Origin of the sequence: Algoriphagus sp. (assembly GCF_024305035.1) — a bacterium.
In the GTDB taxonomy this organism is placed as follows: domain Bacteria; phylum Bacteroidota; class Bacteroidia; order Cytophagales; family Cyclobacteriaceae; genus Algoriphagus.
Map to the genome: position 1 here is coordinate 1 of NZ_JAMWZB010000003.1, position 57,671 is coordinate 57,671.

Annotated in this window: 44 protein-coding genes (1 of these 44 running past the window's edge); 19 read left to right on the forward strand and 25 right to left on the reverse strand. The window is 42.2% G+C overall.

Annotated elements, in window-relative coordinates; all coding sequences use genetic code 11:
* Positions 1-149: 149 nt before the first annotated feature.
* Positions 150-1,226 carry a cytochrome d ubiquinol oxidase subunit II gene (cydB, locus tag Q0L00_RS01925; protein ID WP_297335174.1) on the reverse strand — a complete coding sequence of 359 codons (1,077 nt, stop codon included), beginning with the start codon at positions 1,224-1,226 and terminating at the stop codon, positions 150-152.
* Positions 1,227-1,228: 2 nt separating this feature from the next.
* On the reverse strand, positions 1,229-2,623 hold the full coding sequence (locus Q0L00_RS01930) for a cytochrome ubiquinol oxidase subunit I (RefSeq protein WP_297335175.1): 1,395 nt from the start codon (positions 2,621-2,623) through the stop codon (positions 1,229-1,231).
* 289 nt (positions 2,624-2,912) lie between these two features.
* On the opposite strand from Q0L00_RS01930, the gene Q0L00_RS01935 reads away from it, so the two are divergent.
* Positions 2,913-3,560, forward strand: coding sequence for a Crp/Fnr family transcriptional regulator (locus Q0L00_RS01935; protein WP_297335176.1), 648 nt, complete (start codon positions 2,913-2,915; stop codon positions 3,558-3,560).
* Here the strand turns inward: Q0L00_RS01935 and Q0L00_RS01940 are convergent.
* The 3 genes from Q0L00_RS01940 to leuS form a co-directional block, all read right to left on the reverse strand.
* Positions 3,553-4,596 carry a glycosyltransferase family 4 protein gene (locus tag Q0L00_RS01940; RefSeq protein ID WP_297335177.1) on the reverse strand — a complete coding sequence of 348 codons (1,044 nt, stop codon included), beginning with the start codon at positions 4,594-4,596 and terminating at the stop codon, positions 3,553-3,555. The two genes, Q0L00_RS01935 and Q0L00_RS01940, sit on opposite strands and share 8 nt — an antisense overlap.
* Positions 4,593-4,904 carry a hypothetical protein gene (locus Q0L00_RS01945; RefSeq protein ID WP_297335178.1) on the reverse strand — a complete coding sequence of 104 codons (312 nt, stop codon included), beginning with the start codon at positions 4,902-4,904 and terminating at the stop codon, positions 4,593-4,595. The genes Q0L00_RS01940 and Q0L00_RS01945 overlap by 4 nt, the downstream gene beginning before the upstream one ends.
* 84 nt (positions 4,905-4,988) lie before the next feature.
* On the reverse strand, positions 4,989-7,763 hold the full coding sequence (gene leuS, locus Q0L00_RS01950; RefSeq protein WP_297335179.1) for a leucine--tRNA ligase: 2,775 nt from the start codon (positions 7,761-7,763) through the stop codon (positions 4,989-4,991).
* Between the two features lie 172 nt (positions 7,764-7,935).
* On the opposite strand from leuS, the gene Q0L00_RS01955 reads away from it, so the two are divergent.
* The 12 genes from Q0L00_RS01955 (at position 7,936) to Q0L00_RS02010 (ending at position 26,657) form a co-directional block, all read left to right on the forward strand.
* Complete coding sequence (locus Q0L00_RS01955; RefSeq protein WP_297335180.1) at positions 7,936-9,525, forward strand: peptidase dimerization domain-containing protein; 1,590 nt, start codon at positions 7,936-7,938, stop codon at positions 9,523-9,525.
* Between the two features lie 158 nt (positions 9,526-9,683).
* Entirely contained in the window at positions 9,684-10,139 is a 456-nt protein-coding gene (locus Q0L00_RS01960; protein ID WP_297335181.1) for a GNAT family N-acetyltransferase, read from the forward strand.
* Positions 10,140-10,302: 163 nt separating this feature from the next.
* Entirely contained in the window at positions 10,303-10,929 is a 627-nt protein-coding gene (locus Q0L00_RS01965) for a 7-carboxy-7-deazaguanine synthase QueE (protein ID WP_297335182.1), read from the forward strand.
* A 4-nt stretch (positions 10,930-10,933) separates the two neighbouring features.
* On the forward strand, positions 10,934-12,853 hold the full coding sequence (locus Q0L00_RS01970; protein ID WP_297335183.1) for an OmpA family protein: 1,920 nt from the start codon (positions 10,934-10,936) through the stop codon (positions 12,851-12,853).
* Positions 12,854-13,291: 438 nt separating this feature from the next.
* Complete coding sequence (locus tag Q0L00_RS01975) at positions 13,292-16,264, forward strand: TonB-dependent receptor (protein ID WP_297335184.1); 2,973 nt, start codon at positions 13,292-13,294, stop codon at positions 16,262-16,264.
* 13 nt (positions 16,265-16,277) lie between these two features.
* The gene (locus Q0L00_RS01980; protein WP_297335185.1) at positions 16,278-17,735 is read left to right on the forward strand and encodes a RagB/SusD family nutrient uptake outer membrane protein; all 1,458 of its coding nucleotides are present in this window, start codon (positions 16,278-16,280) and stop codon (positions 17,733-17,735) included.
* Between the two features lie 14 nt (positions 17,736-17,749).
* Positions 17,750-18,604, forward strand: coding sequence for a hypothetical protein (locus Q0L00_RS01985; protein ID WP_297335186.1), 855 nt, complete (start codon positions 17,750-17,752; stop codon positions 18,602-18,604).
* A gap of 124 nt (positions 18,605-18,728) precedes the next feature.
* Positions 18,729-22,163 carry a S8 family serine peptidase gene (locus Q0L00_RS01990; RefSeq protein WP_297335187.1) on the forward strand — a complete coding sequence of 1,145 codons (3,435 nt, stop codon included), beginning with the start codon at positions 18,729-18,731 and terminating at the stop codon, positions 22,161-22,163.
* Entirely contained in the window at positions 22,160-22,861 is a 702-nt protein-coding gene (locus tag Q0L00_RS01995; protein ID WP_297335188.1) for a hypothetical protein, read from the forward strand. The genes Q0L00_RS01990 and Q0L00_RS01995 overlap by 4 nt, the downstream gene beginning before the upstream one ends.
* Before the next feature lie 127 nt (positions 22,862-22,988).
* Positions 22,989-23,408 (forward strand): 6-carboxytetrahydropterin synthase, encoded by a 420-nt coding sequence (locus Q0L00_RS02000; RefSeq protein ID WP_297335189.1) that lies wholly within the window; start codon positions 22,989-22,991, stop codon positions 23,406-23,408.
* A 778-nt stretch (positions 23,409-24,186) separates the two neighbouring features.
* Positions 24,187-25,308: a lipid-A-disaccharide synthase gene (gene lpxB, locus Q0L00_RS02005; protein WP_297335190.1), complete on the forward strand. Its 1,122-nt coding sequence runs from the start codon at positions 24,187-24,189 to the stop codon at positions 25,306-25,308.
* A gap of 71 nt (positions 25,309-25,379) precedes the next feature.
* Positions 25,380-26,657: a serine hydrolase domain-containing protein gene (locus Q0L00_RS02010; RefSeq protein ID WP_297335191.1), complete on the forward strand. Its 1,278-nt coding sequence runs from the start codon at positions 25,380-25,382 to the stop codon at positions 26,655-26,657.
* Positions 26,658-26,732: 75 nt separating this feature from the next.
* On the opposite strand, the gene Q0L00_RS02015 is transcribed toward Q0L00_RS02010, so the two are convergent.
* The 19 genes from Q0L00_RS02015 to Q0L00_RS02105 all read right to left on the reverse strand — a co-directional run bounded on the left by Q0L00_RS02015 (position 26,733) and on the right by Q0L00_RS02105 (position 49,808).
* Positions 26,733-28,508, reverse strand: coding sequence for a glycoside hydrolase family 9 protein (locus Q0L00_RS02015; RefSeq protein WP_297335192.1), 1,776 nt, complete (start codon positions 28,506-28,508; stop codon positions 26,733-26,735).
* 81 nt (positions 28,509-28,589) lie between these two features.
* Positions 28,590-29,993, reverse strand: coding sequence for an MFS transporter (locus Q0L00_RS02020; RefSeq protein ID WP_297335193.1), 1,404 nt, complete (start codon positions 29,991-29,993; stop codon positions 28,590-28,592).
* Positions 29,994-30,078: 85 nt separating this feature from the next.
* On the reverse strand, positions 30,079-30,438 hold the full coding sequence (locus Q0L00_RS02025; RefSeq protein ID WP_297335194.1) for a DUF2200 domain-containing protein: 360 nt from the start codon (positions 30,436-30,438) through the stop codon (positions 30,079-30,081).
* Between the two features lie 23 nt (positions 30,439-30,461).
* Positions 30,462-31,409, reverse strand: a complete 948-nt coding sequence (locus Q0L00_RS02030; RefSeq protein ID WP_297335195.1) for a tetratricopeptide repeat protein — start codon at positions 31,407-31,409, stop codon at positions 30,462-30,464.
* Positions 31,410-31,450: 41 nt separating this feature from the next.
* A complete protein-coding gene (locus tag Q0L00_RS02035; RefSeq protein WP_297335196.1) occupies positions 31,451-32,413 on the reverse strand; it encodes a hydroxyacid dehydrogenase in 963 nt (320 codons plus the stop codon).
* Positions 32,410-32,901, reverse strand: a complete 492-nt coding sequence (locus Q0L00_RS02040; protein WP_297335197.1) for a VOC family protein — start codon at positions 32,899-32,901, stop codon at positions 32,410-32,412. Before Q0L00_RS02040 ends, Q0L00_RS02035 begins: the two co-directional genes overlap by 4 nt.
* 5 nt (positions 32,902-32,906) lie before the next feature.
* A complete protein-coding gene (locus Q0L00_RS02045) occupies positions 32,907-34,070 on the reverse strand; it encodes a mandelate racemase/muconate lactonizing enzyme family protein (protein WP_297335198.1) in 1,164 nt (387 codons plus the stop codon).
* Positions 34,067-34,954 carry a sugar phosphate isomerase/epimerase gene (locus Q0L00_RS02050; RefSeq protein ID WP_297335199.1) on the reverse strand — a complete coding sequence of 296 codons (888 nt, stop codon included), beginning with the start codon at positions 34,952-34,954 and terminating at the stop codon, positions 34,067-34,069. Before Q0L00_RS02050 ends, Q0L00_RS02045 begins: the two co-directional genes overlap by 4 nt.
* 596 nt (positions 34,955-35,550) lie before the next feature.
* Positions 35,551-36,462, reverse strand: coding sequence for an NAD(P)-dependent oxidoreductase (locus Q0L00_RS02055; protein ID WP_297335200.1), 912 nt, complete (start codon positions 36,460-36,462; stop codon positions 35,551-35,553).
* A 79-nt stretch (positions 36,463-36,541) separates the two neighbouring features.
* A complete protein-coding gene (locus Q0L00_RS02060; RefSeq protein WP_297335201.1) occupies positions 36,542-36,988 on the reverse strand; it encodes a nucleoside deaminase in 447 nt (148 codons plus the stop codon).
* Positions 36,989-37,057: 69 nt separating this feature from the next.
* Positions 37,058-38,197: a DUF4221 family protein gene (locus Q0L00_RS02065; RefSeq protein ID WP_297335202.1), complete on the reverse strand. Its 1,140-nt coding sequence runs from the start codon at positions 38,195-38,197 to the stop codon at positions 37,058-37,060.
* Between the two features lie 278 nt (positions 38,198-38,475).
* The gene (locus Q0L00_RS02070) at positions 38,476-39,558 is read right to left on the reverse strand and encodes a hypothetical protein (RefSeq protein ID WP_297335203.1); all 1,083 of its coding nucleotides are present in this window, start codon (positions 39,556-39,558) and stop codon (positions 38,476-38,478) included.
* Positions 39,559-39,981: 423 nt separating this feature from the next.
* Positions 39,982-40,254, reverse strand: a complete 273-nt coding sequence (locus Q0L00_RS02075) for a hypothetical protein (RefSeq protein WP_297335204.1) — start codon at positions 40,252-40,254, stop codon at positions 39,982-39,984.
* A 226-nt stretch (positions 40,255-40,480) separates the two neighbouring features.
* Positions 40,481-43,648, reverse strand: coding sequence for a glycosyl hydrolase (locus tag Q0L00_RS02080; protein ID WP_297335205.1), 3,168 nt, complete (start codon positions 43,646-43,648; stop codon positions 40,481-40,483).
* Positions 43,649-43,773: 125 nt separating this feature from the next.
* Entirely contained in the window at positions 43,774-45,171 is a 1,398-nt protein-coding gene (locus Q0L00_RS02085; RefSeq protein ID WP_297335206.1) for a DUF6600 domain-containing protein, read from the reverse strand.
* Between the two features lie 365 nt (positions 45,172-45,536).
* Positions 45,537-46,541: a Gfo/Idh/MocA family oxidoreductase gene (locus Q0L00_RS02090; RefSeq protein WP_297335207.1), complete on the reverse strand. Its 1,005-nt coding sequence runs from the start codon at positions 46,539-46,541 to the stop codon at positions 45,537-45,539.
* Positions 46,538-46,738, reverse strand: a complete 201-nt coding sequence (locus tag Q0L00_RS02095) for a hypothetical protein (RefSeq protein WP_297335208.1) — start codon at positions 46,736-46,738, stop codon at positions 46,538-46,540. The genes Q0L00_RS02090 and Q0L00_RS02095 overlap by 4 nt, the downstream gene beginning before the upstream one ends.
* 68 nt (positions 46,739-46,806) lie before the next feature.
* Positions 46,807-48,273, reverse strand: a complete 1,467-nt coding sequence (locus Q0L00_RS02100) for a Gfo/Idh/MocA family oxidoreductase (protein ID WP_297335209.1) — start codon at positions 48,271-48,273, stop codon at positions 46,807-46,809.
* A 77-nt stretch (positions 48,274-48,350) separates the two neighbouring features.
* Positions 48,351-49,808: a PhoPQ-activated protein PqaA family protein gene (locus Q0L00_RS02105; protein ID WP_297335210.1), complete on the reverse strand. Its 1,458-nt coding sequence runs from the start codon at positions 49,806-49,808 to the stop codon at positions 48,351-48,353.
* A 98-nt stretch (positions 49,809-49,906) separates the two neighbouring features.
* On the opposite strand from Q0L00_RS02105, the gene Q0L00_RS19645 reads away from it, so the two are divergent.
* From Q0L00_RS19645 to Q0L00_RS02115, 3 genes are all read left to right on the forward strand, one after another.
* A complete protein-coding gene (locus Q0L00_RS19645; protein ID WP_363318492.1) occupies positions 49,907-50,875 on the forward strand; it encodes a glycoside hydrolase family 97 N-terminal domain-containing protein in 969 nt (322 codons plus the stop codon).
* On the forward strand, positions 50,820-52,040 hold the full coding sequence (locus tag Q0L00_RS19650; protein WP_363318493.1) for a glycoside hydrolase family 97 catalytic domain-containing protein: 1,221 nt from the start codon (positions 50,820-50,822) through the stop codon (positions 52,038-52,040). Before Q0L00_RS19645 ends, Q0L00_RS19650 begins: the two co-directional genes overlap by 56 nt.
* Before the next feature lie 182 nt (positions 52,041-52,222).
* Entirely contained in the window at positions 52,223-52,810 is a 588-nt protein-coding gene (locus tag Q0L00_RS02115; RefSeq protein WP_297335211.1) for a hypothetical protein, read from the forward strand.
* On the opposite strand, the gene Q0L00_RS02120 is transcribed toward Q0L00_RS02115, so the two are convergent.
* On the reverse strand, positions 52,807-53,379 hold the full coding sequence (locus tag Q0L00_RS02120) for a hypothetical protein (protein ID WP_297335212.1): 573 nt from the start codon (positions 53,377-53,379) through the stop codon (positions 52,807-52,809). The genes Q0L00_RS02115 and Q0L00_RS02120 overlap by 4 nt on opposite strands.
* Before the next feature lie 232 nt (positions 53,380-53,611).
* On the opposite strand from Q0L00_RS02120, the gene Q0L00_RS02125 reads away from it, so the two are divergent.
* The 3 genes in view from Q0L00_RS02125 to Q0L00_RS02135 are tightly spaced (at most 55 nt apart) and all read left to right on the forward strand, a layout consistent with a single transcriptional unit that may run on beyond the window.
* Positions 53,612-55,675 (forward strand): histidine kinase, encoded by a 2,064-nt coding sequence (locus Q0L00_RS02125; protein WP_297335213.1) that lies wholly within the window; start codon positions 53,612-53,614, stop codon positions 55,673-55,675.
* Positions 55,672-56,421 carry a LytTR family DNA-binding domain-containing protein gene (locus Q0L00_RS02130; protein ID WP_297335214.1) on the forward strand — a complete coding sequence of 250 codons (750 nt, stop codon included), beginning with the start codon at positions 55,672-55,674 and terminating at the stop codon, positions 56,419-56,421. Before Q0L00_RS02125 ends, Q0L00_RS02130 begins: the two co-directional genes overlap by 4 nt.
* 55 nt (positions 56,422-56,476) lie before the next feature.
* Positions 56,477-57,671: the 5' portion of a sulfatase gene (locus Q0L00_RS02135; protein ID WP_297335215.1), read on the forward strand. Its footprint extends 494 nt past the window's final position; the window shows 1,195 of its 1,689 coding nt (coding positions 1-1,195); its start codon is at positions 56,477-56,479; the stop codon falls past the right edge of the window.

Consider the following 57,671-nt stretch of genomic DNA (forward strand, 5'->3'; position numbering starts at 1 on the left):
CCCAAATTCAAAATCTCAGTCCTCCTTTCAATTATTCTAATGCATAATTCGGGTTTATAGCTATTTTCTATGTTCCATAAAAAAAAATCAGACATTCGAAGATGACTGATTTTTAATTAGTTAATCGTGATTTTTATTCCCGGTTTTATTTAATAACTACTTTCATCCAGTTTCACTTTTCCCCGATATGTCCAATAAATGATGATGGTGTAGGAGGCGACAAAAGGAAGACCAAACGCAGCCAAAATAGCCATAGTTTTCAGAGTATAAGAAGAAGAGGCAGCATTATAAATATCCAGATTGTAGGTAGGATCAAGGTTGGAAATCATCATATTGGGAAAGATACCCAGAGCAAACAGTAAGACAACGGCGGCAATCATGCTCGAAGAGGAAATGAAGGCCCAGCCTTCCCGGCCTTTGGCCATCATTCTCGGAATATTGGCTATCGCTAAAATATTAAGCAAAACCATAGTCCAAGCAACTACCGAAATCAAGGTTTGATGACTTTCTATTAACTCGTGCTTGCTGCCTGGAAGATCAATTTTGCCAAATGAAAAATTAGCAATCATCTCAGGCTTTAAATAAATCGTCAAACCTGAAAACAGTAGGTAAAAAACCACAAATATCCAGTAGTTCACTTTGATCCAGCCTTGTACTTGTTTTTGAAGATCTCCTTCAGTTTTCATATTGAGGTAGATCCCTCCATGTAAGGCAAACATAATCAACGCGAAAAATCCGGCAGTCAGGGAATAGGGATTGAGTAAATCAAAGAAGGTGCCTTGGTACTCCATGTCGCTCCCGATGGGGAAACCCATTACCACATTACCGATAGCTATTCCGAAAAGTATCGTGGCCACGATCGATCCGATAGAAAAACCTCCGTCCCAAAAACTCCTCCATCGAGGATTGGCTTCTTTACTTCGAAATTCGATAGAAACCGCCCGAAAAATTAAGGCGATCAATAAGAGCATAAATGGCAAATAGAAACTGGAAAATGCGGTAGCATAGACATTTGGAAATGCAGCAAACAAAGCTCCTCCAGCAGTAATCAACCAAACTTCATTACCATCCCAAACAGGCCCAATTGCATTCATCAAAACACGACGGTTGTGATCACCTTTACTGCGCAAATGGAGTATACCTACTCCTAAATCAAACCCATCCAAGATCGCATAGCCGATCAAAAGAATTCCTACCAAAATATACCAAACAACGTTGTAATCCATAATTAATTCGGTTTTATGACGTCCATGCGTTCAGACTTTTTATGGTATCCAGCTTCCACCCCGCTGGAAAGATGATCGGGCCCATGTTTAATTTCCCGGTCCAACACATAGAGCCAAACGAAAAACAAAAGGATATACACCAGCACAAATAGTACAAGTGAGATCATTACTTCAGGAGCTGAGATGGATTTTGAAACTCCTTCGCTCGTCCTTAGCAATCCTTGTACAATCCAAGGCTGCCGACCTCGCTCTGCGGAAACCCAGCCCAGTTGATTGGCCATGACCGGAAGTGCCACAGCTGGAATGTAGAGTTTGATTAGCCAGGACCATTTAGGCGTAAAGAGCTTTTTTTTCCAAAGTAAAAATAGGCTTAATAAAGTGGCCCCGATAAAAAGCATTCCTAAGGCTACCATCAGGTGATAGCTTTGGAAAACCCCATTGACTGCAGGCCAATCTTCTTTTGGAAATTCCTCCAAGCCTTTTACCTCTCCACCAAAATCTCCATGAACCAAGAAGCTGAGCATTCCCGGAATAGCAATCCCTGAAGTTTCTTGTGTCTCAGGGTTCGTCCAACCAAACAGGTAAAGTGGTGCGTTGGTTTGAGTTTTATATAATCCTTCGAAAGCGGCAAGTTTTGCAGGCTGCCATTCATTGACAATTTTAGCATGCTTGTGACCGATAAAAGGCTGTGCCAAGGACGCCACGGCAGCAAGCCCCAAGGCAATAGCAAAGGATTTTTTAGCAAATTCCACATGCTTGTTTTTGATCAGATAATAAGCCGAGACACTCAAGACCAAAAAGGCGCCCTGTATCCAAGCCCCGAAAATCACATGGGTAAAACGGACCATTGCAGAAGGGTTGAAGACCATTTCCCAAAAATCCGTGATCACTGCACGCCGAATCCCATAATCGACCACGATCTCATAAGCAACGGGGGTTTGCTGCCAGCTATTAGCCACAACGATCCAAAAACCCGATAGCATACTTCCTAGGGCGACCATGATGGTGGAAAAAAGATGCATTCCCGGCTTGACGCGATTCCAACCAAAAAGCAAAATAGCCAAAAAACCAGATTCCAAAAAGAAGGCAAAAATCCCTTCCGCAGCTAAAGGGGAACCGAAAATATCGCCCACAAACCGGGAATAGGTGGACCAGTTGGTGCCAAATTCAAATTCCATTACGATGCCAGAGGCCACACCGACCGAGAAGTTTGCTGCAAATATTTTGATCCAAAACCGCGTAATTTTTTCATAAATCTTCTTTTTGGTGATCAAAAAGAGGGATTCATAAATTACTAGCAATAATCCCAATCCGATACTAAAGGGTGGGAAAATGTAGTGGAACATGATGGTAAAGGCGAATTGAATCCGCGAGAGCGTTTCGACATCCCAGTTCATTGCGTTGTTTTTTTAGATTTTTTATAAGTCCAAAAAGCTATTCCAATAAAGATGAGTCCAAAAATTATTTTTAGAATTTTGCTTGTATCAAACCTACCAATGGAGTCTACCAAGAAAGGAAGCCGGTCAAAAACTCGAAAAAGGAGCATTAATCCCAGTCCAGTCAAAAAAAGAATTTTTACCTTTCCATTCATTGTTTTTGTCTTCTAGTTGGAACAAACTGACACAAAATTAGCTTAGAAAAAAAAGTCGGTGGTGACCCATGTCACCTTCTTGAAATTTACTCAGCATGATGGAAAAAATGAAATCAATTCCCAGTTTTATTCAGGATCATTTTTTTAGTTTTCAGCCCGAATTGGTCTCTGAAATAAAGGCTTGTGGAAAGTTGATTACATTTCAAGCCGACGAATTGATGATGGATATTGGGCAAAAGGTGGAGATTATTCCCTTAATCGTTTCCGGATCGGTGAAGGTTTTTCGAGAAGATGCGGATGATCACGAGCTTTTTATGTACTACCTGCGTGCTGGTGAAGCTTGTGCGATCACGATGATATGTTCGGCACGCGAAGGCTATTCAAAAATAAAGGCGATTCCGGAAGAGGAAACAACCGTTATTGCTGTTCCTATTTCCAAGCTTGACGAGTGGATGATCCAATACAAAACATGGTATTATTTCGTGATGGATACATATCAGGATCGATTTGAGGAATTGCTGAAAGTCGTCGATGGGATTGCCTTTCACCAAATGGATGAGCGCTTGATCGAATACTTGGAAAAGAATGCCGAAGCCAGTCAGCGTAGGGTGGTAAATAAAACCCATCAGCAGATGGCTCAGGAACTAAATTCGAGTAGGGAAGTGATCACTCGATTACTGAAAAAACTTGAGCAGAGAGGTAGGGTAAAAGTCAGTCGAAATCAAATCGAATTACTTAGCTAATCAAATTCAAGGCCTTTAAAAGGGCATTTTTTCTCAGTTCAAAAGAAAACAAGCGGACAATTCGGTCAGTGGCTTTTTTTGAAAGTGAGGGAATTCCCTTGTTCAAAAGTTCAAGGATTTTAGATTCCAAAAGGATAAGGTCTTTTTGAGTAAGAATCGCCCCCGTATCGCCAATAATTTCAGGAATTGCCCCAACGGCCGAACCGATGGGTACACACCCGCAAGCCATGGCTTCTCCCAAGGCATTGGGAAAACCTTCCGAGGTGGAGAGCTGAAGATAGAATTGATGGGAATTATACAATTCCAAGAGTTCGGAAGGATCCATTTTATCTAAAATAGTCACATTCTTATTTGGTGATAAATAGGTCGAGTCACCCACCAAAGTAAAGCCCCAATCCCCATGTTGTTTTGCCAAGTTCTCAATCAAATCATAGCCTTTTACCTTGGCACGGGCAAGATTAGAAGTGCCTGTAGCCACAGAGAGGAAACTTAGTGGCTTTCGTTCTTTTCCTAAATCCCTCCAAAAACCGGTATCAAATCCGTTTGGAATAACTTGAATAGGAGTACGCAAGTCAGGAATCAAATGGAGTAGCCCTTGTTTGGGGTTGATCTGTGGGTCGTAGGCATAATTCTGCTTGAGCAAAGCCTCGGCTACAGGCAAAATCAAAGAGCAATTTTTAAAGGAATAAACCGTGGCAATTCGAAGCCATTTTTTCCGGAAATTCCCATAGCCAATCTCCGGCATGTTCATGCAGTCTGTGCCACCGGCCTGAATCGTACACTTTTTTCTAAACACCTTCCCAAACCAAACTGGCAAGACACTGTGATAGCCTCCAAAAAAACAGAGATATTGACTCGTCCGTGGCAAAAACCAGAGCAATTGAAAAAACTGCAAAATGAAATATACCGGTAGCTTGATGGGGCTTTGCGTAAATTCCAAAGGCTTGATTCCAGAAGCCGGCCTGATCATTTCTAAATCACGGTCGATGAATGACGTGTGGACAGGGAAGGTGTACAGGATCATTTTCCCTTTCATGGAAAAGGTTTTTCTAGGAAATCATAAATCAATTCTTTGGTTTCACCTCCTTCATTTTTGAAGTATGAATTTTGAATCGCTGAATGTTCTAATAAGTTAACTTTCCTTCCAATAAAGTCTTCTAATGTAAATAGTACTTCGAAGAACTTACTGGAAAAACCTAAACTATAGTTTCGATCAAATTCAACCGGATAAACCATATCGAGTTCATTATTAATGGTCGAACAAAGTACCGAATCGCCCTTTTCCACTTTAAATTTCTTACAAAGGGAATTGAGTCGATCATTATTTTTTTCGAATAAGTTCATTAATCAAATATAGGTTGATTCCCATAAAACTAAAAAAGGCCCAATTTTATGAAATTGAGCCTTTTGATACGCTTACATAAGGTTTTATACTACTAAATTCACAATCTTACCGGGAACAACAATCACCTTTTTGGGAGCTTTGCCCTCCAGCCATTTTTGTACGTTGGCATCGCTTAGTGCAGTTTTTTCAATTTCTTCTTTGCTAAGCTCAAGACTCAAGTTGAGTTTTGCACGCATTTTTCCATTGATCATAACTGGATATTCGAAATTGCTCTCGACTAAATACTCTTCTTTGAATTCAGGGAATCGAGCAGTCGTGATTGAACTTGAATGACCCAATAATGACCAAAGTTCTTCAGCGATATGCGGGGCATAGGGAGAGATCAAAATCGCCAGAGGCTCCAATACTTCTCGCTTGTTGCATTTGAGTGCTGTCAGCTCATTGACACAAATCATAAAGCTGGATACCGAAGTGTTGAAGGAATAATTGGCCATGTCTTCTTCCAGCTTCTTGATGGCTTTGTGCAGAGCTTTGAGTTCTTCTTTGCTTGCTTTTTCATCGGAAACGGCAAAGTTTCCTTTTCCGTCATGATATAGGTTCCAAAGCTTTCGTAAGAACTTAAATACCCCATCGATCCCGTTTGTGTTCCAAGGTTTAAATTGCTCCAAAGGTCCCAAGAACATTTCGTATAATCTTAACGTATCTGCTCCATATCGCTCAATAATATCGTCTGGATTGACCACATTGTATTTGGACTTGGACATTTTCTCCACTTCCGCTCCACAAAAATATTTTCCGTCCTCCAGGATAAATTCGGCATCTGCTAAATCTGGTCTCCAAGCTTTAAACTTATCTAGATTCAATTGATCGTTATGAACAATATTCACATCCACATGCATAGCGGAAGTGTCGTATTGATCTTTAAGTCCGAGACTTACGAATTGGTTGGACCCTTTTATTCGATACACAAAATTCGATCTTCCTTGAATCATCCCTTGGTTGATCATCTTTTGGAAGGGCTCATCAATACTTATTACGCCTAAATCAAATAAGAACTTGGTCCAGAAGCGGGAATAGAGCAAGTGACCTGTTGCATGTTCGGATCCTCCGATGTACAAGTCCACCGCTCCCCAATAATCGGTTTTGGTTTTGTCCGCGAAAACTGCCTCATTCCTGGGATCCATGTAGCGGAAGAAGTACCAACTCGATCCTGCCCAACCCGGCATAGTTGAGAGTTCCAATGGATACGCACCATCAGCGGTTTTATAGGTCCAATTTTTTGCTCGGCCTAGAGGAGGCTCTCCATCCTCTGTAGGCAAGTATTTATCTACTTCAGGTAACACTAAAGGCAGGTCTTTTTCCTCAATTAAATAAGGCAAACCATCCTTAAAATAAACAGGAAGAGGTTCGCCCCAATAGCGTTGACGGGTGAAAATTGCATCCCGCATTCGGAATTGAATTTTGCCTTTTCCAATTTCTTTTTCTTCCAAAAATTCGATGGCCTTTCCCATGGCTTCTTTCATGTACAATCCGGATAAAAATCCAGAATTGATAATCAAACCGCCTTTTCCCGGGAAGGAACCATTTTCCATCGAGCCTTCGATGACTTGTCGGATTTCCAGGCCGAAGTGTTTTGCAAAGTTATAATCGCGCTCGTCATGGGCTGGCACGGCCATCACGGCGCCAGTGCCGTATCCAGCCAAAACGTAATCGGCAACCCAAATCTGAATTTCTTCTCCATTAAATGGATTGATGGCGTAGGATCCGGTAAAGGCGCCGGAGATGGTTTTGACATCACTCATTCGCTCTCGCTCTGAGCGGTTTTTGGCAACTTGAATATAAGCTTCGGCGGTGTCCCGCTGATCGTCTGTGATAAGTTCTGTCGCTAAATCCGACTCAGGAGCCAATGCCAAATAAGTCACGCCATAAATCGTGTCGATTCGAGTGGTGAAGACTTTAATTTTTTTATCAGAATCTTTGACTTGGAATACCATTTCAGCGCCGATGGATTTTCCGATCCAGTTTCGCTGCATTTCCTTAATGGGTTCGGACCAGTCCACTTTTTCAAGTCCCTGTAAGAGTCTTTCTGCATAAGCAGTAATACGCATAGACCACTGCATCATCTTTTTTCGCTCTACTGGATGGCCTCCTCTTTCAGAGAATCCGTCTTTAACTTCGTCGTTGGAAAGTACTGTACCCAAAGCAGGACACCAGTTGACCGTAGTCTCAGCTAAGAACGTCAATCGGTATTTAAGTAGCATTTCCTGCTTTTCCTTTTCAGAAGAAGCATTCCAGTCCAAATCGCTAAAAGACGGGGTATCCTCATCGCATACTGCTTTAACTTTGCTATTTCCTTCCTTTTCAAATCGGGAAATAAGGGAGTCTATAGCCAAAGCTTTGTCTTCATCAAGATCATAGTAGCTGTTGAATAGCTGCATAAAAATCCACTGCGTCCACTTGTAGTAAGCAGGGTCGGAGGTGCGGATTTCCCGATCCCAATCGAAAGCGAAGCCGATGTTTTTCAGCTGCTCAGTATATCGGGCAATGTTTTTCGCTGTGGTGATCGCAGGGTGCTGTCCGGTCTGAATGGCATATTGCTCAGCGGGTAAACCAAAGGAATCATACCCCATGGGATGGAGGACATTAAAGCCTTTGAGTAGCTTAAATCGACTGACAATATCCGAGGCGATATACCCCAGCGGATGTCCGACATGGAGGCCAGCACCTGAGGGGTAGGGAAACATGTCAAGGGAGTAAAATTTGGGACGATTAGGGTCCACTTCAGCTTTAAATGTGCCTTTTTCCTTCCAATAGCCCTGCCATTTTTTTTCGGTTTCCCTGAAATTATACTCCGCCATAATTGTGATTTTCTTTATTTTTAAGCTAAACGCCTGCAAAAATAGAAAAATCAAGTGGCTTTGGTAGTCAAATTTTCAATTCCTGTCGTGTTCTTATTTTTCCGCTGGTCAATTTTGTGAGGAGATTCGGGAGCTTTTTGGTAATTTCCACTGGATCAATTAAGCAAATCAAATGACAAAAAAGGTACTAATTAGCCTGAGCTTACTTTTTGGAGTAAGCTTGGTGTCTATTGGGCAAAAGAAATTTTCTCCCAAACAAATCGAGGCCCTAAAAATCGAAGCGGCTCAAATCGTTCAAGACAATCACAAACAAAGTCAAGTGATGGTAGATAAGATTTTCAGTTTTGCTGAATTGGGTTTCCAAGAAATCGAATCTTCCAACTACCTGAGTGGAATCCTAGAGGAAGAAGGGTTTACCATTGAGCATGGTATTTCTGGAATTCCCACAGCTTGGTGGGCCACTTGGTCCAATGGAGAAGGTCCTGTAATCGCACTGGGCTCAGATGTGGACAACATCCCTAAAGCTTCACAATATCCCGGTGTGGCTTATCATAAACCGATGGTCGAGGGTGCGCCAGGTCACGGAGAGGGGCATAATGCGGGTATTCCTTTAAATATCACGGCGGCACTGGCTGTAAAGCAAATCATGGAGCGAGAGAATATCGGAGGTACGTTGATTCTTTGGCCGGGAATCGCAGAGGAGTTGGTGGCGGCAAAAGCTTGGTACACACGGGATGGTTTATTTGACGGGGTTGATCTGTGTATTTTTACCCATGTTTCCAATAATTTGGGAGTGAGCTGGGGACAAGCAAATGGAACAGGCTTGATTTCAGTAGAATACACCTTTTCAGGAGATGCTGCACACTCTGCTGGGGCACCTTGGAGAGGGAAAAGTGCTGCAGATGCAGTGGAGCTCATGAATATAGGCTGGAATTATAAACGGGAGCATTTGCACCCACTCAAGCGCTCTCACTCGGTCATTACCGATGGGGGAGATCAACCGAATGTGGTTCCTTCGAAGGCTTCCATTTGGTATTATTTCCGAGATGTGAAGTACGATGGCATTATGGAAATGTACAAACAGGCGAATAATATAGCCAAGGGTGCCGCTTTAATGACCGAAACCACGATGGACTACAAGGTGTTGGGGACCGCATGGCCCAGGCATTTCAATAAAACCATTGCAGAAACGATGCATGCTAACATCCAAAAAGTAGGATTGCCAGACTGGGATGAAAATGATCAGACCCTAGCTAGGGCGGTACAAAAGGAAATGGGTTCTGAGGAACAGGGGTTGGCTACCGAATTGGTTGATTTGGGAGTTCCTTCTGAAGAAATCCGAAGTGGAGGCTCCGATGACATTGGAGATATTTCTTGGGTAGTTCCCACTGTAACCTTACGATTTCCATCCAATATACCTGGATTGCCGGGGCATCATTGGAGTAATGCGATTGCGATGGCCACTCCGATTGCCCACAAGGGGGTAACTCAAGGCGCCAAAGTTGAAGCCATGACAATTTTAGACTTTTTGCTTCAACCTGAATTAGTGGATCAGGCCTGGGATTATTTCAAAAATGTGCAAACTAAAGAGGAAACCTACAAGCCAATGATTACCGCAGAGGATGCACCACCGATTTATTTGAACGAAGGGATCATGAAACAATTCCGACCCGAGTTGGAGAAATTTTACTATGATGAGACAAAGTTTGATACCTATTTGGAGCAGTTAGGAGTGACTTATCCGACCCTCAAAAAAGATTAAAACAGCTGATTTTAGATGAATTTCATTTCCCGATTTTTTCGGGTTGATTTACCGACATATTCTGTGCTTCAACCTTAGTCTTCCAAGTGGAACCTGTGGAGATTAGGGTTGAATTGCTTTTCTTTACCTTTAGTTGCAATGCGTCAATCAAAAATCGAATGGAACAAAATCAACTAAGTTTTACTATCAGAGAAGCTTCCCCCGGTGAATTACTCTGGGTGCATGGGCGCATTCCAGAGTTTTTGGGTAAGGAGGTCTCATTGAATTTTTACACTGATCGATTAAAAAATCGGCATCATTTAGCTTTGGTGGCTGAAAAGGAAGGGGAGTTGCTTGGGTTTAAAGTTGGATACCAAGATGAAAAGCCTGCAACTTTTTATTCTTGGATGGGAGGGGTAAGACCCGAGTTTCGAAAATTTGGAATTGCCACCGCTCTGGCAGAGTATCAAGAAAAATGGGCCAAGAAAAATGGGTATACCTTTATTTTTTTCAAAACCCGCAACCGCTTGCCCCCCATGATTAATTTCGGATTGAGTCGTGGGTTTAAGATCATCGAAGTAATTAGAAAAGGGGGAGTAGAAGATTACCGGATTGTCATGAAAAAGGACCTATAAATTTGGAGCCGATTTTTTTTGAGTTTAGAACCAAAGAATAGGGTGTTGAAAATCATTCAAATTAACAGGACCTATGTCCAACCTGATTTTGTGCCGCGAAACTTTAAATCTATCTTTGCCCCTCATTTAGCGGTCGAATCACCCGCTTCAACAAAAATTCAACATGACTACCCAAGAACTCATTGCCGCAGGGCTTCAGCTTCCATTAATGGAGGCATTCTATACGATACAAGGCGAAGGTAAATTTACCGGGCATCCGGCTTATTTTATCCGCTTAGGTGGCTGTGATGTGGGATGCGTTTGGTGCGATGTCAAAGAGTCTTGGGAAGCCGGAAAATGGCCTATTGTAGGCATTGAGGAAATTGTTAAGGGCGCTCTGGTACATCCAGCAAGGTTGGTTGTCATTACCGGAGGCGAACCTTTAATGTATAATTTGGGCCCATTGACTGAGCTTTTAAAAGAAAAGGGATTTACGATCAATATTGAGACTTCCGGAGCGCATCCGTTTTCGGGTAATTTTGATTGGGTTTGTTTTTCTCCCAAGAAATTTAAAAAGCCACATCCCTCGATTTATGAGCAAGCCGATGAACTGAAGGTTGTGATTTTTCATTCTAGCGATTTTGCTTTTGCTGAAGAGCATGCAGAATTTGTAAACCCCAGCTGCGATTTGCGGCTTCAACCCGAATGGAGCAAGGCAGAACGTTTCCTCCCAGAGATCATTGAGTACGTTAAAAATCGGCCATTTTGGAAAATATCCCTACAAACTCATAAATTTATGGATATTCCTTGAGTTCATGCGCCCTGTTCTACTGTTGATTTGTTTCTTACTCTTAAGCTATTCTACTTATAGTCAGAGTTATTCGATTATTGATGGAAGAGCAATCCGGTTTTTTACTGAGGCCGAACAGCTCCTTAATGAGCGAAGATATGAGGAAGCGGAGGAAAAATATCGGGATGCAATCAAGCGTGAAGGATCATTTTTAGAAGCGTATGTCAAATTATCTCAGCTTTTAATCACACAAGGGAATTTGGAAGAAGCTGAGTCGGTTGCAGTCCTTGGTAAAAATAGGCTTTCCGGAAAAAATGCGACACAAAAACACCTCGTGGATATCGGTTGGGTTTTTACTAACCTTTATTTGAAAACGGGTAAATTTGATCAGGCCTTAGCTCAATTTAAAGAAATTGATCCCCTTTTTGAGGACAGTTTTCGGGCTAACATGTATTATAAGGACATGAAGGCCCAAATGGATTTTTTGGAGCAACATCTCGGTATGGTAAAAGATATTCAACGCGAACAATTAGCCGAACCGCTGAATCAGTTTCAGTTGCAGTATTTTCCCGTGATGACAGCAGATGGCGTTCAGATTCTTTTTACCAAACGGGATGGAACGGGCAATTTTGATGAGGAGGATATTTACACTTCCTACGTCACTACCAGCGGAGGTTGGTCTCCCCCAGAAAGCATCGCATCTACGATCAATTCACCTTATAATGAAGGGACCTGTACAGTGACCGCTGATGGTAATATTTTGATTTACACGTCCTGTGATGCTCCGGATTCAGAGGGAAGTTGCGATCTCTATGTGTCCTACAGGGAGAACGGTCGTTGGTCACGGCCAAAGAATATGGGCAAAGAGGTGAATTCTCGCTCTTGGGATTCTCAGCCTTCTTTATCTGCCGATGGGCGGATTTTGTTTTTTTCTTCTAATCGTAGAGGAGGTTTTGGGGGGAATGATATTTGGTTTACGGTAAGAATGTCGGATGGATCCTGGTCAGAAGCTAAGAATTTGGGGAATGTGGTCAATACAAGCAAGGATGAAATTTCACCCTTTATGTTTTTTAATAATGAGATTTTGTTCTTCTCCTCGGATGGGCATCAAGGATTTGGTGGAAAAGATATCTTCTTATCCCGAGTGGATGAGGGAGAATTTCAAGAACCAGAAAACCTAGGACTACCCATTAATGATCATCAAGATCAAGTTGCCTTATTTATTACTGCGCAAAAAGATTTTGCCTATTACTCAGAAATGACCTCCTCCCCAGCTGGAGATCGGTCTCTTTTATATCGTTTTCCATTCCCTGAGGAAATTTACCTCGGTGATAATCTTATTGTAACTGGGGGAAGAGTACTCAACTCGAAAACTGGCGAGCCTGTGGATGCGACCCTGTCTTTAGTCGCACTGACCAATGACAGCACACTGTACGAGTTTAAAGCTGATGGCAAAACGGGAGACTTTATGATGCTCTATCCAGAGAAATCAATTTCCGGATTGTATGTGGAAAAGAAAGGCTTCTTGCCCAAAATTTATAATGTAGAGCGGGATTCCATTCAAAATGTAGAAGATTTGAAAGTGGAATTGACTCCGATTGCAGCGGGGGAAGAATTTGTTTTTGAGAATGTCTTCTTTGATTTTGATAAATACGAGCTCAAACCTGAATCAATGAGTTCGCTTACACGCTTGGTCAAGTTTTTGGAAGAAAATCCCAATGTTAACATTATGATATCCGGTCATACCGATAATATAGGCTCAGCGGGATATAATAAGTTGCTCAGTTTACAACGAGCAAAATCAGTTCAGACCTATTTGGTATCACATGGAATTCATGAAGCCCGGGTAGCCACCGAGGGCAAGGGAGACACCAATCCTATGGTACCCAATGACAGCCCCAAAAACCAAGCTTTAAACCGAAGAATCACTATCCGGGTTTTATAAATGTTTTGCTATTTTCCGATTTGATCTATGCTAAAAAAACCAGCTATTTTTTATGATAAATTATATAAAATTCTAGTTAAGTGAGTTTTTTAGTATATTTTTTGATAAAAAAGGGGTTTTAAATCATGTATTATTTGGGAAAATATCTTTTTTTTGAAATAAAAAATTGTTGAGAAAAAAAATCCTCAATATGGCATAAAATAACTGTTGATGTATTTAAAATTAACTTTTGTTAACAATGGCTTAATGAGAATAATTTTTGGAAGAAAGGCCTGATAATCATAATTTACAAAATTTAATATTGTTTTTAACCTATTTCACTTATTAAAACTTCTATGTTTAGGTCAATTCTTTTGTGAATTTTCTCTGTGTGCCTCTTGGGATATTCGAAGATATAAGATATCATTGAGACTAATTTAAACCATAATCAAACCAAATATGAGGAAAGTTTTACTTCTAGGACTCATGCTGTTTTTGGGAAGTGCTGTTGCATTTGCTCAAAGCCGTGTGATTACTGGTACGGTTACCTCCACGGAGGATAACTTAGGAGTACCAGGAGCGACTGTTCTGGTTAAGGGAACTACGATTGGTACTGCCACAGATCTTGATGGTAATTATTCAATCAGTGTACCTGCCGGAAGCAATGTGTTGGTTTTTACCTTTGTGGGGTTAAGGCCACAAGAGGTGACTATCGGAAATCAGACTACAATCAATGTAGCGCTGGAACCGGATGTTCAGGCTCTTTCGGAGTTTGTGATCACATCTTACGGTGATCAATCAAAAAGAGAAATTACTGGTGCGATTGCATCAGTTAAAGGGGAGATCTTCCAAGATTTGCCTATGCAATCATTTGACCGCGCAATGCAAGGTCGTATTGCAGGTGTTCAGGTAACTTCTACCTCTGGTCAACCAGGAGGTGCCTTGAACGTACGAATTCGAGGTGAAGGTTCAATCAACGCGGGCAACGACCCATTGTACATTGTAGATGGTGTGCAGGTGGCTAACGGAGGTCTTTCCGGTCAAGGTTCTCAAAATGCCTTGGCGTCTATCAACCCAAATGATATCGAATCTATTGAGGTGTTGAAAGATGCTGCTGCTGCTGCAATCTATGGAGCACAAGCAGCCAATGGGGTAGTTTTAATTACCACCAAAAAGGGAACTAAAGGAGCAACTAAAACAAGACTTTCTGTACAAGAAGGGATTGTTCAACCTTTAGAGCTTTACGACATGATGAATGCGAATCAACTGGCTACCATAAAGCGTGATGCTTATATCAATGCGGGGTTAAATCCGGCTTCTGCTGCTGCTACTTATGGTAATCCAGAGGATCCAAATCTTCAGTCTTACGATTGGGTAGACGCACTTTACAGAACGGGTCGATTGAGTGTGTATGATCTTTCCGTATCCGGAGGTGATGAGAAGACTACTTTCTTCCTTTCTGGTTCTTACACTAAGCAACAAGGACAAATTATTCGTTCGAACTATCAAAGAGCTACCGGACGTTTGAACTTGACGCACAGACCCAATAAAAAATTGACGGTATCTGCTAATTTGTCGTTGGCATTCCAAAATACCAACGGAACAATTGATAGAGGGAACTTCGTGAATGGTCCATTTGTGGCAGGATACGCAGCAAGACCCAATGTGCCGATTTACAATGAAGATGGGACTTTCAGAAATTACCCTTCCAACCACTTATTTGGTTACAACATTGTTCAGGGTGTAAACCAAGAATTGAGAAGTGGTAAAACTGTACAGACAGTATCCAACTTGCAGTTGAATTATCAAATTGCTCCATGGTTGAGCTGGACCTCCTACTTCGGAATTGATTTCTCCGATAACGCCGATATCAACAACCGACCTTCTACTATTGCTGCATTCTCCTCTTATGGTGGAGCATCTGTATTTACCGGAAGAAGAAATACCAACTTGAACACCAACCATAACTTTAACTTCAATAAGAAGTTCAATGATGTGCACACAGTTTCAGGTATCCTTGGTTTTGAATACAAAGGAGCACAGTCTGACCTGCAGTCGGCTACAGGTCGTGGATTTCCTAATCCTACTTTGATTTATTTACAGAATGCGGCAACCCCGTTTGCTGTAAACTCAAACTTTACGGAGTACAAGCGTGCTGGTGTATTCGGACAAGCTAAATACGATTACGACGATCGTTATACCGCAGACTTTACTTTAAGAAGAGACGGTCACTCTCGATTTGGAGAGCAAAATAGATGGGGTACTTTCGGTGCTGTTTCTGTGGGATGGAGACTTTCTTCAGAATCCTTCCTTCAGGATGTGACTTGGTTAGACAATTTAAGATTTAGAGGGTCTTATGGTATTACCGGTAACTCTGAAATTGCCAACTTTGCTTCTCGCTCTCTAGTTGGTTCAGGTGGCCAGTACCTAGGTGGTGGAGCCTTGACTCTTTCTCAATTGGGTAACGATTTATTGACTTGGGAAGAAGCAGAAACTTTTAACTTCGGATTGGACTGGACCTTGTTCAATGGAAGAATTATTGGTACAGTAGATGTTTGGAGAAAGAATTCAAATGCGCTTTTGTTTGACACTCCTTTACCAGTTGATTCTGGGTTCGGAGAAATTTCCAGAAATACTGCTGGTGTAAGGAACCAAGGAATCGATATTGATTTACAAACTGTAAATATTGTTGCTGGAAAATTCCAATGGAACACTGGCTTTAATATTACATTCCAAGACAACGAATTAATGTCACTTTATGACGGTCTGGATCGAATTGGAAACGATTTAATTGTAGGAAGACCAATTAGATTCTGGTATGCAAATACTTACTTAGGTGTTAATCCTGCCAATGGTCGTCAAATGTTTGATGATTTGAATGGAGGTTATACCTATGTTGCAGGTCAGTCTACTTTAAGTTACATAGGAAGTGCAATTGCGAAAAGCTTTGGAGGGTTATCAAATACACTCACCTATGGTCCAGTTTCCTTGGAAGTTTTCTTCCAGTATCAATTCGGTAATCTTGCATTTAATGCAGATATTTACAATCACGGAAATTGGGGTTCAGGAACGGATAACTTATTTGTTAATCAGTTGGATTACTGGAAAGAGCCAGGAGATATTACAACCGTAGGTCGTCCTTTTGAAGGAGGTCAAGCTCCAGGTACATCTAACATTAGCACTTATTCTACTCGGTTAATTAGTGATGGGTCTTACATTCGTTTGAAGCAAGTAACTTTAAACTATACCCTACCTGCCGTAGCAGCTAGCAAAATAGGGATGCAAAGTGCCAGCTTGTTTGTACAGGGTTTGAACTTGGCAACCTTTACTAAGTACAATGGAATTGATCCTGAAGCGAATTCACTTGGAAATACTTATGGATCTTACCCTAATGCGAAGCAATTTGCTGCTGGTATCAATCTTAACTTCTAATTAAGAGACAAGAATGAAAAAATATATAAAAATCCTAACCTTAGGCGGAGCACTAGCAATGAGTGCATGTTCTGACCTATTGGATACCGAGCCAAGACAAAGTTTAACCCCTGAGTCGGGTTTTGCTGATGCATCGGGTTATCAGTCCTTGGTTTTGGCAACTTATGGAAAAGTAAGAAGCTTTAATTATTATGGACAAACCATGATGATTGCTCCTGATATTTTAGCTGATAATCTAAGAATTATTGCAAATACAGGTAGATATATTGGTCAAGAAGCAAATGCTGATCGTGCTCACATCAACTTGTGGGACTTTTCAAATACTAATAATTTCAGAGGCATTTATTCTGGAATTAATGAGGCCAATATTTTATTAGAAGGAATTGAGGAAGTTGAAGGTGATGAAAGTTTAAAAAACAGAGTAAAGGGTGAAGCCCATTTCCTTAGAGCATTATTCTACTTCGATCTTTCAAGAGTTTATGGATACGAGCCAGGTAGAGAAGTGAATGGATGGGATAGATCTGTGATTATTAGAACTACTCCAACCCTTGGTTTTTCTGATGCTGATTTCAGAGCAAGAGCTAGTAATAGAGAAGTTTATGACTTGATAGAGTCGGATCTTCAAACTGCTATTGGACTACTTCCTACAGCTGAGACAGGTACTTCAGCAGTGTATCGTGCATCTAAAGGAGCCGCAGAAGCCCTTTTGGCAAGAGTTTACCTTTATGATGCTAAGTATGCTGAAGCTGCCGCCATGGCTACTCAGGCGATGGCTACTTTTGGGTTAAGTGATTCAGGTGAAGGCTTGATGTCTCCTACAGAATATGTTGCAGGTTTTTCTACTTTCCCTAATCCAGAGTCCTTGTTTGAGATCGAAATTCGATCCAATGATTGGTCTACGGTAGATGGTGTAAACAACTCTGTTTGTTCCTTAACTTCCAATGTGTTTTCTTCCGCTCAATTTATTGTAACGGCCTCTGATGAGTTGCTTGCAACTTATGAAGAAGGAGATGTTAGAAGAGATACGTGGACCGCTACCACCCGATCAGGCGCTGATGGTACAGTGTATCGTTCTGAAAAGTGGACTGGTTCTAAAGGGGATTTCTTAGAAAACCTACCGATCATTCGTGCCGCTGAACTTTATTTGATTAGAGCTGAGGCTCGATTCAGAACTGGTGATGCTGCTGGTTCACGAGCTGATCTATCTGCGCTTCGTACCAATAGAGGTCTGGAAGCAGTTGAAAGCGGAGTTACTGGTGATCAATTATTCAACCTGATTCTTACCGAGCGAAGAGTTGAGTTTGCTCTAGAAGGACATCGTTTTTTTGATTTGAAGCGTAATGGTTTGGATATTACCAAGCACGCTAATTTCGAGGATGTACCTTATTCTGATTATAGAATTTTAGCTCCTTTGCCTCAGGAAGAGTTAATACTTAATGAGACTTTGGAAGATAACCCAGGCTATAACTAAAACTGGAATACAATATGAAATTTAATAGAATTTATACATTAATTGCAGTTTTAGTTGCCTCTTTGACAGCGACTGCATGTTTTGACGATCCAGGAACGGAGACCTTCTTTGGGGGTAATTACGTTGAATTCAACGATGCGAACCTTCCCAATGGATTGATTTCCCGTTTTGTGAGATCAAGTGATACGCAAACTGATGTGGTGGATGTTCAGTTGAACAGAGTTTCTACTAACGGATCTGGTGCGATCACCGTTAATATTGAAGTGGACCCTGCTTCTACTGCTGTAGAAGGTGTGCATTATGAGCTTAATGCTACTTCTGCCACCATGAACGCAGGAGAATTTGTGAGCACTATTCCAGTTACCGTTTTAACAGGTAATATTGATCCATCTGAAACTCCTGACTTAATCTTAAATATCAGCAGTGTAACTGGTGCTGAAGTTTCTCCAAACTATGGTAGCCTTACCATACCTATTCGTGTAATCTGTCCTTCTGAATTAGCGGGTGAGTACACAGTATTTTGGGAATTCCTCCAAGTTGGGGATGGCGATGGTGGAGCTAGTCAAACTGCTTCTAATCTTGTTTTAAGTGATGACCCTGTGACGTTTGAAGAAATAGGTGCTGGCTCGTATAATATGGACGATATGTCATTTGGTCTTTATTCAGGAGTTTATGGCGACACTTCCCCAACTGGTCGTTTGAATGATAACTGTGATGTTTTGACAGGTGCGTCTTCTAATCAAGACCAATACCAAGATCCATTCACCATTAACGGTGTAGTGCAAGAAGATGGTACCCTTCGAATTGAATGGAGCAATACTTATGGAGATGGAGGTACTGTTATCCTTACTCCTGTGGAGGAAGCGTAAATATATTCGCTAAATATTGAATTGAATAAATGTTAAAATAGGGGCTTCATGCCCCTATTTTTTTAAACTTTTATTAATTTCCTACGGTTTTTTATATACAAAGAAAAAGTTAACTATGCGAAGTATGAAATGTCTGCTTTTACTGTTGGGCATGTTCCTTTCAGTAGCCTACGGGCAGCAGGTAGTAGGGCAGGTGCAGGGAAATAACCAGAACTTTGAAACGTTCAAGCAATCTTTTCCACGGCTATTTGAATCTAAAAATTTGGTCTTAGAAAAGGCCAAACAAAGGGGAATACCTGTAACCCTCCAATTACCCAATAATATTCAAGCAGAGCTCCAGTATTTTGATGAAACCGATTCTCCGATTTACTACACCATTTTTAACTCAACTGCTGCGAAAACAACCGGTGCAAATGCACTTCAGCCGGGAGGAGAATTGAATTTAAACCTAAGTGGTCAAGGAATGACAGTGGGGATTTATGATCAAACCCGACCCAAACCTGATCATGTTGAATTTGAAGATCGCTTGACTCAAGTGGATGGGTCGACCGAAACGATTTCTAATCACGCTACTCACGTTTCCGGAACTATTTTAGCTGCTGGAATCAATGCGAGCGCCCGCGGAATGGCTTATGACGCCACAGGTTGGTCTTTTAATTGGGAGAGTGATTTGTCAAAAATGAATGGCAATGCCTTTGACCCCGAAACCAAACCAACTGGACATATTTTATCTAATCATTCTTATGGAAATATCATTGGATGGTATCGAAATGCAAGTAATAACTGGGTGTGGTCCGGCAATCCATCGATAGATGAAGATGAAGACTATCGATTTGGCTTTTACAGTGCCAAAAGTAAAGGTTTGGATGATTTGATGGTTGATAAACCTTATTACACCATTGTTTGGGCGGCTGGAAATGATCGAAACGATGCAGGGGATGGAACGCGAAATCCAGATGGACCCGATGATTCCATTGGACCTGAGGGAGTAGCCAAGAACGTGATCACGGTAGGTGCAGTAAGTGGAGTTCCGGAATATGCAGGGCCTGAAGATGTTCAAATTAGTAATTTTTCAAGTTGGGGTCCGACTGATGATGGCAGAATCAAGCCTGATATCGTTGGTATGGGTGTAAGTGTTTTTAGCACCGCCATAGCTGATGGTGGTTCCTCAGATAGTTACGCATCTCTGAGTGGAACATCCATGGCTTCCCCTAATGTTACCGGATCACTTCTGTTGCTTCAGCAGCTTTTTAATGAGCGGAATAATGGAAGGTATATGCGGTCTTCCACTTTGAAGGGGCTAATGATTAATACCAGCAAAGAGGCTGGAAACAATCCCGGGCCGGATTACATTCATGGCTGGGGACTTTTAGATGTCAAATCTGCAGCCGAAATTATTCTCAATGAAAATGGTACTTCACAGTTTATTCGAGAAGAACTTTTGGAGGAAAATCAAAGCTATGAATATGAATTTCTTTCCGATGGAATTACTCCGATCCGAGCTACAATTGCTTGGATAGATCCTTCCGGTACGCCTCCTTCACCTTCTCTTAATCCTGAAAATTTGATGCTTGTCAATGATTTAGATATGCGGATCATCGATGAGCAGGGAAATGTTTTTTATCCTTGGACACTCAATCCGGAAAATGGGCCCAATGGAAGAGCTACGCAGGATCAGGATAATTTCCGGGACAATGTGGAGCAGATACAAATTGATAATCCTACTTCGCAGCGTTATAAGTTAATCATTAATCATAAAGGAGCTTTGACGAATGGTCAGCAAGAATTTTCACTGATTTTCAAAGCGGGGATAATTGATGGGGCAGATGAAACCTTATATTGGATTGGTGGGGAGTCCGGTGATTGGAATAATCCTGAGAATTGGTCATTGACGCTGGGAGGAAGTTCGGCAAATCAAATTCCCGATGGAGGGACCCGAGTGGTTTTTGAGGGGACTAGCGGTCAGTCAGAAGTTAGTTTGTCCGCTAATTCGGAGGTATTTAGTATCAATTTTTTTGGTAATCAATTGGTCAATCTCAACTTAGAGGGGAATACCATTAACATTTTAAATGGATTGCGGATTAGTAATCAGATTACCTCAATCACCAATGGTACATTGCTTTTTGAAAATTCAACGGATAATCAACAATTGATTGAACTCGGTCAGTCCGCATTGGATAATGTTGCCATTGAGTTTGGGAGTGGATCTTGGCGAGTGATTTCTGCAGATCATTTGGACCGAATTTGGATTGAAAATTCGCGGGTTCAGTTTGATATTCCGATCATTAGAGCTACCGAACTTGTTCTTCAAGGGAACGCTGTATTGCAGGGGGATTTTGATTTAATCGAATTGGAAGGTGATTTTCAAGCGGGTCCAGGTACCGTGATTCGTCAGGGGACCTATCTAAACTTTATTGGGAATTCAGGTGAGTTTGAAAATAATTCCTCAAATCAACTGATTGATCTTGCTGCTTTGTCTGGTTCCTATAGGTTAACAACAGGCGGCGTAAGTGAATTAACAATAAGTAATGCAACCGTGTTAGTGAATACAGAGTCCCTTAGGATAAACCGATTGAGATTGGGGCAAGCGGCCACGCTTAATTTAGGAGATACGGGCGAACTTATGGTTGTTGAAGAGATGGAGTCTATCGCCGAGTCATCTGAACCCTCTCTCATCCGAGCAAATACAAAAGGCAAAATTGTGCACACAATTTACCGAAAGTATTGTTTTGAGAATATCGGAGTCCTTAATGTGGATTTTGAAGGGGAGGCTATTGTGAATTTAGGATCGGGTGCAGTCATCGAAAATTCAACAGGATGGCTAGCACAAAATTGTGATGATGTACTATTTGCAAACTTTAGCGTTTCCTTTGCCTGTGTGGGTGCAGCAGTAACTTTTGAGAATTTAAGTGAGGGACTAGCGGAGGAGTTTTCATGGAATTTTGCTGATTTGGGATCTTCCTCTTCGGAGCATCCGATTTTTGTGTTTGATTCTCCAGGAAACTATTTGGTTTCTCTTGAAGTTTCAAATGAGACAGGATCAACGGTTTATGAAGAAGAGATTGAAATTCTGCCCAATGAACTTACCAAACCGGTAATCGTTGCTAATGGAACTACCCTGACTTCTCAACAGCCAGGTTCTTCCTACCAGTGGTATCTTAATGGAGAATTGATCCAAAATGCTACTAGCAGGTCACTAAATGCCTCAGAGGATGGAATCTATCAAGTGGCTATTTTTAATGAATTCTGTAATAGAATTTCAGATCCAGTAGTCATATCCGCACTTCCTGATCAAGAAGCCGAATTAGGGCGGTTGGGGATATTTGTCGGTCCAGTTCCATCCGAGAACAATGTATCGGTTTCCATTACTAATGATTACCAAGGACCGGTTCAATTAGTTTTAATGGATATGGCTGGTAGAACTTTCAGGAAAATTGATGCGAGTAAAATTTCGGATAACCTAGAAATTGAACTAACTTTACCATCTAACCAAGGAATATATCTTATTCAAATAGTAACCAACAATTTAACCGTACACAAGAAAGTAATTAAACAATGAAAAAGTTTTTGATAGTAGTAGGCTTTTTGGCTTTCAGCCAGGCTTCATTTGGGCAAATTTCAAATATAAATATGAATGGAGCTCCTGCAAGATTAAACAGTTATAGTGAGATAGAGGGTTCACCCTATCTTTTTGAAGATTGGGCAAAAGCAGACATTGGACTAAGTAACGCGGGATTGAAAGAAAATGTCGCCTATAAGTTAAATATTCATGATAACGAACTTGAAGTAATCAATGAGGCTGGTAACAAAATTTACCTCAATAAAGAGTATATTGAATATGCCCTATTAGAGCGTCCAAGTATCCTTTTGGCAGAAGGCGAAGAGGGTATGCTGACTAGGCTGCTTTTTAAAAAAGGGTACGATATGATTAAGGGAGTGAAAGAACAGGAGCTTGTTAATGTCATTGCGGAAGGTAAAAAGTATGATCTGGTTCGTAGATTTTATTCCGATCTAGTGACTCCTCCAAAAAATTCGTATGCACCCACGGCTGGAAGAATGTTTGTGTTCGAGGAATCTTTTTACCTAATCGACAAAAACGATAATGTTTCAAGTGTAAGAAACAGAACCAAGAATATTGTCAAGTCTTTAAATAAAGAAGATCAAGATGTGGCTAAGAAGATTATTAAGGAAGGTAATCTAAATCTATCTAGAGAGGATCATATCGTGATTTTCTTTCAGAAACTGAATGAAGCCTAATTATACTTCCTCTCGTTGAGAATGAAATAAGCTCGGTGAAAATCGGGCTTATTTCATTTTCCACCAGTTGAGTAGTGGTTTTCAATCTCTTTTCTTTTGACTAACTTGCGCCGAATTTGAAGCGCTGATGATTTACGTTTGCAGGAAAGAGCATTTTAATGCCGCACATAAGCTTTGGAACCCCAATTGGTCAGAGGAAAAAAACTTTGAGGTCTTTGGTCCTTGTGCCAATATCAATTGGCATGGACATAATTTTGAACTGATCGTCACCGTAAAAGGGCTTCCCGATCCGGAAACCGGCTTTGTTGTAGATCTCAAACAATTAAGCATGTTGATCAGGAACCTTGTTATCGACAAAGTTGATCACAAGAATCTCAATCTTGATGTGGATTTCATGCAAGGCAAAATGGCATCTTGCGAAATTTTGATTATGGAGTTTTGGAAGATTTTGGAGCCTGCTGTCAAAGAAATCACACCAAATGGGGGGCTTTATAAATTAACACTCTACGAAACTCCTCGGAATTTTGTAGAGTATTTTGGGGATTGATTCCCATTTTTTATTGCAGAATGTACCAAGAAAGAATGGTGCTGTGAATGGTAAACTGTGAGACTCGGTCCTTTGAGGACTTAGCCCGTATTATGCATTTGGATATGTAAAGAGCCTTCAAGCTCCAATATAATCCGCAATCTGCACATGCGGTAAAGCACCGCATCCGCAATGGAATTAGGTGGGAAGAAAAATTAATTTTCAAGAGCCGTAGGCTCGCTAGATGAAATCTGAGACCTATTTCGGTATCGAAAATAATTAAAATCTATGGCTGACTGGTGAGTTGATCTTTGAGTTTTTCTGCGTTTTTCTAATTTTAAACCAAATTTAGTCAATTGATGGATTGAGTTGATTTTGTTATAAAATTCCTAGATCAAAAGATAGATAACTTGTCTCGAGTGCTTACTATAGGTTTCTTCTTGATTTTCAGGTGGCTGTTCCTTCAATAGTAACTTTCCGTTACTAATCCAATACCCCGGATCGCTTATTTTGGTAGTTTGCAACTTACTGGAGTTTTGGAAGTAAAAGGATGGGTTCCTCGATTTATCTCGAATTTGATCGGTCTTAATGCAGAGGAATTAAAATGTGGGCTTAGCTAGAAAAAGCAGTTGTTTGAGGATTAGTTACTGAACAGGAAATCCAAAAGATTTGTGAAATATGTGGTTTTTTTAATCGTAAATTGAAGGCTAGGTTTACTAAATCAGATTTATTTTGCATCAAGTATGGATGAGGTTTTTCGGCAAACCAATTAAGTAGTACTATTTACCCTTATAAAATTTTGAAAAGAATTTACATCATCTCTGGAGAACGCTCAGGTGATTTACACGCTTCCAATTTGATTTTGGCTTTGAAAGAACGGAGCCCCAATTTGGTGTTCCGAGGTATGGGAGGAAGTTATTCTAAACAAGCAGGAGTTGAATTGGCTGTAGATTATTCCGAGGTGGCTTTGATGGGGTTTTTGGAAGTGGTTTTGGGTTTTCGTAAGGTTCTCAAATACCTGAATCTAATCAAAAGTGATATCCTTCAATACAAGCCTGATGCCATCATTCTAGTGGACTATGGGGGCTTCAATATGAAAATTGCCCGATTTGCAACCCAGCAACAAATTTCCGTTCATTATTACATTCCCCCCAAAGTTTGGGCTTGGAATCAAAAAAGGGCCTATAAGTTAAAGGCTTTTACCAATCATATCTATTCCATATTACCTTTTGAGCCGGACTTTTTTACACGCTTCGATTTAGAGGTGCACTATGTGGGCAATCCGCTTTTAGATGAGATTCGGAAGTTTAAACCCCATGATTTCTTCTTTCAAAAAAATGAGTTAAGCTATCAACCGATAATAGCGCTTTTGCCCGGAAGTCGGAAGCAAGAAATCTTGGGTATGCTTTCCCGAATGGTGGATTTGGTTTCTAAATTTCCCCATGCACAATTTGTGGTCGCAGGGGTTAAATCACTTGACTCGAGTTTGTATTTTTCTGCCCAAAAAGTAGGGATAAAAGTGGTTTTTGATCAAACCTACGACCTGTTATCCCATGCCACTGCCGCCGTAGTCACTTCCGGTACAGCAACCTTGGAAACCGCTTTATTCCGGGTGCCTCAGATTGTCGTCTATCGGACAAGTTCAGTTTCCTATGCTATCGCGAAAAATTTGATTAAGGTTCCTTTTATTTCTCTAGTCAATTTAATTGCGGATAAATTGGTTGTCAAAGAGTTTATTCAGCAGGATTTTTCGGTCCATAATCTGGAGTTAGAATTGAGACAGATTCTTTCAGACCCTGTTTATAGAGGTCAAATGCTTCAAGGTTATGATTGGATCAAAGAAAAAATCGGTGATCAATCTGCTTCTCAAAAAACAGCTGAATTGGTTTTAGCCAGTTTGGGACGTGTAAAAAGTAATTAAATCTTTTTTAAGGATATTTAGGGTATTGTTTTGGTTCAGGGTATTTTAGCCAAATAAATACAATATACCCGATGAAATCAATCTATTTTCTTCTCGTTTTTGTCTTTTTGCTTTTCCCGGAGAAAAGTTGGTCTCAACTGCTTCATGTTGCGGATAAGCAGCCCATTTCAGGAATCGATGAAAACCGAATTTCCCGAATTGATGCTGTGTTGGATGAAGCCATTCGAGATGGTCAAATTCCTGGTTTGGTGGCTATGATTGTGAAAGATGGGAAGGTGATTTACCACGAAGCCAAAGGATTGGCAGACGTCAAAAATGGAAGGAGAATGGAGAAGAATTCGATTTTTCGGATTGCATCTCAGACTAAAGCCATCACTTCCACCGCAATTATGATTTTATGGGAGGAAGGGCATTTCCGTTTGGATGACCCAATTTCAAAGTTTATTCCCGAGTTTAAATCGCCTCAAGTGCTTACAGGCTTTCGCTTTTCTGATACAACCTATACGACAAGAACTGCAGATAAGGAAATCACGATCAGACATCTTCTTACCCATACCTCTGGATTGGGGTATGGCGTAATTGATGGAGATGAGCGAATGAAGATGATCTATCAGAAGGCCAGAGTAGTTGATTTGTTTACCACAGAAGACATTTCCATTGAAGAAAGCGTAAAGCGGTTGGCTAAACTTCCCCTTCACCATGACCCTGGAGCACGATTTACCTATAGCGAGGGATTGGATGTGTTGGGCTACCTGGTGGAAATAGTCTCTGGGATGCCTTTTGATGAGTTTTTAAATTCACGGATTTTTAATCCTTTGGAAATGAAGGATACTCGATTTTATCTCAATGATAATCAAGATGATAGATTAGTTGCGGTGCATACTCACCAAGCGGGGGAGTGGGTTGCATTTCCAATTACATTTTATGATCCTGACTATCCGAAAAAAGGAGCAAAGCGATTTTTTTCTGGTGGAGCTGGCCTTTCGAGCACAACTGAGGATTACGCGAAATTTCTTCAAATGTACTTGAATGGAGGAATTTATAATGGGAACCGAATTCTCAGTCCACATACAATTAAAACCATAATGACCAATCAAGTTGGTGATTTTCTCGGTGAAGGAGGAAAAGATTATGGATTAGCCTTTGGTTTGGTGGATGAAAAGGGAGTTCAAATGGGAGGATTGGGTAGTTTGGGCACGTTTGATTGGGGTGGGTATTTCAATACGCAATACTTTGCTGATCCGGAACAGGATCTAATTGGATTGATATTTAAGCAAACTTCAGGAGCGGGAAATGGAGATGAAACTGGCTGGAAGTTTCGCCAGATGGTCTTCACCTTAGTAGATTAGTGTTGAAGGGTAATACCATTAGCAAGAAGCAAAAGTAGATCAAAAGGGGGACCCAATTTATGGGTAAATTAGAAGCTATTTCTTGTGAGAAAAATAGCTCATCATCAGGATGGACCCAGCTGTTCCATCCATGGTAGGTTCATTGGTGCTGTAATCGCCCACCGCATCATGATAAACGATAAATGGGTTTTGTCTTCCCAGATAGTCGTCAGGTCTTTCGAGTGTAAGTCCAAGCAAATTGGAATGAATGGTTCTAAATATTGGACCATCCACTAAGCCCCCCGGAATTTCTAAATTCAGCAGAACATAAGGGGCTGTATGAACATAAACAGGATAATCTCCCCATTCGGGAATTCCGGTAAACATGCTCGTGCCCCAGGGATTTTTACCAAATAACCAATCTCGTTGCGCAAGTAAATAGGGATGGAAAGTCTGATCTCCACTCATTTTTTCATAAAGAATCAATTGAGTAGCTAGAGAAGTCATGAGGTTATTTGAACACCAAATGAAAGGAATACCTACCTCAAAAGGGCTGCTTTTTGACTTGGAAAGGGTGTATTCAATTCCTTCTTTATAATATTCCTCCAACGTTTTTTTGAAGGTTTCATCCACCACTTCGTGCAAGGAAAAGTGCCCCAAATTTATAAATGGATAAAGTTGATAATGAGCGGCCGAATCGCGTACAGTCCAGGAGTCCGCATTGGAACTGGCCACGGCATAGTCTTTGGCCTGCTCCAAATAGCTAGAATCTCCTGTGGCTTTGAAAAGCTCCGCAGCTCCCCACTCCATGTCGTCATTCCAGGTTTCTTCCATGTAGCGATAAGGGGCTCCGTATGAATTTCCTTGCTGAAATCCTTCCGCTTTCTGACCGAGAGCATAAAGCGTTTTTGCTGCTTGGAGACATTTTTGAGCATAAATTTCATCAAACTCCTTCCAAATTCTGGCTCCTAAAGCCAAAGCAGCGGCTGATCTTCCAGCTAAGTTGGCCAAACCGGTGGCTTCACTTTTGTACTGCATCAAGCCTTGGGGTTTACCTGTGGCAAAATAAGCTACCCGGTAGGAGTTTTCTCCCCAGCCATAATCTGCATTATCTTTATTGGGAATTTTAAACCCCCTATGATCCCGATCATCAGCGATTTGATGGATGAGTTGATCGGGGGCGGGATGCAGTTTGAGCAACCAATCCAAACCCCATTTGGCTTCGTCAAGCACATCAGGGATTCCATTTTTTGCAGGTTGTCCGAGTGCATTGACTTGATCTTCGAATTGATCGGGAAAAAGTTGGTAAGCCATGAGCATATGTCCGGTGGCATAACTTCCGGTGATCAGGTATTTTAATTGGTCACCCGCATCATGCCAGCCTCCTGAGGCATCCACATAGGTAGAGTCAGGCATGGGGCCATAGAAAGATCTCCCGTCTTGCTGATGGCAGACCATATCCAGGGTAGGATTATATCCACAGCGTTGTTGTCTCATGAATTTGAGTAAGTGCTCTTGGATTCCCTGATATGCCTGGTCGGAAATCTGAAATTTTTCCGATGAACTTTTTGAATCCGAATGCCATAAATAATATTCTCCCGATTCTATAACTGATGAAAAATCCAAAGAGTAATAATGAAAATCTCCCCAATCTCCTGCCTCCAATGTTTTCGGTGTCATCAGGAAAGCTGCACTCGAATCCGGCAGGTGCATCAATTGGATTTTGGACTTAATTTTTTCCCTAGAAAAGATGACCGCTTTTTTGGTGTCACCGGGGTGAAACCCGACTTGGTTCACCGAAAAAAAGACTTCTTGGGAAAAGCCTGGTAGGGCAACTAACAAGACCAAAATGCAGCTGATGATGTTCTTCATAAAAGAAAAGGATAGGTTGGGTAATTGAAGATAAAAAAGTAGGTTGATTTTTCTATCTTAATTTATGGTGGCTAGGAAAATTTAGCCTTGTTGAGATTTTAAATTATCTCCATCCCGACGATGTAATCTTCTAAAAACCAATGCGGAGAGCATGGTAAGCCCCCCAATGACCAAAAAGGTATAGCGAAAGGCATTGTGAATTTCGTTTTGAATCAAGCGAATATCCCCCTCAAAGATTTTGAGCACGACCAAGCCGAAAGCGATTCCAAATCCTACCGCCATTTGTTGATTGACTGAGAGGAGTGAATTCCCACTACTGGTATGATAGGGCCGAAGGTCGGCAATGGCGATGGAATTCATCGAGGTGAATTGGATTGAATTAAAAAAACCCAGAACGCCAATGATGGGAATGTGCCAATAAATGGAGCTTTCAATACTCGGAATTGCCAGCAGACAAATAAGCGCGCCGATAATCAAGGTGTTTGCGATCAAGGTTTTTCGGTATCCGATTCGGTTGAGAATTTTCATCACTACAGATTTCCCAAGCATGGCTGTGATGGCCATGGGGGCCACTATCCAGCCTGAAGTTACCGCGGATCGTCCATACCCAATCTGTATCATCAGAGGAAGGAGAAGGGGGATGGCGCTGATTCCCAGTCGGGTGGCCAGATTGCCAAGGATTCCTATTCGAAAAGTCCTTACTTGAAATAAATTCAAAGGAAATATGGGCTCCTCCTTTTTTTGGGCATGTCTGTAGTAGAAAAAAAGGAGTAAAAAGCCCAAGAAAAGCCCAAAAAGCAAAGGAGTAGTCTGTACAGAGTTCCCTAAGAGTTCCAAGGAAATGGATAAAATAAACGTCGCGGCAGCAAAGATGAGAAAACCTTTGATGTCAAAACCGGATGATTTTGAGTGATAATTAGGTAGGTAAAATAGGCTTAAGATCACACCAATCAATGCAATGGGTAAATTGATTAAAAAGATCCAATGCCAAGACAAGTAATCCACCAAATAGCCTCCCACCAAAGGTCCCAAAATCGGCCCGATCAATGCTGGAACGATGGCATAATTCATGGCATTGACTACCTCATTACGAGGAAAAGTTTTAATTAAGGTCAGTCTTCCCACTGGAGTCATCATGCTTCCTCCTATGCCTTGAATTACTCTGGAAATCACCAATTGAGTCAGGCTTTGAGAAAGCGAGCAAAACAACGAACCTAAGGCAAACAGGACCAAGGCAGCGATGAATACTTTTTTGGTCCCAAATCGATCAGCCATAAATCCACTAATTGGCATCAGTAGGGCTACCGTCAGTACATAGCTGATGATAGCGTTCTGCATATTGAGTGGAGATTCATTCAGATCAGCAGCAATGGCAGGAAGCGAGGTATTCAGAATCGTCGAATCCAGCATCAGCATAAAAATCGCCGTCGCCAAAATTAGCGGAAGAATTTTCTTTATTTCTTGGTCAGAAATTACCCTAGACATGAACCCATTTTGATATCGATCATGGAAATTGAACACGGGATAGTGTGGGAGGGTTCAGTGAAAAACAAAGCCCAAGTTTACCCATTTAGGTAGTCCTAAGGATTTTCTCTAGCTTCTTCCCCTTGGCTAATTCATCGACTAGTTTATCTAGATAACGGACCTTTTGACTGAGCGGGTTTTCGATTTCCTCGACTCGATAGCCACAAATCAATCCTTTGATCAAGTGCGCATTGGGATTCAGCTTGGCTTGAGTAAAGAATTCAGCAAAAGATACTTGGCTTTCCATGAGTTCGTATATTTTCTTTTCATCAAATCCAGTCAACCATTCGATGACTTGATGCAGTTCCTCCTTGGTTCTACCTTTTCTTTCTACCTTAGTTAAATAGTGTGGATAAACTGATGAAAAAGTCATGGACCTAATGCGGTCATCTGTGGAAGTAGCCATGATAATGAAGATTAGGATTGAGGTTATTTTCTTTTTTTCTCGTGTTCAAAATAATGGATTAAGTCACTTTCTGCAGCCAAATACCCAAAGGAAGTATAGGCTTTTTCACCCACGAGTTCCTCCAGCATTTGGGTGGCTTTAAGGGTGTCACCATGGTATAAATACCAATTGGCAACGCCATATCGAACCGCATCATTCGATGGACTTCCAGGACCGGATCGGATCAGGGAATCCACAGGGATCCAACCCTTGTAAAGCCTGCATAAATCGGCATAGCTTTGATTTTCAATTACAGTAGAATCAGCATGAATCGGAGCCAAAAGGGAATCGGCTTTCGTGGGGTTGCCCAATCGTTGCTGAATCATATAGAGCCAATGTGTGCTCGATACGATATTGTCGTAATGCGAACCACTTTCCCGGCAGTTTAGGTAAGCCTCGTATGCTTTTTGATAATCATGGATTAAATAATAGGCTAAACCCAAATGATAATAAATATTTCCATGGAGTGAGCTGACGGGAATATTCATCGCATTGGGCATGCCATCCGGCTCAATTTCATTTTCAGTTCCTTGAATTAACTCGGCAGCTTTCTTTAAATCATCGATGGCTTTATCATATTCTCGCAGCGAAATAAATCGATGTCCTCGGTGACGATAAAGCTTGGGTTCATTGGGGAACTTTTCAATACCTTTCGAATATAGTTCGATCGCCTCCTTGTATTTTCCAAGGTAGGCCGCCCTTCGACCATACCAAATCATTCCTTCCAGGTCCTCAGGATTTGCCTCATAGGCCAATTTTGCTTTTTCATAGGCTTTCAACAGCTTCTCGGGTGGATCAGGTACTGCGAACTTCTTCCCCAAAGGAGTAGTAAAAGTATTTTCAGTCAGATTTTTTGAGGTTTCCCTATCTGAAGGTTTTGGGCTACAGGAATGCAAAAACAGTAAAACAGTCAGCGCAGATAGTGTTTTCATGATCAGCGTATTTTGAGGGGAAAAGGATCGGCAGTTGGCATTTATTCGGTTAATTCTTTTTGGTTGAAAATGCAATTTTCCATGGGCTCTTGACCGCTCAAAATCGCAAGCGTATTTTTCACTGTCATCGTACACATTTGAGTATAGGTGGTCTTGGTCAGGCTTCCGACATGGGCAGTGATTAGGGTCTTGGGATGTCTGATTAAAGGGTTGTCCTCAGCTTTAGGAGGCTCTACAGCCAAAACATCTGCCGCAAAGCCACCTAATTTTTCAGAATCCAATGCGTGGAGCAAAGCCTTCTGATCAATGATTTTTCCTCTTGCCGTGTTGATCAGCAAAGCTCCGGTTTTTAGTTGATTTAAAGCCTGATCATTGATCAGGTTTTCTGTCTCAGGGGTAAGAGGCAAATGCAAACTGACTACATCGGAGCTAATGAGTACCTCTTGTAGGGAAAGTTTAGGGTAAGAAACCGCTTCCTTGTAAGCACTCCAATAACACACCTTCATGCCCAAGACCTCAGCGATTCGAGCGACTTTTTTTCCAATATTTCCCATACCCAAAATCCCAAGCGTCTTTCCATGCAGTTCATCGCCTTGGTAGGTTCCGCGCTCGTCCCATCGTCCTTCTTTGACCATAGTAAAGGCTGTAAATAAATTTCGCTGCAGATTGAGCATCAGGCTGATGGTGTGCTCAGCAATGGTGTTGGCATTGCTGTTTGGAGCATTGACTACTTTGATTCCGCGCTTACTGGCAGCAATCACGTCAATATTGTCAAGTCCCACTCCGGCCCGGGCGATGATTTTTAAGCTTGGAATTTGATCCATTAAATTAGCTCGAACTTGGCCTTTTCCACGGGTAATAATCGCAGCAATGTCATTGGATTTTACAGCAGTCTGAAGACTTGACTCGTCCAATCCCATGAGGACTTCAACCTCATCTGCTGACTCCAAGAGTTCCATTGCCTCCTCAGCCAAGGTTTCCAAGAGAAGGATTTTTTTCTTCATTTGTTTTTATGATAAAGCGTGGCGTCCTTGGATTTATATCCACGGAAATCATTTCTTCCAGAAACATAAATTCCGGGTTTGAAAAGCTCATCTTCGAATATTTTTGGATCAATTTCGGCATCTGGCGCAGAAGAGAGTTCGACTAAATTTCCTGAAGGGTCTCGAACAAACATCTGGATCGGTCCATCGGGAAGTTGGCGTACATGTCCCCAAGGTTTGATATCAATTACTCCCAGCGCTTTCATCCGCCAATAAATGGTGTTGATGTCATCTACTTGCAAGCAAAGATGTCCTCGGAAAGAAAAGCTGTCTTCCCACTCGGTTAGGTGGAGTTGCTGATCTTCGTTGATTTTGAAAAAAGCCGTGGGATAGTCAAAAAGAAAGGCCGGGATCACTTCCAACCCGAGTTCTTTTTCATAAAACTCGCAAGCCTCTTCCAAATTGCTAACCACCAAGGCGACATGATTGATGTTGATAGCTTTTGCCATGATTATTATTGTTTAAATTCGTTTACAAAATCCCAGTTCGGAGTCAACCCCAGTCCGGGGCGGGTAGGTTGGGAGAGCATTCCTCGCTCGTCCACGGAAATTTTTTCCTCCACCAAATCATACATCATTGGATTGCCTCCAAGAGAAAATTCGATCACATTGGCAGCGGGGGAAGCAAAAGCTACCGACACGCCGGCCATAAAGGAAAATGCCGACCCCCAACAGTGTGGAGCCAATTCGAGTTGATAAGTATGGGCCAACTGGGCCACCCGCATGGCTTCTGTGATCCCTCCGATAATAGCGCAGTCTGGTTGAATGACGTCCAAAGCTTTCTCTGCTATCATATCCCGCACATCAAAGGCCGTATATTCACTTTCTCCTGCTGCGATGGGGATATAGGTACTTGATCTCACCTCGGCAGTGCCGATTCGATTATCCGGGGAAATTGGCTCTTCAAACCAATATAGATTACAGTCTTCCACTCCCCGACAAAATTGTTTAGCTTCAGGTACACTGAAAGTACCATGGGCATCGGTCATCAATTTGATGTGATCGGGTAAAGCCTGACGGGCGGCACGTACTCGCTTTATGCTTTCTGCCACAGAACCGTCCATGACTCCCACACGCATTTTTACACCAGAAAAACCTTTTTCGGTATAGCTTTTTAGCTGTTCTCCGATGGCGTCTGCACCCGCCCAGCCTCCACTGGCATAAGCGGGCATTTTGTCCCGGCAGCTACCTCCCAAGAGATCCACTACCGGTACACCCAATGCTTTTCCCTTGAGGTCCCAAAGGGCGGTATCGATTCCACTCAAAGCCGAAATAGTGAGGCCTCTTCTCCCCAAAATAGGGAATTTTCTTCCTCTCGACAGCGCATAATGGTCCCGGGTTCCGTTATACACGAATTCCCAAATCCGGTTGATTTGACTCACATCTTGTCCAAGGAGCGCAGGTTTTAATTCATTTTCAACACAACTTACAATGCTTGCGCAGGACCCAGAAGAACCCACCGCAGCTTTAGCTTCCCCAAATCCTTGCAAGCCGTTATCGGTGGTCACCACGACCAAGGTCATGTCAAAATTGGTTAGTAATCCGTAATCAGATCGATGTTGCTTTTCTTTGGGGATGGGACAGCGAAGCCAGAAAGCCTCGATATTGGCTATTTTCATTGGAGATAAGGTTTGAGTTGATCGATGGATTGCTGAGTAAGCATGGTGTAGAATTCTTCCGTCACGGCCGTACTGCCATGGTCCTGTAAAAATTTCAATTGCTCAGGACTCAACCCTTCGGGTGTTTCATCGATTGAATTAGGGTAGGGGTTCGCTGGAGTACGATCGATTGGGGGGCAGAATTCGACCGATAAAACTTGATCGTATTCAATTTCCTTTAAGGTGTCCATAATTCGTTTCCAATCCAGTTTGCCCATACCGGGGGCCATGCGATTATTATCGGCTACATGGAAGTTTACCAATCGTGAACCTACTTGCTTCATCGTGTCAAATAGATCCACTTCCTCGATATTCATGTGAAAGGTATCTAAACAAACTCCGCAGTTCGGTCCAACGGCTTCCGCTAAAGCAAGTGCTTGTGCACCTCGGTTGATGAAATAGGTTTCGAAGCGGTTGATAGGTTCGATTCCTATTCTCAACCCATTGGCTTCGGTAAATTGATAGATTTCTTGAACTCCTTCTACGGCCCATTCCCACTCCTCTTCCGGGCGGGCATCAGGGATGATTTTGCCTACGGTGCCGGGAACCAGAGAAATAACCTTTCCTCCCAAATCAGCTACCAATTGGGCAAGTTCAAGCACGTATTGAACCGATCTTTTGCGTTGATTGGGGTCTTTGGCCAGTAGGTTTCGCTCTTCCAGCATGAGCGTGACTGATCCCCAGCATTGGATTTGATATTTTTCCAAGAGCTCTTTGACTTCGCTACTCTTGTAGCTTTCTGGAGCTCCTTGAATTTCGAGATGAGTATAACCGAGAGCAGAAATCCGCTGAAGGGTACTTTCCAGCGTTTCGGCTCGCATCCAGTTATGAATGGCTAGTTGCATAAAAAAACAGGGTTTGGTTTGATTCGCTTTAAGTTAATCGAAAATTTTGAAAAAGGTGGGGTGATGTTGGTTCTCCACTCCTACTTGTGCTCAACTCGTGTCAATTTTATACAATCGGTATTCTTGTCTTTTGAAATGCAACAATGTCCCTGTCGAAAAATTACCACTTCAGTGGGATCAAATCGGATAGTCGGAATACAGTGAATAAAATAACAGACAACTTAACAAGGACTGAAGGTATTTGAAGAACTAAATTGGATCAAAAAGCCATAACATCTTTTGCCCGTAAGGATCAGACCATTTTCTCCTAAATAAGATTCAAGGAGCGAACCGGAAATCTTTTTAAAAAACCCGGTGGACGAAAACCTAAATCCTCGACTCTTTCTTGATCGATCAGTTCTCCTGTGGCTGATTTCTGGATCAAATGGAAAAAGTTGCCTAAAATATCCTCTTCGAACGTGTCTGGATTTGAAAATGATTCTTGGCTTGTGTCTAGGATTCAAATGGCTCCAATGGGAAGCTGCTTCAGATCAGAGAGGCTTGTAAAAGTGAAAATGATTTGAAAAAAATTCCAAGTCATGGAGCAGAAGAGGGACTTATTCTTCCAAGGGCATTTTTACATACTTTCGCCAATTATGCTGCTCTTTGAAGCCCAGCACTTTTCGGATTTTTCGATTGGAAAATAAAGCTTCGTGTTCTTCCAATTCCCATTTTAATGGAACACCAGGGAAAAAGCGTTCTGCCAATTCTTTGCTGGGAATAATTGCTCCATTATGGTCATTTCCGGCATTGAAAATTTCAAAGCCCAATCCATCTTTTTGAATGCATAAATCCACTATTTGCCCCAAATCACGGGCATCGATGTAGCAGAAAGCATTTCTACGTCTGACCTCAGGATGTTTAAAATAATGTGGGAAAAGCGTTTGATATTCATGAGGCTCGATGACATTTCCGATTCGCAATGCATAAATATCAGCTCCGGATCGACGCTGAAATGCACGGGCAGTTTGTTCGTTTACCACTTTGGAAAGACCATAGCTATCCATGGGATCTACTTCGTACTCTTCGTCGAGTGGAAGGTATTTGGGGTTAGTTTTCCCATCCGAAAAGCAAATCCCATAGGTAGTTTCCGAAGAAGCGATGATGATTTTTTTGATACCGAGTTTTACAGCAGCTTCGATTACATTGTAGGTTCCGATTGCATTCACCCGGAACGTCTCGTTATCCGGATTGATTAGAATCCGAGCAACTGCTGCAAAATGGACCACTGCATCAAACTTAGGCACTCCGGTTCCTGGCTCTAGTTCATCAAACCCGGCATAAGAACTCATGGCATTGAACATTTGTCCGGAGTCGGTGATATCGGCCATCAAATTATCTACTCCGGGGTGGTCAAGCGGTTTGAGATCCACGTTCATGACTCGATGTCCTTGCTCAAGCAGGTAAGGGATGACATGTTTGCCGGCTTTTCCAGATCCACCGGTGAAAAAGATGCGCTGTTTCTTCATGGGAGTAAGGTTGTCATTTCAGGAAATAAAGTCTTATTTCGAAAATTAGTTTCAAAGTAGGGATTAAACCTAAAAAAATCTAGGATGAAGGTTCGCCGATGTCTTCGTTCCACAAATTATGGTTTTTGGTAATAAACTCTTCCATCATTTTCACGCAGGTAGGATCATTGACGACCACTACTTCTACCCCGTTTTCTCTTAATAATTTTTCGGATCCCAAGAAAGTTTGATTCTCCCCAATAACAACTTTGGGAATGCCATAGAGTAAAATTGCTCCTGTACACATGGGGCAGGGAGAAAGGGTCGTATACAACACGGAATTCCGATAAACGGATGCAGGTTGTCTCCCAGCATTTTCCAGGGCATCCATTTCCCCGTGAAGGGTCACACTTTGTTGTTGGACGCGCTTGTTATGTCCCTTTCCAAGTATTTTTCCCTCATAAACCAAAACCGATCCAATCGGAATTCCACCTTCTTTTAACCCGATTTTTGCTTCTTTGATGGCTGCCTGAAGATACTCATCCATAAGTTATTTGTTTTTTGTTAGTTGAATTGTAAAAATAATGCTGTGGGATTTTTGAAAATAAAACAAAAGCTAGTTGATCACCTCAATCAACTGAAAGCGCAAGAAATCCTCTTGGATTTCTGGGTTCTCGGGATGGTCCGCTGAAACCCAAATTCCTTCTTGATCTGCAAAAATATAGCGACCATAAAACCGGTCTGGCTCCAAATCCAATTCGCCTACTTTGTTGAACTCCGAATCTAAAAAGACCAAGCCCCATTTCGAAGCCAAAAAAGCGTCGGTTTCTAGAGTATTGTCAGGAATGTCTTCGTGTTTGCCAACCCGAACGATCAAGTCCTGAGCATCCAGAAAATATACATCGGTATAACTATCTGTATGATTAATCATTTTCATGATTTCATTCATATCCTCAAACATATTGGGGAGGCGTGAGGTCGGTGGGTCCTCAGGGAAACTAGAAAGACCAGCAAAAGAGGAATGTATTTTCTCATCTTGCTGGTAATAGATGTTTCGAAAATTCAAATTGATTATTGGCTGACCGGTTGGACCTACCGAGAGAAGTGGAAAAATGGTTTTATTGAGGTTAGTGCCCACAAATTCTTCAGGAAAGTGGCTGATAGGTGTAAAGGAATTTTTTAAGGAATCGTAACGAAGTAGGTTCGGGGTAGTAGTCAACTCCTCCGGAGAGAGACTGGTCCATTCAAAGGTAAGCGGAAAGGCAGCGAAGTAAAATTCTTTCTGAGTTCGAATGAAGATATTGGAAAACAAGCTTACTCCTTGTTCCTGCAATTCCTCGGCATTGAACTGGACCTTATGGATGATTTGACCGCTACTATCAATTTTGATGAGTTGGTTGTTTCCGGTGGTAAGGAAAAATTCCCTAGGATTATCAGCAAAGATCCCTGCAATATTCTTTCCAACACCATTGGGTCCCTCTGTTTCCAGCTGTATGGTATTCACTAACTTGTTTTCCGGGATGAAGTAGGTTAGGATTTGCTTGGTTTTGTAATCATAAAGGGCAAAATATTCCTCGCCTAGCAGCATGAAGTAGGGCTCCAATTGTCCCACATCAGCGGGAAGCGGGAAGGACTTAAACTGATCCTGCAATTCAAAGCGGTAACTGCTTTTGGTGACTACCTCTTTTTTCTTTGGAGAACAGGCAAAAATCATGGAGGCCAAAAAAAAGGAAAGAAGTAACAGTTGCTTTTTCATGGAATTCGCTTTTGACTAAAGATAGTTTTTGGAATTGAAAAATAGAAGGAAACGCAACTAACGTAATTGCTCTAGCGGGAAAAACCTAGTAAATTAGAAAGGAAAAGTTGATTTCGAGTGATTCCTATCTCAAGAAATCCGCAGAGGAGGACAATAATAGAAGTTGACATGAAGTTGATTTTCAGGCATATTTCAGCTTTCCTTTCTTGCTGACAAGTTTGAAAATAAAAAACCCGACTTAGAGACTAAATCGGGCTTTGATCAGTTTTCGAAAATAATTACTGTTTTCTTACTACAACTCCTATGGGTTCGAAAAGTAATTCTCGCTCTGCGATATTAATCCCGTTATCATCTGTTGTTAGGATGCGAGTAGGGGTAGTAGCAGGTAGATTGTATTGTTCACCCCGAGGTGCGACTCCATAGCCTAAGTCCTCCATTGAACCAGAAGTAATTCTGCTCAAAGGATTAGCAACACCTCCATTCAAGAACCCTGTCATCAGCTCATTAAATAAGGTTTCCTCATCCCAATGACCATAGGAGGTCCCAGGTCTTACGAAAGGAGTTCCATCCGGTCTGAAAAAAGCGCCTTCAATAGGTAACAGGCCTTCACCTTTTTTGGTTTTCCAAAAGTGGTTGCCTCTTTCACCTAAGTAATCAGGGTCTACTGCTTGTTCAAAACTATCAATGACAAGGAGACTTTTTCTTTCCCACAAGGTCCCGACTCCAAGCACATGTCCCATCTCGTGCAAGATGACATTTTCAAATTGGTTTGCTGCCTCCAAAGTTTCTAAATCAGCAGTATCGAATCGCATTAATCCGGTAATTGTAGTTGCTTCTGGTAAACGAATAAATCTCGGTCCGGCACTTCCTAAAACACTTCCTGGGCCATCAATGGGTTCTAAAACTACCTCGATGATGATATCATCCAGAATTTCATCCTCACTTACCAAAAAGGAACTGCCATCAAAATTCGGGATTGCAAGACCAGTAAAATCCGGTTCATCTCTGACGATAATTTTTTCCCATCTTTCCACAGCGGATTCAAAAACTTCTCGTTGACGTGCCGTAGGCTCGTTAATGAATCGAAGTTCAATGTCAAATTTAACCTGTTCAGAAGATACTCCGCGACTATTTTCAGTCAATTCAGCCTTTGTCGCCGTGTTAAGGTAGTCGGCTTCCAGGATAATGAAATTGGGGTCGTTTTCCCAATGGGTCGCGGTGATTTTTTCTTTAGCCAAAGAAAGGCTTGAGTCATTGGGTTGAGATTCGATTTCCGAACAAGCCGAAAACAAAACTCCACTTGCTAGCACAAAAATGAAACTTCCGTTGAAAAGCGAAGGTTTCCAATTTTTTTTAAGCATAATTTTTTTGGTTAGGGGTTAAATTTTTAAAAATGGACTTAGTTTAAATTCAAAGGGTAGGCTTAGCTAACCGCTTGATTCATTCAAATAATGAAAAAAATTAATACTATTACAAAGCTCAAATGGTTGATTTAAACTAAATGTAGATAAAATGTAATTTTTTGTGTATCAACTAAAGAAATTCGATTAAAATTGGTTTAGTTTATTGTATGGGGGTTAATTGGCAGCTATAAAGGCTCCTTAATACCCGATTTCGTGCTAGGTTTGATCAAATAGGGAAGGGAATTGGTTAAATTTTTTTAAGCACAATTTGAAAGGGATATTTTCAAAGTCTTCAAGTTTTTTAGATTAAATAAAGCTTTTTTCAACATGGACGGGGGCCAGTTCATCTATCCATCCCTCTTGTAAGAATTATCAGAATGATTAATTATCGGTGCAAGGAAAAAGTGTCAAAGTTTGGCTGAAATTATTCAACTGATGAGGAGTAGCTTGGAGGAAATCCGTGTAAACTTGATGAAAATCTTTCCACTTGGTATGCAAGGTGAAGGTAGTCCTTCGGATGGGAGGTAAGCCTTCGGGCCAAATCAAGGTGGCTTTGTAATAGAGAAAGTTCTTACGAAGCCATCGGAAAGAATTAAAGTCAGGATCATGTGTTTCTGCCAAAATCTGGGTAAAAATATCGTCTTGCTCAAGCATTTTTGGTTGGGTTTAAAGTATTACATGTATAATTCGATACCCTATTCGCGAAAGTTAACTACTTTCAAAGAATAGATGGGTGTCCATTAACTAGCTTAAAAAAATCCATTTCTTGAAGCTCTTCATTGGACCAATCCAAGTCTTCTTCATTGGTTTGGACACCTTCTTTTTCTAGGGCTAATAGCTTTTCCTCAACTTCTTTTTTTATGTGAAGGATTAATAAACTTTAATCCTTACCCAGCTTTTTTATTTCCTGCTCCACAAACAACACACCTACCCCCTTCTCACTCGCCAGTTGATTAAATTCTGGAACAGCTGTCTGAACTAATCGCTCTCCTTCAGTTTTCAGCGGTATCCATTCTTTCAACTGGCGGGCGTATTCGGTTTTGGTGCCCTCGTTGATTTTAGGAATGCTACTTTCTCCATGATTGAGCATAAATAGGAAATTGGCGGTGAACTTATTTGGAAAATTCTCCACATCATCATAAGCGGTGGATCGCCGCTGTACCATGTCTTCATCCCAAGCCTTGAGTTCTTTGAGGAGTTGTTTTCCTTCAGTTTTCAAGTCAGCAAAGGCTGCTTTTCCTTCAAGTCTTTTGAGGAGCTCTACCAGTTGATCTTGGTAATCTTTGGCGGTGTTCACCATCTCATGCATGGTAGTGAGTTCGGCTTCCAAGTTGCTCATCCAGTCATGATAACTTTGATAGTCCGCTTGGCTCAACTTGTATGCAGGGATATCCTTGATTTGGGCTTTGGATTCGGCTGTCATACCGTCTCCCTTTAGTCGGATGGTATAGGTTCCCGGGATGGCTTTATGTCCTCGATAGCTTGACTCGATGTAAGCTCCCGGAATGCCGGGCATCGTTGGGTAGCGCAAGTCCCAGACAAATCGATTCAATCCTTTTCGGGCAGAAATCGTCGGTTCCAATGGAGGTCCACCAGCCCAGGTTTTGGCTTGGGGATCTTTTTTGGAGGAAATACTTCTGACCAAATTGCCTTGGCTATCCAAAATCTCCAAGGTCAATTCTGTAGAGTCAGTGGTCGATTCGGGTAGGGAATAATGTATCACCATGCCATTGGCTGGATTGAGTCCTTGGAAAGGATGGGTTCCGGTAAAATCTTCAAGATTACCGCCATTCATGCTAGAGTACCAGTTGCCCAAAAGTGCATCTTCCGGCGTATATAGGGTGATATGATCTACTTTTTCGTTTACCTCTCTGACCACATTCAGTTCGTCCAAAATCCAAAAAGATCTTCCCGAAGTGGCCACGATCAAGTCGTCATGGGCTACTTTTAAGTCCGTAATGGGAGTGATCGGCAGATTAAGCTGAAAAGAATTCCAACTGCTTCCTCCATTTTGGGAGATATACATACCCTGCTCTGTACCTGCGTAAAGCAGGTCTTTTATCTTCGTATCTTCTCTTACCACTCGGGTGAACGCACCGTAGGGAATTCCCTTAGAGATATTGGTCCAGGTTTTTCCATAATCGGTGGTTTTGTAAATCGCCGGCGTATAGTCATTGAATTTGTATCGGGTGGTCGCGATATAGGCCGTTGCAGGATCATGAGGAGAAACTTCAATGGCATTGATTAGGCATTCCTCCAACTTTTTTGGCGTGACATTGGTCCAGGTCTTTCCCTGGTCTCGGGTCAAGTGAACCAATCCATCATCACTGCCTGTCCAAATCACTCCAGCTTCGTGTGGTGATTCGATCACATAAGCGATGGTGCCATAATTCTCTGCTCCCACCGCCTCATTGGTAAAGGGCACGCCAGGAGTTCCTTGTTTTTCTTTTTCATTTCGAGTTAAATCCGGAGACACTTCCTTCCAGCTTTGACCCATATCCTGTGTTTTGAGTAGTACTTGGGCTGCATGGTAAAAGGTGTTTGGTTCATGCTGAGACCAGATGATGGGCGCGTTCCAATTGAAGCGGTATTTCATGTCTTTTGCACTCATTCCCAAATATTGAATTGGAGCAGCCATGATATTAGTAGAACCCTGAGTTTCCATATCGAGTACTTCGATGGTCCCCTGATAGCTGCCACCTAAGACATACTTAGGGTTATCCGGATCAAAGGCCAAAAAGGCGCTTTCTCCACCTGCAGAATAATTCCAATGCTCTTGCCCAATGCCACTTCGGCCCAAAGCCATACTGGAAATGACCACAGAGGTATTGTCTTGCTGTCCGGCATAGATGCGATAGGGAAATTGATTGTCGGTATTGATCCGGTAAAATTGCGCCGTGGGCATATTGCTCTGAGTAGACCAGGTTTTCCCGCCATTAAAAGTGATCGAACCACCGCCATCATCCGCCAAAATCATGTTTTTAGAGTTTTTAGGATTGATCCAAAGGTCATGGTAATCTCCATGTGCTCCGTCTATGGCTTCGAAAGTCTTTCCCCCATCAAAGGACTTGAGCATCGGGGCACTTTGCACCCAAACCGTATTTTCATCATTTGGATCAGCAAAAACCTCAATGTAATACCAGGCCCGTTGGGTCAAACGGTTGTCCTTATTGATCAAGGTCCAGCTTTCCCCAGCATCAGTGGAAACAAAAAGTCCCCCCAAGTCCTTATAGGTGTCGCTTTCTACCAAAGCATAAATTTTATTCGAATTGGCTCGGGAAACGGAAATGGCCATTTTACCTTTTTCTTTGGGTAATCCATTTTCGATTTTTGTCCAAGTCTCTCCCGAATCGGTGGATTTGTAAAGCCCAGAACCCGGTCCACCCGATTTGACCTGCCAGGGAAAGCGCTGATGCTCCCACATGGCGGCGTAGAGGATTTCTGGATAGTTCATATCCATAGAAAGTTCTACCGCTCCGGTCATGTTGTCCACAAAAAGGATTTTTTCCCAGGTTTCACCTCCGTCAGCTGATTTGTACACTCCCCGATCTTCATTAGGAGCGTATAAGGCTCCCTGAGCTGCGACATAGACGAGGTCTGGATTGGTGGGATGAATTTGAATTCGAGCGATATGCTGGGTTTGTTCCAGACCCAACTTTTTCCAGGTTTTGCCCGCATCTGTGGATTTGAGGACACCATCTCCATAGGAGGTCATTACGCCACGGGGAGCATGCTCACCCATACCCACATAGATGATATTGGGGTTACTTTCGGAGACTGCCACGGCACCTACCGAACCTGTGGTAAAAAATCCATCAGAGATATTTTCCCAATGCTGTCCTGCGTCGCTTGTTTTCCAAAGTCCACCGCCAGTTGTGCCAAAATAGTAAGTCAAAGGGTCATCAATTACTCCGGTGGCGGCAACAGATCGTCCTCCTCTAAAAGGGCCGATATTTCGATATTTGATCGGAAGATTTTCGTCAAAGTTGACTTGGCCAATTGCCTCAAACAAAATAAAAGCAAAGACCACAAGGATGCTTTTCCTCATGATTTGGTGGTTTTGGCTTTAAGTTAGGGATTTGAGCTGAATTTTGATCAATTCAAAAAGGTCTACAAAAATAAAAAAGCCATCCCCAAAATTGAGATGGCCTTTTCATAGCTACGATGGTTTGACTAGTTATTCCTTCCATTTCCCCTTGAACTTCCCGAGGATCTCGTTGGAACCTTCTTGGTTGAGGAGCTTCTTGCCGGAGCTTGGACTCTAGTATTGCTTCTTGCAGGTGCCTGAACTCGGGTGTTTCGACTGGCCGGTGCCTGAACTCGGGTATTGGAACCAGGAGGTGTGGATTGCACACTTCGCTGTCGAGTGGGAGCTGGAGCCTTTTTCACCTCAGGAGTTGGTCTAGACTGCTGCACTCTACTGCTGTTTGGAGACATTCCTCTAGAAGGGCTTGTCCTAACGGTAGATTGTCGAGCTGGGCTCGCAGGTCTACTCACCGTTCCTTGCCGACTGGAATTCGGAGCCGTACGGGTTTGGACAGATCTTCCGTTTTGCTTCGGTGTTTGATAGGGCCTGCTTTCAAAAGTTTGGCCTCCTGCTGATCTTGGGCTAGAGTTTCTGTTTTGAAGCGTTCCTGATCGGCTAGCTCCTGTCGCCGCACGATTTGTACCGGGATTATTTCTGATCGCAGGGTTTGCAGATCTGCTGCTTGGCGCTTGATCCATGGTTCGGCTTCTGCTTGGATTTGCTGCGGAACTACTTCTGCGGTTCAGAGCTTCTCGGGAATCAACTACTCGGGAAGGGCGTGCCTCTACTGATCTTCCATTGGTTCGGGCCAAATCAGGCCGATAGAGATTGACCTCATTTCGGCTTAAATTTGCTCTTCCAGGACGATCGCTTTGCCTTACATTGTAGACATTGACACGTCTTCTAGTGAGTTGTTCGACTTCTCGTCTGCTGGGACCTGCGATGTAGGTGTTGTTATTGTACACCACCGTATTATTGATGATTTTGGTTCGGTTGATGATTTTTACCCGGGTATTATGCGAAGCATAGTATCTCCAGCCATAGGGATCGTACATTCTGCGATGCGGTAGAAAAACCCAGTGAAAGCTAGGGATTCTAAAACCGACCGAAACAGAAATCCGCGGGCCTAATGGAGCCCAACCATAATGTCCCCCTCCACTTCTCCAACTCACCCAAGCCGGTCCCCAATCGTAACCCGGGACCCATGCCCAGCTTTGATAATAATCATCAAAGTACCATCGGCCATAGTGAAATGGAGCCCATCCCCAGTCGTAATAGGAAACCCAAGTATTACCGAATTCGGTCATGACCCAGTGGCCATTGGTGCCGTAAGGATGGAAATCCTGACCTACGGCAGGAAGCCAGATGTATCCGTAATTGGCATCTTTGACCCAGTCGCCGTAAGGCATTAGCTCATCGTAAAATACCTGAAAGGATACGCCTCGGAAATTTTCAGCTTTGGCATCTTGGGAGGGGAATAGGCCTAGGGAAATAAATCCCACCATCAAGGCCGCAGTCCATCGGGAGAGAAGTGTAGTTTTCATGGTTTGTTGGTTAAGTTGGACAAGTATTCAGGTTAAATTTAGTGGCTGCTCTTTCTTACCTAGATGCTAATTTCTAAATAAAGGATGCATGCATACTAAAACTAAAATCAAGCCAAAATTCAAATCTTTTTGAAAATCGAATTGATTTCAATTGTTTTATCGTAAAAAAATTAATGAAGGTTCGATTTAAATATTTTATTTAATGAAAATAAATTCATTTATAAATTAACTTATTTAAAAAAATGAATTAATTGAATTTTATCCATTTAAAAAATTTAAAAAAGAATCTCAGGTTTTTTTAAAAACTATACCGAAAATGGCTTTTCTAGAGTTTTTGCTTTTTTCTTAATTTTTACTTAAGATTTTTAGAATAGTTTGTGTTGAGTCAGTTTTTCCAAGACCCAATTGGTCCAGGAGGCGCTTTCACCAGTACTCGGGCAGGTAGTTTTTCCCAATAAATCCCCAACAATCAATTCAATCAAAGGCTGCTGAATGTGCTGAGGTAAATCAAACTTAAAATAGGTTTCATCGGCTTGATCTTTTTTGAGCTGAAATTCGCCTTTTCCAAAAGTCTCAAATCGGATTTGTCCCAGACTACCGTCAAGGATGATTTGATCCATTTGATTTTCTTGGGCACTGGCAAAGCTCCAACTACCTGTACCTACGGCACCTTGTTCGAAAGCAAAACTTCCTGCCACGGTATCCTCGGCTTCATACAATCCCGCTTGATTGGCTTGAAAGCCGAAGGCATGGGTGATTTTTCCCAAGAAAAACTGGAGCAAGTCGATTTGATGAGAGGCCAAATCGTAAAAATATCCTCCTCCGGCGATCTCTGGATTCACTCGCCAGTTATGTTCCAATGAAGCGATGATTTCCGGCTCGGGTTCCTGACGCATTTGTATGTGGACCGAACGGATTTTTCCGATTTCTCCCTGCTCGATTAATTCCTTGATTTTGACAAAATGGGGAAGTGCTCTTCGATAGTAGGCTACATAAAGTGGAACCTCGGCTTTTTCACAGATTCGGATCATTTCTTGACATTCTGAATACGTGCGAGCCATGGGTTTTTCCACATAAACCGGTTTTCCTGCCTCTGCAGCTAATCGGGTAAAGTGAAGGTGCAAATGTGGAGGCGTGGCGATATAAATGGCATTGACCTCGGGATTTTCAATCAAGGCCTGTGCATCGGTGTACCAGTTGGGGACTTGGTGCCGCCTTGCATAGTCTTTGACTTTGGCTTCATTTCGACGCATCACAGCAACCAAGCGGGAATTTGGAACCAAATTCATGGCCGGTGCAGATTTCACTTCACAGACATTACCTACTCCGATAATTCCCCATCGGACTTCTGAACCTTGAAATTTCTTCATGATTTCCCTTTAAATCGCAGCCCATCAATCACCAGACTCAAACCTGTCTGAAACACAATCAACCCTGCAGTCCCATACCAAAACCAAGGCTCCCCTGAAAGTTTTTGAAGTCCGGCGTCAATACTCATCGAAAGACCTGCTCCGGTCAATAGTAAGCCTCCGACGGATTGAACCCAGTAACGTGTTTTTTTTCTCATTTATCCTCACGATTAAAAAACCAAAAGCCGCAAATTCACGGCTTTTGGTCAGGCAACTTATCTCCGGTTCATACCTCAAATCCCGGACGATATTCTCTTCCGACGAATTGATTGGCTTCTTCCAAATTGGTAATTCGCATATTTTCTCCATCCCAAAGAAGCTTTTTGCGGGCGAAAAACTCTTGACGGCCTTGTGCATTTTCTCTTCTGAGCATGTAGCTTCGAATGGCCAGATTTCCCATTAAAACAGTTTCGGTCATTGGTCCGGCATAGTCAAAGGAAGAAGTCAAACCTTGATGCTCCGAAGAGCCAAATCCAGCTTTACAAGCCTCAACCCACAATCGCTGATGTCCATATTCCCGTTCCATTCCTTCCTCGCTTTGAGGACCTTCTTCTTTTGTGCCGTCATTGAGATATAATTTTGGCATCAGTGGAGAAGAATCATTGATATTGGTGGAGATGATTCCTTTTTCTCCAATGATCAAGACGCCATTGGCTGAATTAGCACCACCGATATCATCATTGGCAGGAATGATGTCAGGATGGGCTGGTCGTATTCCACCATCCATCCATGTCATTTTGATCGGACTTTTGCTTTTTTCAGTTGCTGAAAAATTTAAAGTTATGAATGAAGACGCAGGACAGCCATCAGGATGGTAATCCGGGGTCCACATCTGTGAAAAAACAGAGCCTACCGAGCATTCTGCATCCAATGGATAATGCAATCCCAGTGTTCTAAATGGAATGTCGATCAAATGGCAACCCACATCACCGAGGGCTCCTGTTCCATAGGCCCACCATCCTCGCCAGTTGAAGGGATGAAGATTTGGCGTAAAAGGGATGTCCTCAGCTGGACCTAACCACAGATTCCAATCCAAAGCATCAGGCTTGGCACCCGGTTCTGGTTTTGGGAAAGGTCCTCCTTGTGGCCATACGGGGCGATTGGTCCAGACCTCTACTTTGGAAACTGCTCCGATTCTGTCCTCATCGATCCATTGTTGGACGAGTTTGAGCAAGGGATTAGAACCACCTTGATTTCCCATCTGGGTAACTACTTTTTGTGATCGGGCCATTTCAGTCAGCATTCGGGCTTCTCGAATATTGTGCGTCATGGGCTTCTGAACGTAGACGTGTTTGCCTCGCTCCATGGCATATTTAGCGGCAGGACCATGCACATGATCCGGAGTGGAAATGGTCACTGCATCAATGTCGGTTTCCTTGTCAAGCATTTCCCGGTAATCCGCGTAGAGTTTAGCTTTGGGAAAGCGGTCTACTGAGCTTTTGGCAGAGCCAGAAAAATCCACATCGCAAAGAGCAACTACGCGTTCTCTTCCGCCCACAGAAGCTAATTCAATATCGCTGGCTCCTTTACCTCCTGCTCCGATAGCAGCCAAATTCAGTTGATCCGAAGGGGCAGTAAAGCCTGTGCCTCCCAGAACATGTCTGGGAACAATCAAGAAAGAAGAGGCTATGGCCGCATTTTTAATAAACTCCCTTCTGGACTGACCCGAAGGTTCTTGGTTTTGTTTTTTCATAGGTTTAAAAAGGGTTTGATGTTTAACAGACAAGTTATTAATTCTTTTGGGGGAATGCCGTTTTTTGGTACCAAAGGTTAATTGTTTTCCTGAGCTGTCAGATGTTTGCTGGGTTCAAAAGAATCGAAAGGGTAATCCCTTGGCAAAACTTCAATTCCTGAAGTCACTTTTAATGGCGTTTTCCCGGCAAAAGTCATTTCCACAAAGTAAGCTCGGAATCCTTGATCGGGAGTTTTCATGAGTACTTCTAGTTTCCCCTCTTCGGGCATGCTGATCTCCTCAGATACCCAGTTGGGCCCAAATTCATCCACCCGAAAATCCCTAGAAAATTGATTGTAAGCAGACCAAAGCTTGACTGAGATGGGGAGCTGATTCTTAGGGGTTTGCAAAATGATTTTGTCTTCGCGTATTTCCCAATGATATTTGGGCCGTTCTTGATTATTTAAAATTGAAGCATAAAAGGATAGTAAATTAGGAAAAGCATCCGATTCGCTGAGGTCATGGCCAAAATTGGGGACATATTGTAGGTGCTTTTCTCCTTTGAGATCATTCCAATAAAACTCCCAACTATCGGGTTGGAAAAACTGGTCGCCCGCTGCATTAATTAGGAGTTTTGGGATTTCTAACCCATCTACAAAGGAGTAGGGTTCGGTTAACTCCAACATCCGATCAAACTCGGGCGTATTTATCCACTCCATGATTCCTTCGCGCACATAATCATTCACTGCAGGGGCCCAAAACCCGTAATTTCGCCAATGATGTTGAAATGAAGGTTCCAGGTTGAGTAGGTCGATGACTACAGGAGCAATGGCGATTACCCGATCATCGGTAGCTGCGGTGGTCCAAGTGGTCCACCCGCGCTTAGATGCACCACCCACAAAAAAATGCTTGAGTTCCAACTGGTAGTTTTCTTTAACTACTTCGGTGACGGCATCCATGGCAAGTTTGACGGATTTGGTCATGGGGAACCTCGCCAACCATTTAGCCTCTTCATCTTTGGCTCCGCCTTCTAGAAATTTGCGCCATCCATAAGCAATGATGGCATCCTCATAGCGCTCACCCCATTCATCTCCGGTAAAAGTGAGAGGTTGAAAAGGGATATTGTGAATTTGAGCAACCACAGAGTTGGTCTGAAGGGCTGCCTGGCGAATTAGTGCGTTCGGTTCGGTCGGCATGGGGGTGTTTTTGCTTCCTCCTCCAATCCAAATCATGCCGGTTTGGAAGGTGGTTTCCTTGGGAACCATTAGCGAAACCCAGTGCCACCATTCGGTATCGTCGACCAAACTATCTGTCAGCCAATGCTGGGAAAACATTTTCAGGACATGGAAATCTGCTTTTTGGCCGGGAGAAGAATGAACCAATTCAAATCGGAAGGTAGGCTCTGGTGCTTGAACATATTTTTTTAGCAAGTCTTTACCTTGAGAAATTGGAGGTTTTTCCTGCTGTTTCTTTCGTTGAGAATCACAGGAGAAAAATCCCAAAGTAACCAAGAAAATAAGGGGGGTAACTATCCTTATTAAGAAATTGAAGTTCATAGTTTAACGCTAAATTTGTACTGAAAATCTACTAATTTTAAAAGCTGACTACAAGGTTTCAGTAAAAAAGCTTTTCTCCAATTAAAATTGTAATACTCATGCGTTTATCCAGTTTCCTAGTTGCCTACCTCTTTTTTTGCCCTGTTTCATTGCTTTTGGCTCAGGAAATTGTATCACCTAATGGGCACTTTGCGATGCGTTTTTCACTTGATGCCAGTGGAGCTCCAACCTATCAGCTTGATTTTAAGGATCAACCTGTCATCAAGTCGAGTAGACTAGGCTTTGATTTGATAAATGATTCGGTGGATTTGCAAATTGGGTTTCGGGTTTTGGAAACAGATACTACTTCCCAGGATGAAACCTGGAATCCAGTTTGGGGAGAAGAAAGTGAAATTCGGAATCATTACCGCGAGCTTTTGGTCAAGCTTGAACAAGTGTCCACAGAACGAAAGCTGATTATTCGTTTTCGTCTTTTTGACAGCGGGTTGGGATTTCGCTACGAATTTCCTATGCAAGAGGCCATGGGCCATTTTGCAATTGCCGAGGAATTGACAGAGTTTGCCATGGCAGGAGATCATACCGCTTTTTGGATTCCCGGAGATTACGATACCCAAGAATATGATTACACCGAGTCCAAACTTTCTGAAATTAGGGACTTGATGGAATCGGCCATTACACCGAATGCTTCTCAGACTCCGATTTTAGAAACGGCGGTACAAACAGCTTTGATGATGAAATCAGAAGAGGGGCTTTACATCAATATTCATGAAGCGGCGCTGATAGACTATGCTGCCATGCATTTGGAGTTAAATGATGAGCAAATGATTTTTCAAAGTCATTTGACCCCGGATGCACAAGGAGTAAAAGGTTATTTGTACACCCCTGCTCAGTCTCCTTGGAGAACGGTGATTGTTGGGGAAAGTGGAACGGATATTTTGGCTTCTCGAATTACCTATAACCTCAATGAGCCATCCAAAATCGAAGATACTTCCTGGATCAAACCGATGAAATATGGGAGTTTGGTGGGAGATGATTACCGGGCAAAGCACCTGGGCGTATACCGATGAACTCCGAGCCGTTAAATTGGGAGAAACGGATTATTCCAACCTAAAACCCAATGGAAAGCATGGAGCGACCACTGAAAATGTGAAAAAATACATTGATTTTGCTGCCGAGCATGGGTTTGACGGGGTCTTGGTTGAGGGCTGGAATGAAGGATGGGAAGACTGGTTTGGCAATTCGAAAGATGAGGTATTTGACTTTATCAGTCCCTATCCTGATTTTGATTTGGAGGGGATTGCTCATTATGCGAAGAGTAAAAACGTTCAAATGATCATGCATCATGAGACTTCCTCTTCGGTCCGCAATTATGAGCGACAGCTGGACGAAGCTTATCAGTTGATGAATGATTTTGAGTATCCTGCCGTCAAAAGTGGCTACGTCGGAAATATGCTTCTCCGAGGTGAGCATCACTACAGCCAATGGCTGGTGAATCATTACCACTATGCGGTCGAAAAAGCTGCCGAATACCAAATCATGGTCAATGCACACGAAGCAGTGCGTCCGACTGGAATAGCTCGAACTTGGCCAAACCTTATTGCCAATGAATCTGCAAGAGGTACAGAATATCAGGCTTTTGGGGGTAATAAGGCGAATCATGTCACGGTTTTGCCTTTCACTCGGCAGATCGGTGGTCCAATGGATTATACCCCGGGTATTTTTGAAATGGATGTGTTCAACGGATCGCATGTCAATAGCACTTTGGCCAATCAATTGGCGCTTTATGTGACCCTGTATTCCCCGCTTCAGATGGCGGCCGATTATCCAGAGAATTACCTTCGCTTCTCCGATGCCTTTCAGTTTATCAAAGATGTAGCCTTGGATTGGGATCAAAGCTTGTATTTGGAAGCGGAGCCAGGATATTATTTGACTATTGCGCGAAAAGCAAAAGAAAGCGGAGAGTGGTTTGTAGGAAATGTCAATGGAATGGAAGGCCGAACAGGCGCAGTGACTTTTGATTTTTTGGATGAGGGAAAAACTTACCTCGCAGAAATTTATGCGGATGCTTCAGATGCCCACTTTAAAACCAAACCGCAGGCCTATGAAATAAGAAAGGTACAAGTGAATTCAGAATCGATTTTGAAGCAATATTCTGCTCCAGGAGGAGGCTATGCGATCCGAATTTATGAAGCAGAAAAATCTGAATTGAAAGGCATTAAAAAGCTCAAATAAGGGATGATAGTGGTCGTCGGTGGTTACGCTAACCATTGGAGTGGGAAAGGGGAGGGAATGTTTTGGGCAAGGATCTTTGGAACAGTGAAAGCCACTTTGTGGATCATTTAATCAATCAAATCCAACAGAAAATAAGTAATGCTTGATTAAGCAAGGTTTCATTTTCACTTTTCCGATAAAAAATGATGAAAATTAAACCGATAGTTTTATCCCTCTTGATAGTTAGCCTTTTTTCATGCAGAGAAACAGAAGAAGAACCCCAAAATCCCGATCAAGCCTTTCTTAGTTTTAAAGTAAATGGTGAATTGAAGGAATTCGAAGCGACAAATAGCCCCATGGGCTTCTCTTTTGACCCGGATGGTCCTTTTTATCTGGCTAATTTTTCGGTTTTGGCGAACCCCACTGATGGAAGCAAAAATTTTATTTCCGGCTTTTTACGGAATGAAACCCTTTTTGAAACCAATGAAATCCTAGAAATGCAAAACCCAATTCTTTTTCAAGGTATTCCGATGGTTCGGATTCAATTGACTTACTCCAATGAAGCTGGCGAGCTCTATAATGCTGTGCTTTTTCAGGAGGACTTCCCCACGCTTTTGGCAACGGATGATGCTAGATTTCAATTTACAGAAATTACTGAAAACTGGGTAAAAGGAGAGTTTAGCGGGAATCTACTCGGGCCGGTTTTTGTAACGAACGGAAGAGGCGACACTGAATTGCGGATTACCGAAGGTAAATTCAGTATGCCGCTCTTGCGAAACAATCTGCCTTAGAGTTTGACAGCTAAGCCTACATTAAGAAATGCTACTCCATAACCCAATTCACCAAAGGCGGCTAAGTTGGGGTTGAAATAGTAACGTGCTCCGCCAAAAATGGTCAATCCAGCAGTGTTACCAAAATTCCCAGAACTGCCGGTATTAAAACCTGAATTGTCTTCATAAGAATAATTCAGGAGGTTATAGCTTGCCATCAATCCGGCATAGATATCCAATTTTTCATTTTGTATTTGAGTAAAATGCAAGGCTCCCCGCACTCCAATGATGGTGTAATTCCACTTGGACTTCGATTGGATCATGCTCGAATTGGTTTCATAGGAAAAACTTTTGTATCCGACATAACCACCCAAGCTGATAATTCCGATTTCTCCAGCCGGAGCGATACCTTGTTCGTACATCAGACTTATGGCTGGGATTTGACTGCTATAATCAAAGCCACCAAGCGAGCTTCCAATGCCTACTCCTGCAGAAAGAACTTGGGTAGATTGATCAAAATTTTGAGCATTTCCTGTCAAAAAGGTAGAAACGCAAATTAGAATTGTGAGTGTGAGATAGCCTATTTTCATCTGTTTGTAATTTGTTATTTAGCCGTCAGATGGAATCTCGCAAATCTACTCATCCCGGTGTGTGACGGGTATGTCATGCTCGATTTCATGGTTTTAAATTTTCAGTCAAACTAGGGGGTATTTCTTAAAAACTGAATCCAGAATGATTTTCTGTCTTGATTTCCTTATTTGCTGATTTATTTCAACTGGTTTTTGTAAAAAATACTGTAATTTATTTGCTGATTTAATGCACATGAAAAAGTTTTTTGCACTACTTCTTTTTGTTTTTAGGGTGGGAAATCTGCAGGCTCAAAATCAGATTGATTCCTTGCTGAAAGAGTTAACCCAGCCTACACTTTCTGATAGTTTGCGTGCTTTTTTGCATAGCGAATTGGCCTTTGAATTTGCAGGCGTAGATCCACATCGTGGGTTGGCTTTTGCGGATTCGGCTCTAGCATTCGCCCAAAAAGCAGAAAGTTCTTCTTTGGAGACTTCAGCACATAATAGCAAAGGAGTGAATTATTGGTACTTGGGTGAAGATTCCCTTGCTGCTTTAGAGTACCAATTGGTTTTTCTGTCGCACTTAAATTCCGGAAATCTCAGAGGTCAGGCTACCTCTTCCAATAATTTGGCCTTACTATTCTACAATCAAGGTGATTACCGGGGGGCTTTGGAAAATCACCAAAAGGCAAGCCGTATTTTTGAAGAATTGGGTTTGCGAAAAAACCTGATCAATAGTCTGACTAATACTGGAGTTGTTTTTTTGGCTTTGGCCGATTACCCCAATGCGCTGGAATATTTTTTAAAGGCTATGAAAAAAACCGAAAATGAAGATTTCTGGGAAAGGGGAAATATCTCCAATAATTTGGGGCTAGTGTACAAAAATCTAGGAGATTTTGCTCGGGCCGATTCGATCTATCAAGTGGCAGTCAGGGAATATAAAAAAGATGGAAATCTTCAAGCTCAAGCAAATTCTCTCGGAAATCTGGCAGTTATCAAACAGGTTCAAGGCAAGTTGAATTTGGCCGAAAACTTGGTTTTGGAAGCCTTGGAAATTAACCGTAAAATCGGAAATCAGCGAAGGATTGCATCCGATTTTGCCACTTTGTCTTCTATTTATACCCAGATGGATCAGTTCGGGAAATCAGCACTATTTCTCGATAGTGCTATTCAATTGTATCGTTCAGTGGGGGAAAGATTAAACCTTTCAAAGGTCCTTCTCGAAAAAGCAGCAAGTGAAAAAAAACGGGCGAATTGGAATTCAGCTCAGCGTCTAGAACTGGAGGCCTTGAAGCTTGCTGAGGAAAGTAATTCTCTGGAGGTTCAAAAAAATGCCTGGCTTGCTTTGTCAGAGACTTTTCGGGGAAGAAGGGCCTTCTCCAAAGCTTTGGAAGCTTTTGAGCGCGCCCAACTTTTCAAGGATAGTATTTTTAATGATGAAAATCGAAAGCAAATACTCAGACTTCAACTAGGGTATGAATTTGATCAAAAAGCACAATTGATGCAGTCTGAATTTGAGAAAGAACGGATTCTGCTAGATCTTCAAACCCGTGAAAGTCAACTAAAAGCCCGACTGTATTTGATGGGATTGCTGGTAGTATTGTTAGTAGGGGCAGGTTTATTTTTGTTGTTAAAGTATCAAACAAATCAGCGAAGGAAACTATTGCAACAACGCTATCAGGCGGAAATTTCAGAATTGGAACTCAAAGCACTCAAGGCACAAATGAACCCACATTTTATTTTTAATGCACTGAGCTCGATCAGTCATTTTTTACTGAAAAATGAACCGGAGGAAGCAGATCGGTATTTGACAAAGTTTGCCCGAATGATACGGAAAATTTTAGATTACAGTGAGTTGAGGGAGATATCGATGGAAGAGGAAATTCGATTTCTGAGGGATTACATTCAAATAGAGGCTTTAAGGCTTGGCAAAACCATCGAGTTACTAGTCCAAAATCCCGATCGGCTGGATTTGAATAAGATTAAAGTCCCTCCCTTACTTTTACAACCTTTGGTGGAAAACAGCATTTGGCATGCTATCGCCAAAACGGAAGAAAATGGCCAGATCAAATTTATTTTTGAGCGCAAGGAAAGTGGCGTCCAGCTCAGTTTGAGAGATAATGGAAAAGGACAGGTTCCTACAATTGAACTTGGTGCTGACCATCGGTCTTTGGGAATGAAACTGGTTGAAAAGCGTTTGTTAAATTTCCAAAATACGAAAGAAACCGAAAATCCTGTTTTTGATTTTGATGTTGACTCTGAAGGGTTCTGGGTAAGACTGCAATTTAATTTACCAAAAAATCTAGTGAATTTATGATTCGATACGCCATTGTAGAAGACGAGCCTCAAAGCGCGGAGCGATTAAAATTGCTGATGGACAGAGATCATCAGGATTTGTTTGAGCGGATTGGGGTAATCAAAAATGCGGAAGATGTTGAAGGTTTTTTCCGAGAAAATTCTCCAGATTTGGTTTTTTGGGATGTAGAACTTGGGGGAACAACTGCTTTTGAATTACTAGCTGGAATTCCAGAAAGGGAATTTCAAATGATCTTCATTACCGGGTATCAAGAGTATGCGCTTCAAGCAATTAAAGCAAATGCGCTAGATTACCTGCTCAAACCTGTCGATGCAGATGAATTAAGCCAAGCCCTCAAGCGGGTTGAGATCAAAAGAAGCAATGGAGTGAGTAAAACTGAGTTAGAAGGGGTTTTTAAATCGCTTATTCCCCTAAAAAATCTTCAAAAAATTGCCTTACCGACAACATTGGGATTAGAGTTTGTTCCAATAGATTCGATTCTGCGATGTCAGGCCGATGTCAATTACACTCATTTTTTTCTGCAAGATGGAAGAAAAATCACCAGCTCCAAAACTCTGAAGGAATATGAAAATCAGTTGGGATCCCACGGTTTTTTTCGGGTTCATAATAGTCATTTGGTTAATTTAAAAGAAGTCCGATACTACACCAAAGGGAAGGGAGGGTTTTTGACACTGAACGATGGAACGGAGGTGGAGGTAGCCTCTCGAAGGAAGGAGGAATTGCTGCAAATTCTCAAAGGCTTTTAAATTGAACGTAGTCTTTGTATTTTGAGCTTTGCTTCAAACCCAGCCTTTTAATTCCATGAAAAAATTTCTATTGAATTGCCTTTTTTTCTTGATCGCCGGATTGGTATTCAGTTGTAAAAACTCCTCCTCTCAATTTTCTGATCGCCCAAACATCGTCTTTATCATGTCCGATGATCATGCCTACCAAGCTATTTCGGCCTACAGTGATCACCTGATCAAAACTCCGAATATTGATCGGATTGCAAAAATGGGCATGCTTTTCACCAATGCCACAGTGACCAATTCCATCTGCGCACCGAGTCGGGCTACGATTTTGACAGGTTTGCATAGTCATCTCAATGGTAAAATTGACAATGATTTTCCCTTTGATACGACCAATGTGACTTTTCCTCAACTTTTTCAGGAAGCAGGCTATCAGACGGCCATGTTTGGCAAGTTGCACTTTGGAAATAACCCCAAAGGATTTGATCAATTCAAGATTTTGCCTGGTCAAGGAGCTTATTACAATCCCGATTTTATCACCAAAAGTGAGGGGACTATTCAAGTAGAGGGTTACGTGACCGATATTATTACCGACATGACCTTGGATTGGCTGCAGCATGAGCGGAGAGAAGAAGACCCATTTTTACTTTTTTACTTGCATAAAGCTCCCCATCGCGAGTGGCTTCCGGCTGAGCGACATCTGGCAGACTTTACCAGTAGGACTTTTGTGGAACCGCCCACACTTTTTGATGATTATTCCGGTCGGGGAAGGGCAGCAAAGGAAGCTGAAATGAACCTGCTCAAGCACATGAACTGGGCTGGGGATTCAAAAATTTATCCCGAAGTCATGGATGAGTTGGGAATTCCCGATGCTTCGGGATGGGATAAAGGAGCTTTTCAGCGCGAAGTGGGTCGACTCAATGAGTCACAGCGAGCCCATTGGGATGCAGTCTATGGTCCGATGAACGAAGAGTTCAAAGCAAACTATGCCAATATGTCGGAAGAAGATTTGATGAGATGGCGCTATCAGCGCTACATGCAGGATTATTTAGGGACGATTCAGGCAGTAGATGAAAACGTGGGTAGAGTTTTAGACTATTTGCAAGAAAATAACCTGATGGAAAATACCATCATTGTATACACTTCTGATCAGGGGTTTTACTTGGGGGAGCACGGTTGGTTTGACAAGCGATTTGTTTATGATGAGTCGTTCAAAACCCCGCTTTTGGTGGCGTGGCCGGGAAAAGTGAAACCTGGATCAACATCTA

What these genes read in the sequence shown, in the direction of transcription:
- cydB (WP_297335174.1), bottom strand. Translation starts at nt 1,226, where the DNA reads ATGGATTACAACGTTGTTTGGTATATTTTGGTAGGAATTCTTTTGATC.
- Q0L00_RS01930 (WP_297335175.1), bottom strand. Translation starts at nt 2,623, where the DNA reads ATGAACTGGGATGTCGAAACGCTCTCGCGGATTCAATTCGCCTTTACC.
- Q0L00_RS01935 (WP_297335176.1), top strand. Translation starts at nt 2,913, where the DNA reads ATGATGGAAAAAATGAAATCAATTCCCAGTTTTATTCAGGATCATTTT.
- Q0L00_RS01940 (WP_297335177.1), bottom strand. Translation starts at nt 4,596, where the DNA reads ATGAAAGGGAAAATGATCCTGTACACCTTCCCTGTCCACACGTCATTC.
- Q0L00_RS01945 (WP_297335178.1), bottom strand. Translation starts at nt 4,904, where the DNA reads ATGAACTTATTCGAAAAAAATAATGATCGACTCAATTCCCTTTGTAAG.
- leuS (WP_297335179.1), bottom strand. Translation starts at nt 7,763, where the DNA reads ATGGCGGAGTATAATTTCAGGGAAACCGAAAAAAAATGGCAGGGCTAT.
- Q0L00_RS01955 (WP_297335180.1), top strand. Translation starts at nt 7,936, where the DNA reads ATGACAAAAAAGGTACTAATTAGCCTGAGCTTACTTTTTGGAGTAAGC.
- Q0L00_RS01960 (WP_297335181.1), top strand. Translation starts at nt 9,684, where the DNA reads ATGGAACAAAATCAACTAAGTTTTACTATCAGAGAAGCTTCCCCCGGT.
- Q0L00_RS01965 (WP_297335182.1), top strand. Translation starts at nt 10,303, where the DNA reads ATGACTACCCAAGAACTCATTGCCGCAGGGCTTCAGCTTCCATTAATG.
- Q0L00_RS01970 (WP_297335183.1), top strand. Translation starts at nt 10,934, where the DNA reads ATGCGCCCTGTTCTACTGTTGATTTGTTTCTTACTCTTAAGCTATTCT.
- Q0L00_RS01975 (WP_297335184.1), top strand. Translation starts at nt 13,292, where the DNA reads ATGAGGAAAGTTTTACTTCTAGGACTCATGCTGTTTTTGGGAAGTGCT.
- Q0L00_RS01980 (WP_297335185.1), top strand. Translation starts at nt 16,278, where the DNA reads ATGAAAAAATATATAAAAATCCTAACCTTAGGCGGAGCACTAGCAATG.
- Q0L00_RS01985 (WP_297335186.1), top strand. Translation starts at nt 17,750, where the DNA reads ATGAAATTTAATAGAATTTATACATTAATTGCAGTTTTAGTTGCCTCT.
- Q0L00_RS01990 (WP_297335187.1), top strand. Translation starts at nt 18,729, where the DNA reads ATGAAATGTCTGCTTTTACTGTTGGGCATGTTCCTTTCAGTAGCCTAC.
- Q0L00_RS01995 (WP_297335188.1), top strand. Translation starts at nt 22,160, where the DNA reads ATGAAAAAGTTTTTGATAGTAGTAGGCTTTTTGGCTTTCAGCCAGGCT.
- Q0L00_RS02000 (WP_297335189.1), top strand. Translation starts at nt 22,989, where the DNA reads ATGATTTACGTTTGCAGGAAAGAGCATTTTAATGCCGCACATAAGCTT.
- Q0L00_RS02010 (WP_297335191.1), top strand. Translation starts at nt 25,380, where the DNA reads ATGAAATCAATCTATTTTCTTCTCGTTTTTGTCTTTTTGCTTTTCCCG.
- Q0L00_RS02015 (WP_297335192.1), bottom strand. Translation starts at nt 28,508, where the DNA reads ATGAAGAACATCATCAGCTGCATTTTGGTCTTGTTAGTTGCCCTACCA.
- Q0L00_RS02020 (WP_297335193.1), bottom strand. Translation starts at nt 29,993, where the DNA reads ATGTCTAGGGTAATTTCTGACCAAGAAATAAAGAAAATTCTTCCGCTA.
- Q0L00_RS02025 (WP_297335194.1), bottom strand. Translation starts at nt 30,438, where the DNA reads ATGGCTACTTCCACAGATGACCGCATTAGGTCCATGACTTTTTCATCA.
- Q0L00_RS02030 (WP_297335195.1), bottom strand. Translation starts at nt 31,409, where the DNA reads ATGAAAACACTATCTGCGCTGACTGTTTTACTGTTTTTGCATTCCTGT.
- Q0L00_RS02035 (WP_297335196.1), bottom strand. Translation starts at nt 32,413, where the DNA reads ATGAAGAAAAAAATCCTTCTCTTGGAAACCTTGGCTGAGGAGGCAATG.
- Q0L00_RS02040 (WP_297335197.1), bottom strand. Translation starts at nt 32,901, where the DNA reads ATGGCAAAAGCTATCAACATCAATCATGTCGCCTTGGTGGTTAGCAAT.
- Q0L00_RS02045 (WP_297335198.1), bottom strand. Translation starts at nt 34,070, where the DNA reads ATGAAAATAGCCAATATCGAGGCTTTCTGGCTTCGCTGTCCCATCCCC.
- Q0L00_RS02050 (WP_297335199.1), bottom strand. Translation starts at nt 34,954, where the DNA reads ATGCAACTAGCCATTCATAACTGGATGCGAGCCGAAACGCTGGAAAGT.
- Q0L00_RS02055 (WP_297335200.1), bottom strand. Translation starts at nt 36,462, where the DNA reads ATGAAGAAACAGCGCATCTTTTTCACCGGTGGATCTGGAAAAGCCGGC.
- Q0L00_RS02060 (WP_297335201.1), bottom strand. Translation starts at nt 36,988, where the DNA reads ATGGATGAGTATCTTCAGGCAGCCATCAAAGAAGCAAAAATCGGGTTA.
- Q0L00_RS02065 (WP_297335202.1), bottom strand. Translation starts at nt 38,197, where the DNA reads ATGAAAAAGCAACTGTTACTTCTTTCCTTTTTTTTGGCCTCCATGATT.
- Q0L00_RS02070 (WP_297335203.1), bottom strand. Translation starts at nt 39,558, where the DNA reads ATGCTTAAAAAAAATTGGAAACCTTCGCTTTTCAACGGAAGTTTCATT.
- Q0L00_RS02075 (WP_297335204.1), bottom strand. Translation starts at nt 40,254, where the DNA reads ATGCTTGAGCAAGACGATATTTTTACCCAGATTTTGGCAGAAACACAT.
- Q0L00_RS02080 (WP_297335205.1), bottom strand. Translation starts at nt 43,648, where the DNA reads ATGAGGAAAAGCATCCTTGTGGTCTTTGCTTTTATTTTGTTTGAGGCA.
- Q0L00_RS02085 (WP_297335206.1), bottom strand. Translation starts at nt 45,171, where the DNA reads ATGAAAACTACACTTCTCTCCCGATGGACTGCGGCCTTGATGGTGGGA.
- Q0L00_RS02090 (WP_297335207.1), bottom strand. Translation starts at nt 46,541, where the DNA reads ATGAAGAAATTTCAAGGTTCAGAAGTCCGATGGGGAATTATCGGAGTA.
- Q0L00_RS02095 (WP_297335208.1), bottom strand. Translation starts at nt 46,738, where the DNA reads ATGAGAAAAAAAACACGTTACTGGGTTCAATCCGTCGGAGGCTTACTA.
- Q0L00_RS02100 (WP_297335209.1), bottom strand. Translation starts at nt 48,273, where the DNA reads ATGAAAAAACAAAACCAAGAACCTTCGGGTCAGTCCAGAAGGGAGTTT.
- Q0L00_RS02105 (WP_297335210.1), bottom strand. Translation starts at nt 49,808, where the DNA reads ATGAACTTCAATTTCTTAATAAGGATAGTTACCCCCCTTATTTTCTTG.
- Q0L00_RS19645 (WP_363318492.1), top strand. Translation starts at nt 49,907, where the DNA reads ATGCGTTTATCCAGTTTCCTAGTTGCCTACCTCTTTTTTTGCCCTGTT.
- Q0L00_RS19650 (WP_363318493.1), top strand. Translation starts at nt 50,820, where the DNA reads ATGGGAGTTTGGTGGGAGATGATTACCGGGCAAAGCACCTGGGCGTAT.
- Q0L00_RS02115 (WP_297335211.1), top strand. Translation starts at nt 52,223, where the DNA reads ATGATGAAAATTAAACCGATAGTTTTATCCCTCTTGATAGTTAGCCTT.
- Q0L00_RS02120 (WP_297335212.1), bottom strand. Translation starts at nt 53,379, where the DNA reads ATGAAAATAGGCTATCTCACACTCACAATTCTAATTTGCGTTTCTACC.
- Q0L00_RS02125 (WP_297335213.1), top strand. Translation starts at nt 53,612, where the DNA reads ATGAAAAAGTTTTTTGCACTACTTCTTTTTGTTTTTAGGGTGGGAAAT.
- Q0L00_RS02130 (WP_297335214.1), top strand. Translation starts at nt 55,672, where the DNA reads ATGATTCGATACGCCATTGTAGAAGACGAGCCTCAAAGCGCGGAGCGA.